The sequence below is a fragment of the Paenirhodobacter ferrireducens genome (assembly GCF_004022265.1).
Lineage (GTDB): Bacteria > Pseudomonadota > Alphaproteobacteria > Rhodobacterales > Rhodobacteraceae > Rhodobacter > Rhodobacter ferrireducens.
Genome location: NZ_SAVB01000016.1, coordinates 55,841 through 112,196 on the forward strand (window position 1 = coordinate 55,841; position 56,356 = coordinate 112,196).

The 56,356-nt window shown below is 68.9% G+C and carries 52 protein-coding genes (2 of these 52 cut by a window edge); 21 read left to right on the plus strand and 31 right to left on the minus strand.

Features of this window, described 5'->3' with window-relative positions:
* Both EOW65_RS12380 and ftsW read right to left on the minus strand, forming a co-directional pair.
* Positions 1-181 carry the start of a UDP-N-acetylglucosamine--N-acetylmuramyl-(pentapeptide) pyrophosphoryl-undecaprenol N-acetylglucosamine transferase gene (locus EOW65_RS12380; protein ID WP_128149859.1) on the minus strand. It extends 923 nt beyond the left edge of the window, so 181 of the gene's 1,104 nt are visible here — the first part of the coding sequence; the start codon lies at positions 179-181; its stop codon lies off the left edge, out of view.
* An 11-nt stretch (positions 182-192) separates the two neighbouring features.
* Positions 193-1,356, minus strand: coding sequence for a putative lipid II flippase FtsW (gene ftsW, locus EOW65_RS12385; RefSeq protein WP_128149861.1), 1,164 nt, complete (start codon positions 1,354-1,356; stop codon positions 193-195).
* Between the two features lie 191 nt (positions 1,357-1,547).
* Here ftsW and EOW65_RS12390 point away from each other — a divergent pair, with 191 nt between their 5' ends.
* Positions 1,548-2,477, plus strand: a complete 930-nt coding sequence (locus EOW65_RS12390; protein ID WP_128149863.1) for an L-lactate dehydrogenase — start codon at positions 1,548-1,550, stop codon at positions 2,475-2,477.
* On the plus strand, positions 2,474-3,571 hold the full coding sequence (gene chrA / locus EOW65_RS12395; RefSeq protein WP_240664665.1) for a chromate efflux transporter: 1,098 nt from the start codon (positions 2,474-2,476) through the stop codon (positions 3,569-3,571). Before EOW65_RS12390 ends, chrA begins: the two co-directional genes overlap by 4 nt.
* 4 nt (positions 3,572-3,575) lie before the next feature.
* Here chrA and murD read toward each other — a convergent pair whose 3' ends face one another.
* The 9 genes from murD to EOW65_RS12440 form a co-directional block, all read right to left on the minus strand.
* On the minus strand, positions 3,576-4,976 hold the full coding sequence (gene murD / locus EOW65_RS12400; protein ID WP_128149867.1) for a UDP-N-acetylmuramoyl-L-alanine--D-glutamate ligase: 1,401 nt from the start codon (positions 4,974-4,976) through the stop codon (positions 3,576-3,578).
* Between the two features lie 269 nt (positions 4,977-5,245).
* Positions 5,246-6,328, minus strand: coding sequence for a phospho-N-acetylmuramoyl-pentapeptide-transferase (gene mraY / locus EOW65_RS12405; protein WP_113900080.1), 1,083 nt, complete (start codon positions 6,326-6,328; stop codon positions 5,246-5,248).
* Positions 6,328-7,779, minus strand: coding sequence for a UDP-N-acetylmuramoyl-tripeptide--D-alanyl-D-alanine ligase (locus EOW65_RS12410; RefSeq protein ID WP_128149869.1), 1,452 nt, complete (start codon positions 7,777-7,779; stop codon positions 6,328-6,330). The genes mraY and EOW65_RS12410 overlap by 1 nt, the downstream gene beginning before the upstream one ends.
* A 1-nt stretch (position 7,780) precedes the next feature.
* Positions 7,781-9,268 carry a UDP-N-acetylmuramoyl-L-alanyl-D-glutamate--2,6-diaminopimelate ligase gene (locus EOW65_RS12415; RefSeq protein WP_128149871.1) on the minus strand — a complete coding sequence of 496 codons (1,488 nt, stop codon included), beginning with the start codon at positions 9,266-9,268 and terminating at the stop codon, positions 7,781-7,783.
* Positions 9,269-9,393: 125 nt separating this feature from the next.
* On the minus strand, positions 9,394-11,193 hold the full coding sequence (locus tag EOW65_RS12420) for a peptidoglycan D,D-transpeptidase FtsI family protein (protein WP_128149874.1): 1,800 nt from the start codon (positions 11,191-11,193) through the stop codon (positions 9,394-9,396).
* Positions 11,190-11,573, minus strand: coding sequence for a cell division protein FtsL (gene ftsL, locus EOW65_RS12425; RefSeq protein WP_128149876.1), 384 nt, complete (start codon positions 11,571-11,573; stop codon positions 11,190-11,192). Before ftsL ends, EOW65_RS12420 begins: the two co-directional genes overlap by 4 nt.
* Positions 11,570-12,586 carry a 16S rRNA (cytosine(1402)-N(4))-methyltransferase RsmH gene (gene rsmH, locus EOW65_RS12430; protein WP_128149878.1) on the minus strand — a complete coding sequence of 339 codons (1,017 nt, stop codon included), beginning with the start codon at positions 12,584-12,586 and terminating at the stop codon, positions 11,570-11,572. The genes ftsL and rsmH overlap by 4 nt, the downstream gene beginning before the upstream one ends.
* Positions 12,587-12,589: 3 nt before the next feature.
* Entirely contained in the window at positions 12,590-13,078 is a 489-nt protein-coding gene (gene mraZ / locus EOW65_RS12435) for a division/cell wall cluster transcriptional repressor MraZ (protein WP_240664671.1), read from the minus strand.
* Positions 13,079-13,821: 743 nt separating this feature from the next.
* Complete coding sequence (locus EOW65_RS12440) at positions 13,822-14,886, minus strand: Mrp/NBP35 family ATP-binding protein (RefSeq protein WP_128149882.1); 1,065 nt, start codon at positions 14,884-14,886, stop codon at positions 13,822-13,824.
* A 290-nt stretch (positions 14,887-15,176) separates the two neighbouring features.
* Here EOW65_RS12440 and EOW65_RS12445 point away from each other — a divergent pair, with 290 nt between their 5' ends.
* Both EOW65_RS12445 and EOW65_RS12450 read left to right on the plus strand, forming a co-directional pair.
* Entirely contained in the window at positions 15,177-15,380 is a 204-nt protein-coding gene (locus EOW65_RS12445; protein WP_128149884.1) for a DUF1127 domain-containing protein, read from the plus strand.
* 540 nt (positions 15,381-15,920) lie between these two features.
* Positions 15,921-16,718 carry a 23S rRNA (adenine(2030)-N(6))-methyltransferase RlmJ gene (locus EOW65_RS12450; RefSeq protein WP_128149886.1) on the plus strand — a complete coding sequence of 266 codons (798 nt, stop codon included), beginning with the start codon at positions 15,921-15,923 and terminating at the stop codon, positions 16,716-16,718.
* 75 nt (positions 16,719-16,793) lie between these two features.
* Here the strand turns inward: EOW65_RS12450 and EOW65_RS12455 are convergent, their stop codons facing one another.
* The 8 genes from EOW65_RS12455 to EOW65_RS12490 form a co-directional block, all read right to left on the minus strand.
* Positions 16,794-17,075 carry a hypothetical protein gene (locus EOW65_RS12455; RefSeq protein WP_128149887.1) on the minus strand — a complete coding sequence of 94 codons (282 nt, stop codon included), beginning with the start codon at positions 17,073-17,075 and terminating at the stop codon, positions 16,794-16,796.
* Positions 17,076-17,305: 230 nt separating this feature from the next.
* Positions 17,306-18,202 carry a glycoside hydrolase family 26 protein gene (locus EOW65_RS12460; RefSeq protein WP_128149889.1) on the minus strand — a complete coding sequence of 299 codons (897 nt, stop codon included), beginning with the start codon at positions 18,200-18,202 and terminating at the stop codon, positions 17,306-17,308.
* Positions 18,199-20,046 carry a glycosyltransferase gene (locus EOW65_RS12465; RefSeq protein WP_128149891.1) on the minus strand — a complete coding sequence of 616 codons (1,848 nt, stop codon included), beginning with the start codon at positions 20,044-20,046 and terminating at the stop codon, positions 18,199-18,201. Before EOW65_RS12465 ends, EOW65_RS12460 begins: the two co-directional genes overlap by 4 nt.
* The gene (gene galE / locus EOW65_RS12470; protein WP_128149999.1) at positions 20,043-21,032 is read right to left on the minus strand and encodes a UDP-glucose 4-epimerase GalE; all 990 of its coding nucleotides are present in this window, start codon (positions 21,030-21,032) and stop codon (positions 20,043-20,045) included. Before galE ends, EOW65_RS12465 begins: the two co-directional genes overlap by 4 nt.
* A gap of 2 nt (positions 21,033-21,034) precedes the next feature.
* Complete coding sequence (locus EOW65_RS12475; protein WP_128149893.1) at positions 21,035-22,084, minus strand: UDP-glucuronic acid decarboxylase family protein; 1,050 nt, start codon at positions 22,082-22,084, stop codon at positions 21,035-21,037.
* Positions 22,085-22,300: 216 nt separating this feature from the next.
* Positions 22,301-24,661: a sulfatase-like hydrolase/transferase gene (locus tag EOW65_RS12480; RefSeq protein ID WP_128149895.1), complete on the minus strand. Its 2,361-nt coding sequence runs from the start codon at positions 24,659-24,661 to the stop codon at positions 22,301-22,303.
* Between the two features lie 20 nt (positions 24,662-24,681).
* A complete protein-coding gene (locus EOW65_RS12485) occupies positions 24,682-26,052 on the minus strand; it encodes a tetratricopeptide repeat protein (protein ID WP_164880089.1) in 1,371 nt (456 codons plus the stop codon).
* A 185-nt stretch (positions 26,053-26,237) separates the two neighbouring features.
* On the minus strand, positions 26,238-28,691 hold the full coding sequence (locus tag EOW65_RS12490; protein WP_128149899.1) for an ATP-dependent helicase: 2,454 nt from the start codon (positions 28,689-28,691) through the stop codon (positions 26,238-26,240).
* A 148-nt stretch (positions 28,692-28,839) separates the two neighbouring features.
* On the opposite strand from EOW65_RS12490, the gene EOW65_RS12495 reads away from it, so the two are divergent.
* Both EOW65_RS12495 and EOW65_RS12500 read left to right on the plus strand, forming a co-directional pair.
* On the plus strand, positions 28,840-29,397 hold the full coding sequence (locus tag EOW65_RS12495; protein WP_128149900.1) for a DJ-1/PfpI family protein: 558 nt from the start codon (positions 28,840-28,842) through the stop codon (positions 29,395-29,397).
* A gap of 24 nt (positions 29,398-29,421) precedes the next feature.
* Positions 29,422-29,796, plus strand: coding sequence for a ribbon-helix-helix domain-containing protein (locus EOW65_RS12500; RefSeq protein ID WP_128149902.1), 375 nt, complete (start codon positions 29,422-29,424; stop codon positions 29,794-29,796).
* Positions 29,797-29,936: 140 nt separating this feature from the next.
* Here the strand turns inward: EOW65_RS12500 and folE2 are convergent, their stop codons facing one another.
* The 4 genes from folE2 to EOW65_RS12520 all read right to left on the minus strand — a co-directional run bounded on the left by folE2 (position 29,937) and on the right by EOW65_RS12520 (position 33,970).
* Positions 29,937-31,046, minus strand: a complete 1,110-nt coding sequence (gene folE2, locus EOW65_RS12505) for a GTP cyclohydrolase FolE2 (protein WP_128149904.1) — start codon at positions 31,044-31,046, stop codon at positions 29,937-29,939.
* Positions 31,047-31,112: 66 nt separating this feature from the next.
* On the minus strand, positions 31,113-32,291 hold the full coding sequence (locus EOW65_RS12510) for an aminotransferase class V-fold PLP-dependent enzyme (RefSeq protein WP_128149906.1): 1,179 nt from the start codon (positions 32,289-32,291) through the stop codon (positions 31,113-31,115).
* A gap of 126 nt (positions 32,292-32,417) precedes the next feature.
* A complete protein-coding gene (locus EOW65_RS12515) occupies positions 32,418-33,050 on the minus strand; it encodes an inner membrane-spanning protein YciB (protein WP_128149908.1) in 633 nt (210 codons plus the stop codon).
* 14 nt (positions 33,051-33,064) lie between these two features.
* Positions 33,065-33,970 (minus strand): EamA family transporter, encoded by a 906-nt coding sequence (locus EOW65_RS12520; protein WP_128149910.1) that lies wholly within the window; start codon positions 33,968-33,970, stop codon positions 33,065-33,067.
* A gap of 24 nt (positions 33,971-33,994) precedes the next feature.
* On the opposite strand from EOW65_RS12520, the gene EOW65_RS12525 reads away from it, so the two are divergent.
* Positions 33,995-34,579, plus strand: a complete 585-nt coding sequence (locus EOW65_RS12525; RefSeq protein ID WP_128149912.1) for an MgtC/SapB family protein — start codon at positions 33,995-33,997, stop codon at positions 34,577-34,579.
* 18 nt (positions 34,580-34,597) lie between these two features.
* Here the strand turns inward: EOW65_RS12525 and ftsY are convergent, their stop codons facing one another.
* Together ftsY and EOW65_RS12535 are read right to left on the minus strand one after the other, a co-directional pair.
* A complete protein-coding gene (gene ftsY, locus EOW65_RS12530) occupies positions 34,598-35,659 on the minus strand; it encodes a signal recognition particle-docking protein FtsY (protein ID WP_128149914.1) in 1,062 nt (353 codons plus the stop codon).
* Between the two features lie 54 nt (positions 35,660-35,713).
* Complete coding sequence (locus EOW65_RS12535; protein WP_128149916.1) at positions 35,714-36,343, minus strand: lysoplasmalogenase; 630 nt, start codon at positions 36,341-36,343, stop codon at positions 35,714-35,716.
* A 109-nt stretch (positions 36,344-36,452) separates the two neighbouring features.
* Here EOW65_RS12535 and EOW65_RS12540 point away from each other — a divergent pair, with 109 nt between their 5' ends.
* Together EOW65_RS12540 and EOW65_RS12545 are read left to right on the plus strand one after the other, a co-directional pair.
* Positions 36,453-37,595 carry an alkane 1-monooxygenase gene (locus EOW65_RS12540; protein WP_128149918.1) on the plus strand — a complete coding sequence of 381 codons (1,143 nt, stop codon included), beginning with the start codon at positions 36,453-36,455 and terminating at the stop codon, positions 37,593-37,595.
* Positions 37,596-37,671: 76 nt separating this feature from the next.
* Positions 37,672-38,082: a hypothetical protein gene (locus tag EOW65_RS12545; RefSeq protein WP_128149920.1), complete on the plus strand. Its 411-nt coding sequence runs from the start codon at positions 37,672-37,674 to the stop codon at positions 38,080-38,082.
* A 162-nt stretch (positions 38,083-38,244) separates the two neighbouring features.
* On the opposite strand, the gene xseA is transcribed toward EOW65_RS12545, so the two are convergent.
* A complete protein-coding gene (xseA, locus tag EOW65_RS12550; RefSeq protein WP_128149922.1) occupies positions 38,245-39,777 on the minus strand; it encodes an exodeoxyribonuclease VII large subunit in 1,533 nt (510 codons plus the stop codon).
* A 67-nt stretch (positions 39,778-39,844) separates the two neighbouring features.
* Between xseA and purD the strand changes: the two genes are divergently transcribed.
* Positions 39,845-41,107, plus strand: coding sequence for a phosphoribosylamine--glycine ligase (gene purD, locus EOW65_RS12555; protein ID WP_128149924.1), 1,263 nt, complete (start codon positions 39,845-39,847; stop codon positions 41,105-41,107).
* Between the two features lie 97 nt (positions 41,108-41,204).
* Here purD and EOW65_RS12560 read toward each other — a convergent pair whose 3' ends face one another.
* Both EOW65_RS12560 and EOW65_RS12565 read right to left on the minus strand, forming a co-directional pair.
* Positions 41,205-41,573: a DsrE family protein gene (locus EOW65_RS12560; RefSeq protein ID WP_128149926.1), complete on the minus strand. Its 369-nt coding sequence runs from the start codon at positions 41,571-41,573 to the stop codon at positions 41,205-41,207.
* A gap of 12 nt (positions 41,574-41,585) precedes the next feature.
* Positions 41,586-42,035, minus strand: a complete 450-nt coding sequence (locus EOW65_RS12565; protein WP_128149928.1) for a nucleoside deaminase — start codon at positions 42,033-42,035, stop codon at positions 41,586-41,588.
* A gap of 120 nt (positions 42,036-42,155) precedes the next feature.
* On the opposite strand from EOW65_RS12565, the gene EOW65_RS12570 reads away from it, so the two are divergent.
* The 10 genes from EOW65_RS12570 (at position 42,156) to EOW65_RS12615 (ending at position 53,531) form a co-directional block, all read left to right on the plus strand.
* On the plus strand, positions 42,156-44,123 hold the full coding sequence (locus EOW65_RS12570) for a pseudouridine synthase (RefSeq protein ID WP_128149930.1): 1,968 nt from the start codon (positions 42,156-42,158) through the stop codon (positions 44,121-44,123).
* Positions 44,124-44,359: 236 nt separating this feature from the next.
* A complete protein-coding gene (locus EOW65_RS12575; protein WP_128149932.1) occupies positions 44,360-45,277 on the plus strand; it encodes a 5-bromo-4-chloroindolyl phosphate hydrolysis family protein in 918 nt (305 codons plus the stop codon).
* A gap of 152 nt (positions 45,278-45,429) precedes the next feature.
* Complete coding sequence (locus EOW65_RS12580; RefSeq protein WP_164880090.1) at positions 45,430-46,104, plus strand: hypothetical protein; 675 nt, start codon at positions 45,430-45,432, stop codon at positions 46,102-46,104.
* Between the two features lie 27 nt (positions 46,105-46,131).
* Positions 46,132-47,298, plus strand: coding sequence for a toxic anion resistance protein (locus EOW65_RS12585; RefSeq protein ID WP_128149935.1), 1,167 nt, complete (start codon positions 46,132-46,134; stop codon positions 47,296-47,298).
* A 1-nt stretch (position 47,299) separates the two neighbouring features.
* Positions 47,300-48,289 carry a DUF2927 domain-containing protein gene (locus EOW65_RS12590; RefSeq protein WP_164880091.1) on the plus strand — a complete coding sequence of 330 codons (990 nt, stop codon included), beginning with the start codon at positions 47,300-47,302 and terminating at the stop codon, positions 48,287-48,289.
* A 14-nt stretch (positions 48,290-48,303) separates the two neighbouring features.
* A complete protein-coding gene (locus EOW65_RS12595; RefSeq protein WP_128149937.1) occupies positions 48,304-49,461 on the plus strand; it encodes an SPFH domain-containing protein in 1,158 nt (385 codons plus the stop codon).
* A gap of 7 nt (positions 49,462-49,468) precedes the next feature.
* Entirely contained in the window at positions 49,469-50,593 is a 1,125-nt protein-coding gene (locus tag EOW65_RS12600) for a zinc ribbon domain-containing protein (RefSeq protein ID WP_128149939.1), read from the plus strand.
* Between the two features lie 15 nt (positions 50,594-50,608).
* Positions 50,609-51,532, plus strand: a complete 924-nt coding sequence (locus EOW65_RS12605) for a carbohydrate kinase family protein (protein ID WP_128149941.1) — start codon at positions 50,609-50,611, stop codon at positions 51,530-51,532.
* Positions 51,529-51,978, plus strand: coding sequence for a D-aminoacyl-tRNA deacylase (dtd, locus tag EOW65_RS12610; RefSeq protein WP_128149944.1), 450 nt, complete (start codon positions 51,529-51,531; stop codon positions 51,976-51,978). The genes EOW65_RS12605 and dtd overlap by 4 nt, the downstream gene beginning before the upstream one ends.
* Before the next feature lie 236 nt (positions 51,979-52,214).
* Positions 52,215-53,531 carry a DEAD/DEAH box helicase gene (locus EOW65_RS12615; protein ID WP_128149945.1) on the plus strand — a complete coding sequence of 439 codons (1,317 nt, stop codon included), beginning with the start codon at positions 52,215-52,217 and terminating at the stop codon, positions 53,529-53,531.
* A gap of 40 nt (positions 53,532-53,571) precedes the next feature.
* Here EOW65_RS12615 and EOW65_RS12620 read toward each other — a convergent pair whose 3' ends face one another.
* Positions 53,572-54,033: a hypothetical protein gene (locus EOW65_RS12620; RefSeq protein WP_113900121.1), complete on the minus strand. Its 462-nt coding sequence runs from the start codon at positions 54,031-54,033 to the stop codon at positions 53,572-53,574.
* 247 nt (positions 54,034-54,280) lie between these two features.
* On the opposite strand from EOW65_RS12620, the gene EOW65_RS12625 reads away from it, so the two are divergent.
* Positions 54,281-54,880, plus strand: coding sequence for a thymidine kinase (locus tag EOW65_RS12625; RefSeq protein ID WP_128149947.1), 600 nt, complete (start codon positions 54,281-54,283; stop codon positions 54,878-54,880).
* Between the two features lie 129 nt (positions 54,881-55,009).
* Here the strand turns inward: EOW65_RS12625 and EOW65_RS12630 are convergent, their stop codons facing one another.
* Together EOW65_RS12630 and EOW65_RS12635 are read right to left on the minus strand one after the other, a co-directional pair.
* Positions 55,010-56,131, minus strand: coding sequence for a beta-ketoacyl-ACP synthase III (locus tag EOW65_RS12630; protein ID WP_128149949.1), 1,122 nt, complete (start codon positions 56,129-56,131; stop codon positions 55,010-55,012).
* 55 nt (positions 56,132-56,186) lie between these two features.
* On the minus strand, positions 56,187-56,356 hold the end of the coding sequence (locus EOW65_RS12635; RefSeq protein ID WP_128149950.1) for a 2-hydroxyacid dehydrogenase. The gene runs 778 nt beyond the window's last position; the window shows 170 of its 948 coding nt (coding positions 779-948); the start codon falls outside the window, past its right edge; its stop codon occupies positions 56,187-56,189.

A 56,356-nucleotide genomic window follows, 5' to 3' on the forward strand; every position in this document is an offset into this window, starting at 1 on the left:
CTTCCTCGACATGGACGACATGCGGGAAGCCGCCGGCATAGCGCGCGCCGCGCGCATCGGTCGACAGCTTGACCCGCCAGCCGCGGCGCACCATCGCCTCGGCCAGCGCCTGCGCGGGGAACATGTGCCCGCCGGTGCCGCCCGCGGCGATCAGCAGAAGCGGGGCTTTCGGAGCGGCCATCGCGGCCTCCTTCACTTGCGGCGGGCGAGGATGTCGGAGAGCTCGCCCTGCGGCCGGGTGCGGGTCAGCGCCAGGAGGAAGCCAAGCGCGATGCCCGAGGCGATGACCGACGAGCCGCCATAGCTGACGAAGGGCAGCGTCATCCCCTTCGCCGGCAGCAGACGCACCGCCACGCCCATGTTGATCAGCGCCTGCACACCGAAGGCGCAGGCAAGCCCCGAGCCCGCCAGCCGGGTGAAGGGGTCACGCTCGCGCATCAGCCGCAGCAGCGAGCGCACGACGACGATGGCGTAAAGCGCGATGATGATCATCACCAGAATGAGGCCGTATTCCTCGGCCGCGACGGCGATGATGAAGTCGGTGTGTGCGTCGGGCAGCGACCATTTCACCGTGCCCTCGCCGACGCCGACGCCGAAGAAGCCGCCCTCCTGGATCGCGTTCGTGGCATAGCCGATCTGCGTGCGCGGGTCGATCTCGGTGCTCAGGAAGCCATTGATACGACGGGCAAAGTGTTCGGACATGTTATAGGCGAAAAGCCCGCCCGCCGCGGTCAGACCGGCGATGCCGGTCAGCAGGAAGATCGGCGCGCCAGCGATGAAATACATCACCATCCAGCTGAAGAGCACAAGCGAGGCCTGACCGAAGTCGGGCTGCAGCGCCAGCAGCACCACGATGAACACGGTGAGCAGGAAGGAATAGAGCCGGCCGGGCGGGCCCGCGACCTCATGCGCCGCGGCCATGAACCAGGCGGCGATGATGACGAAGCCGGGCTTGAGGAACTCGGAGGGCTGCACCGAGGCGAAACCGAAGGAGATCCAGCGCACGGCGCCCTTGCCGAAATCAGTGCCGATCACCGGCAGCGCCAGGATCGCGAGGAAGGCGAAGAAGAAGCCGATCACCCCGATGCGGCGGACCTGGGTCGGGCTCAGCATCGAAATGAGCAGCATGGCGATGATGCCGAGCGAGCCGAAGAACGCCTGTCGCTTGACGTAGTAGAAGGGTTCGAGCCCGTTCTTTTCCGCGAGCGGCACCGAGGCCGCGAGACCGAGCAGCATGCCGACGCCGAACAGCATCAGGATCGCCGAGAGCGCCCATTTGTCGATCGTGCGCCACCAGCGCGGAAGAACAGGTTCACCTGCCCGAACGGGCACGGTGCCGAACACCATCTCTGTCATGGGCCTACCGCCGTCACTGCCTCGAACATGCCCGTTTTTCCGGGTCTGGCGAGGAGTCTAGCGCATTGCCACGCGGCTGCCTAGGGGAACGTGGCCCGAACGCGCAAGGATGGCGGCACACTGCCGCGCCGCCTTTGCCGTGCCGCCGCACTGTGCCATGATAGCGCCAACATCGACGGACGGAGGCGGCAATGAAAGTCGGGATCGTGGGCGCAGGAATGGTGGGCTCGGCCGCCGGATCGGCGCTCGCCCTGCGGGGCGGGGCAAGCGAGGTGGTCTTCGTCGACCGCAACGCAGCGCTGGCACAGGCCCAGGCCGAGGACATCAGCCACGCCGTGCCCTTCGCCCATCCCTGCCGGCTGAGCGCGGGCGAGTATGACGCGCTCGAGGGCGCCGAGGTGGTGATCCTTGCCGCGGGCGTCGCGCAGAAGCCGGGCGAGAGCCGGCTCAGCCTGCTCAGCCGCAACGCCGATGTCTTCGCGAGCGTCATCGGCGGCGTGCGCGCGGCCGCCCCGGGGGCGATGCTGCTTGTCGCCTCGAACCCGGTCGACATCATGACCCAGGTCGCGCTGCGCGCCTCGGGCCTGCCGCCCGAACGGGTGATCGGCTCGGGCACCATCCTCGACACCGCGCGCTTCCGCAGCCTCCTTGGCGCGCATCTCGGCATCGCGCCGCAATCGGTGCATGCCTATGTTCTGGGCGAGCATGGCGACAGCGAGGTGCTGGCCTGGTCCTCGGCGCGGGCCGGCACCGAGCCCGTCGCCCGCTTCGGCGCCCAGATCGGCGCGCCGATCACCGAGGAGGTGCGGGCCACCATCGACGCGGGCGTCCGCCGCGCCGCCTACCGCATCATCGAGGGCAAGGGCGCCACCTGGTACGGCATCGGCGCCGGACTTGCACGCATCGTGCAGGCGATCCGCGACGATCAGGGCGCGGTGCTCTCGGTCTCGGTCGTGGCGCCCGAGATCGAGGGCGTGCCCGACATCGCGCTGAGCCTGCCCCGCGTCGTCGGCCGCAAGGGCGTCAGCGCGACGCTGATGCCCGAGATGAGCGAGACCGAGACCGCGGCGCTGCGCGCCTCGGCCGAGGTGCTGAAGGAAAGCACGCAGGGGCTGTGGTGAACCAGATCTTCGGCGCCTTCCTGCGCCTTGGCCTGACCAGTTTCGGCGGCCCCACCGCCCATATCGGCTATTTCCGCACCGAATTCGTGCTGCGCCGCGGCTGGCTGAGCGAGGCCGAATTCGCCGAGCGGCTGGCGATTGCGCAATTCCTGCCGGGGCCGGCCTCGTCGCAGCTCGGCTTCGCGATCGGGCTGCACCGCGGCGGGGTGGCCGGCGCGCTGGCGGCGTTCCTCGGCTTCACCCTGCCCTCGGCGCTGCTGATGACGCTCGCCGGGCTGTCGGCGCAGGTGCTGCCGGGCGGGGCCGCGGCGGGCGCGATCGCCGGGCTCAAGCTCGTCGCCCTCGCGGTGGTGGCGCAGGCGCTGTGGGGCATGGCACGCAGCCTTTGCCCCGACACCGCGCGCCGACTGCTGGCGCTCGCCGCCTGCGCCGCGCTGCTCATGCTACCCGCCGCAGCCCTGCAGATCGGGGTGATCGCGCTGGCCGCCGCGTTCGGCGCCACCCGGCCGCTGCCCGCCGCCGCTCCGGCACAGATGGCAGAGCGCGGCCGCGCCCTCGGTCCGGCGCTGGCGCTGGCCTGCCTGCTGCTTGCCGCCCTGCCCTTCGCCCGCCCCTATCTCGGCGCCGGCGCGCTGGTCTTCGGCGGCGGCCATGTGGTGCTGCCACTCCTGCGCGAGGCGCTGCCCGGCGTCGGCGCCGAGACCTTCCTCGCCGGCTATGGCCTTGCGCAAGCGATGCCCGGCCCGCTCTTCACCTTCGCAAGCTATCTCGGCGCGGCGACGGGCGGGATCGGCAGCGCGCTGATCGCGACCGCCGCGATCTTCGCCCCGGGCTTCGCACTTTACGCGCTCGCCCTGCCGCTCTGGTCATGGATCGGCGCGAACGGGCGCGCGCGGGGGGCGGTGGCGGCGGTGAATGCCGCGGTGGTGGGCGTGCTCGCCGCGGCCTTCCTCACCCAGATCCTGCCCGCCGGGCTGCACGACGGCCGCGCGGCAGGGATTGCCGCGCTGCTGCTGGTGCTCGCCTTCAGCACCCGGCTGCCGCCCGTGGCCCTTGTCGGGCTGGGGGCGGGGCTGGGCGCGGCGCTTCTCTAGCGGGTCAGTCCGGCAGCGCCGCAACCAGCGCGGCGAAATGCTCGCCCCGCTTCTCGAAGCTCTTGTACTGGTCGAAGCTCGCCGCGGCGGGCGCCAGCAACACGGTGTCGCCCGGCTCCGCCTCGGCCGCCGCGCGCGCCACCGCCGCCTCCATCGTCTCGCAGATCTCGTGCTCGAGCGGGGCAAGCTCCAGCGCGAAATCCCGCGCCGAATGACCGATGAAATAGGCCTTCTTCACCGCCCCCAGCAGCGGGCGCAGCGAAGCGACGCCGCCCTCCTTGCCCAGCCCCCCCGCAATCCAGCGGATGTTCGGGAAGGCCTCGAGCGCCTTTGCCGCGCTGTCGACATTGGTGGCCTTGCTGTCGTTCACATAGCGCACACCGCGCTTTTCCGCGACCGTCTGCGAGCGGTGCGGCAGGCCGGCGAAACTGTGGAAGGCCGCCTCGATCACCCACGGCGCCAGACCGAGCGACCGGCAGGCGGCATAGGCCGCACAGGCGTTCTGATGGTTGTGCGCGCCGGGAAGGCCCATGACCTCGCGCAGGTCGATCGAGGCGACCTGCCGGCCCTTGCGCCATTCGCTCAGGAACCCCTTGCGGGCAAAGACCGACCAGCCGAAGGCGCCGAGCTTTTGCACCGAGGACACCCGGATCACCCGGTCATCCTCGCGCGAGCTGGCCATCTGGTTCGCCAGATAGACCCCCTCGGGCTCGTCCACCCCGATCACCGCGCGATCCGGCCCGCCCTCGGCAAACAACCGCCGCTTCGCCGCGAAATAGCCGCCATAGCCGGCGTGGCGGTCGAGGTGGTCGGGCGAGAGATTGGTGAAGACCGCGATGTCGGGGGTCAGCGCGCGGGCGAGATCGGTCTGATAGCTCGAGAGCTCGAGCACCACCACCTCGCCGTCGATCGCCGGCTCGATGTCGAGCACGCCGCGCCCGATGTTGCCCGCCATCTGCGTCGGCCGGCCGGCATGGGCCAGGATGTGGTGGATCAGTGCCGTGGTCGTCGACTTGCCGTTCGAGCCGGTCACGCAGACCGTGCGCGGCGTCACGTCGAAGCTGTCCCAGTCGGCCGTCGCCCAGGACCGGAAGAACAGCCCGATGTCGTTGTCGACCGGAATCCCCTCGGCCATGGCCGTCGCGATCACCGGGTTCATCTTCGGATAGAGATGCGGAATGCCCGGCGAGGTGATCAGTGCCGAGATCCCCTCGAAAGCGCCCTCGCGGCCCAGATCGGTGCAGGCCCAGCCCGCCTCCTCGGCCTTCGCCCGCGCCTCGGGGCTGTCGTCCCACAGCACCGGCACCGCGCCCCCCGCCTTCAGCGCCGCCGCCGTGGCCAGACCGGAGCGCCCGAGCCCCAGAACCGCGACCTTGTGCCCCTCGTATCCCTGAACCGGAATCATCTGCTTTTCCTCGCGTCGGACGCGGGGGTTTCACACCCCCGCACCCCCGTGAGGTATTTGAAGCAAGGCGAAAGGGAAAGGCCCTTCCCCTGCATTCATCTTGGCAAAAATACCTCGGGGGGTGAATTTGCCCACCGGGCAAAGAGGGGGGCAGCGCCCCCTGCCCCCGCGCCGCAGCCCCTCCGTGGGCGGGGGAGCGCGGCAGGCGAAAACGGCACCGCCTGCCGTTTTGCACGGCAGGCGGGAAGCGGGTCGCGATGGCGCGGGGCTCAGCGGATCTTCAGCGTGGCAAGCCCGATCAGCGCGAGAATGAGAGAGATGATCCAGAAGCGGATGACGATCTGCGCCTCGCCCCAGCCCTTCTTCTCGAAATGGTGGTGGATCGGCGCCATCAGGAACACCCGCTTGCCGGTACGCTTGAAATACGCGACCTGGATAATCACCGACATCGCCTCGACCACAAAGAGGCCGCCGACGATGGCGAGCACCAGCTCGTGCTTGGTGCAGACCGCGATGGCGCCAAGCGCGCCGCCAAGGGCAAGCGAACCGGTGTCGCCCATGAACACCGCAGCCGGCGGGGCGTTGTACCACAGGAAGCCCAGACCGCCGCCGATCAGCGCCGCGGTGAAGACCAGGATCTCGCCGGTGCCGGGCACGAAATGCACGCCGAGATACTGGGTGAAGTCGGCGCGGCCGACGACATAGGCAATGGCACCGAGCGTGCCCGCGGCGATCATCACCGGCATGATCGCGAGCCCGTCGAGCCCGTCGGTCAGGTTCACCGCATTCGCCGCGCCGACGATGACCAGCATCGAGAACGGCACGAAGAACAGGCCGAGGTTGATCAGCGCATCCTTGAACACCGGCAGGGCGAGCTGATTGGTCAGCTCGGGCGGGTGCATCCAGGCGGCAGCGGCACCGGCAACGGCCGCGAGCAGCAGCCCGAGGATCATCCGGGTGCGCGAGCTGACGCCCTTGACGTTCTGCTTCGTCACCTTGGCGTAATCATCGGCGAAGCCGATCAGCGCATAGCCATAGGTCACGCCGAGGGTGATCCAGATATAGCCGTTGTCGAGCCGTGCCCAGAGCAGCGTCGAGACGAGCAGCGCCGACAGGATCAGCAGCCCCCCCATGGTGGGCGTGCCAGCCTTGGCGAAATGCGTCGCCGGCCCGTCGGTACGGATCGGCTGGCCCTTGCCCTGCTTGCGGCGCAGCATGTCGATCAGCGGCCGGCCGAAGAGAAAGCCGAAGATCAGCGCGGTGAAGAAGGCACCGCCCGCGCGGAAAGTGATGTAGCGAAACAGGTTGAACAGATCGCCCCCGCTCGACAGGTGGGCAAGCCAATACAGCATTATTCTTTTCCCTTGAACGCCTCGGCCGCGCCGGGCTGGCCGAGTTTCTTCAGCGCCCCGACGACGAGGCTGACCTTCGATCCCTTCGAGCCCTTCACCAGCACCACGTCGCCCGCGTCGACGAGATGCGGCGCGCGGTCGGCCAAGGCCGCCGCGGTCTCGAGCCATTCGCCGCGCTTCGCCTGCGGCAGCGCCTGCCACAGCGCGCGCATCCGCACGCCCGCGCAATGCACGATGTCGACCGCGGCCATCGCCGGCAGCCGGGCGATGGCGGCATGGAGCTTCAGCTCGTCCGGGCCAAGCTCCAGCATGTCACCGAGGATCGCCACCCGGCGCCCGTGCGCCACCCGGCCAATGCCGTCGCGCGGCGCGGTCGCCGCCAGCACATCGAGCGCCGCCGCCATCGAGGCGGGGTTGGCGTTGAAGGCATCATCGAACAGATCGAAGCTCTGCGCCTCGTCGGTGATGTCGAGATAGACCCGCTCGCGGGTACCGCGCCCGGTGGGCGGGCTCCAGGTGCCGAGATCGAGCGCGGCAACGGCGGGGTCTGCCCCCACGGCCTCGGCCAGCGCCAGCACGCCAAGTGCATTCGCGGCGAAATGCGCGCCCGGGGTCATCACCTTGAAGAGCAGCGGATGGCCCTTCGCCTCGGCCTGCACGATCGTCGCGTCGCCCGCGATGCGGGCATCGAGCAGGCGATAGTCCGACCCCGCGGCGGGGCCGAAGGTGACGATCTGCGCGGCATGGGCCTTTGCGGCCGCCAGCAGGATCGGCGTCACCGGCAGCCCCGTCGGCACCACCGCGGTGCCGCCCGGCTCCAGCCCCTCGAAAATCGCGGCCTTTTCATGGGCGATGCCCTCGACCGACTCGAAGGCCTCGAGATGGGCCGGGGCGACAGTGGTGATCATCGCCGCATGCGGGCGCGCCATGTGCGCGAGCGGCGCGATCTCGCCCGGGTGGTTCATGCCGATCTCGATCACCGCGAAATCGGCCTCGGCCGGCATCCGGGCCAAGGTGATCGGCACGCCCCAGTGGTTGTTGAAGCTCGCCTCGGCGGCATGGACGCGGCCCTGCGCGCTCAGCACGGCGCGCAGCATCTCCTTCGACGAGGTCTTGCCGACGGATCCCGTGACCGCAATCACCCGCGCCCGGGTGCGGGCACGCCCGGCGCGGCCGAGCGCCTCGAGAGCGGTGAGCACATCCTCGACCAGAAGCAGCGGATCGCTGTCGCTGCAGCCGTCCGGGATACGGCTGACCAGCGCCGCGGCGGCGCCGCGGGCGAGCGCGTCGCGCACGAAGTCATGGCCGTCGCGCACGTCCTTCAGCGCGACGAACAGCTCGCCCGGGCGGATCGTGCGGGTGTCGATCGAGAGGCCGGTGACGGCGAAGGGGCGCGTCGCGCGCCCGTCCGTCGCGGCGGCGGCATCGGCAGAGGTCCACAGAACAGCCATGTCAGATCTTTCCATCGAGCGCCGCGACCGCGATCGAGGCCTGCTCGGCATCGTCGAAGGGGAAGATATCGGTGCCGATCACCTGGCCCCGCTCGTGCCCCTTGCCCATGATGAGAAGCGCGTCGCCCGGGCCAAGCGCATCGACCCCGCGCAAGATCGCCTCGGCGCGGTCTCCGACCTCCTGCGCCTCGGGCCCCGCCCCCTCCATCACCGCGGCGCGGATCGCGGCCGGGTCCTCGGTGCGGGGGTTGTCGTCGGTGACGATGACATGATCGGCAAAGGCGGTGGCCGCGCGGCCCATCAGCGGCCGCTTCGTGCGGTCACGGTCGCCGCCCGCCCCGACGATCGCCACCAGCCGGCCCAGCACATGCGGGCGCAGCGCCTTCAGCGCGGTCTCGACCGCGTCGGGGGTATGGGCGTAATCGACGAAGACGGTGGCGCCGTTCGCCCGCGTCGCGGCAAGCTGCATCCGCCCGCGCACGGTGGTGAGCTTCGGCAGCGCGGCGAAGACCTCGGCCGGCTCCGCCCCGCAGGCGATGACCAGCGCGGCGGCGGTGAGCGCGTTCATCGCCTGAAACCCGCCGATCAGCGGTAGACGGACGAGCTGCGGCGCGTCTTCCCAGATGAAGCGCACGTCCTGCCCCGCGGCGTCGAAACGTTGCCCGCCAAGGCGCATCTCGCAGCTGGAATCGTGGCCGACGCGGATCACCCGCTGCCCGCGCGCCACGGCAAAATCGAAAAGCTCCAGCCCCTTCGGGTCGTCGGTGTTCAGCACCGCGACGCCATCCTCGGGCAGCACCCGGGTGAACAGCCCCGCCTTCGCGGCGAAATACTCCTCGAAGGTGGCGTGATAATCGAGGTGATCCTGGGTGAAATTGGTGAAGGCCGCGGCGGACAGCTGCACCCCGTCGAGGCGGCGCTGCGCGAGCCCGTGGGAGGACGCCTCCATCGCCGCATGGGTGACGCCGGCCTCGGCCATCTCGGCCAGCAGCCGGTGCAGGGTGATCGGCTCGGGCGTGGTATGGGCGGAGGGCGCGGTGAAGCTGCCCTCGACGCCGGTGGTGCCGATATTCGCCGCCTCGAGCCCGAGCGCCTGCCAGATCTGCCGGGTGAAGGTGGCGACCGAGGTCTTGCCGTTGGTGCCGGTCACTGCGACCACCGTCGCGGGCTGCGCGCCGAACCACAGCGCGGCAGCATAGGCCAGGCTTTGCCGCGGATCCTCGACCACCACCAGCGCGACCGAGGAGCCTGCAAGCAGCGGCCGCGCGATCTCTTCGCCGGCGCGGTCGGTCAGCACCGCCACCGCGCCGCGTTCGAGCGCCGCGGGCAGGAAGGTCGCGCCATGCGCCTTCACTCCGGGCAGCGCCGCGAAGAGATGGCCGGGCCTGACCTGGCGGCTGTCGACGGACAGGCCGGTGACGGCGACATCCTCGCCGTGCCGGGCGGTCAGGCCGAGATCGCTCAGGGCTTTCGTGACTGCTTCGCCCATATCCTGTGCCCCTTCAAAATTGCCTGCCCATTTACCGGAGAGTGCCGCGAAGCGTCAACGCGCCCTTTCCCGGCCAAGCGGAAAAGGGCAGACGCGGGCGGCGGCGCGCCCGTGCGGCCCCAAGGTCAGTGGCTGCCGGCCTTCGCCACGACCAGCTGGATACCGTCGAGCACGTCGGGGGTGTTACCCTCGGGGCGCAGCCCCAGCAGCGGCGCGACGCGGCGGATCACCTCGGCGGCGACCGGCACCGCGGTCCAGCCGGCGGTGCGGCGGTTCTCACCGGCGACGAAGGTCGAGGCCTCGTCGAGGCTGAGGATCAGGACGTATTTCGGATCGGTCACCGGGAAGGTGCCGGCGAAGGTCGCCATCACCTTGTCCTTGTAATAGCCGCCGGTCGGCTTGACCTTGTCGGCGGAGCCGGTCTTGCCGGCGACCTGATAGCCGCGCACATCGCCGAAGGAGGCGGTGCCGCGCGTCACCACGGCGCGCATCATCGCCAGCGCGCGCTTCGCCGTCGCCTCGCTCAGCACCCGCTCGCCTTCCTGATGGCGCGGGTCGTGGACAAGCGTCGGTTCGACCCGGCGCCCGCCGTTGGCGATCGTCGAATAGGCGGCGGCCAGATGCAGCGGCGAGGCCGAGAGGCCATGGCCGTAGCCGATCGTCATCGACGAGATCTCGGACCATTTCGCCGGCAGGATCGGCCGGCCGGTCGGCGCCTCGCTCAGCTCGACCGAGGTCGGGGCGAGGAAGCCCATCTTCCCGAGGAAGTCCTTCTGCCGCTCCGGCCCGATCATCTGCACGATCCGCGCAGTGCCGACGTTCGAGGATTCGACGATCACGTCGGTGACCGAGAGCTGCGGGCCGTAATTGTGGAAATCGTGGATGCGGAAACGGCCAAAGATCATCGGCGACTGCGACGGGATCATCGTCGTGGGGTTGACGAGGCCAAGCTCCAGCGCCTGTGCCACCGCGAAGATCTTGAAGGTCGAGCCGAGTTCGTAGACGCCCTGCACCGCGCGGTTGAACAGCGGGCTGTCCGAGGCATCGCCCTTGGTCAGCGGCGCTGGCCGGTCGTTCGGGTCGAAATCGGGCAGCGAGGCCATCGCCACGATTTCGCCGGTATGTACATCCATCAGCACCGCCGAGGCGCCCTTGGCATCCATCAGCTTCATGCCGCCGTCGAGCACTTCCTCGAGCGCCGCCTGCACCGTCAGGTCGATCGAAAGCTGCAGCGGCGCGCCCTTGTTCGCCGGATCGCGCAGCCAGCCGTCAAAGGCCTTCTCGACGCCGGCGACGCCGACGATCTCTGCCGAGTTCACTCCCTCGGCGCCGAAGCGCGCCCCGCCCAGCACATGCGCCGCGACCGAGCCGTTCGGGTAAAGCCGCATCTCTCGCGGGCCGAACAGCAGGCCCGGATCGCCGATGTCATGCACTGCCTGCAACTGCTCGGGCGAGATCTTCTTCTTGATCCAGACGAATTTGCGGGCGCCGGTGAAGTCCTTCACCAGACGGTCGTGATTGAGATCGGGGAAGATCTTGACCAGCTTGTCGGCGGTGCCGACCGGATCGACCAGCATCGGCGGCTGCGCATAGAGCGCGTGGGTGACGAGGTTCGTCGCCAGCACCCGGCCCTCGCGGTCGGTGATATCGGCGCGCTGCGCGAGGATCGCGGGGGCGGAATCGCCCAGCTGCGGCTCCTCGGGGGTGGAGGCGGCAAGCGTGCCCATCCGCAGCCCGACGGTAACGAAGGCCGCCAGGAACAGCACGCCCATCATCAGCAACCGCCCCTCGGCGGTGGTGCGGGCACGCTCGCGCAGCGCCTCGCCGCGCAGCCGGATGTTCTCGCGCTCGATCGCGTCGGGATTCTCGCCGCGGGCGCGGGCGTCAAGGATGCGGGCCAGCGGGCGAAGCGGCGTGCGGATCATTGTCCTTCCTCCAGCAGGGCGTCGGGCGCGTTGACGACATCGATGGGTTTCATCCCCGACAGCGCCGACAGCGCGCCGGCGGCGGGCGCATCCGGGGTCGGATAGGCGACCTGACCGACCGCGCCGAACTGCTCGGGCGCGAGCGGCAGCAGTTGCAGCTCGGTGAAGTTCATGTTGACGAGTTCGCGCAGCCGGTCGGGACGGTTCTGATAGGCCCATTCGGCGCGCAGCACGCTCAGCCCCTCCTGCAGCGAGGCGATCTCGTTCTTCAGCGCGCGCAGCTCTCCCTGCCGGTCCTGCGTGGCATAGTTCACGTGATAGGCCCAGAAGGCGAGGCCCATGACACAAAGCGCGGTGGCAAGATAGAGCAGCGTCCTCATCTGTGGCGTCCTGTGGCAGCGGGAAGGGCGGGAAGGCCGAGCGCGGCCCGGTCGGCGCGGCCGGCCGGGGCCTCGGTGCGGATCGCGACACGCAAGAGCGCCGAGCGCGACCGCGGGTTCTCGGCAAGCTCCTGCTCGTCGGGGCCGATCGGCTTCTTCGTCACCGGGGTGAAGGCCGCGACCTCGACCGCCTGCACCGGCGCATAGCGCGAGCCTGCGGGCGTGCGGCCGGAGCGCGCCTGGAAGAAGCGCTTGACCACCCGGTCCTCGAGGGAATGGAAGGTGACAACGGCAAGCTTGCCGCCGGGTTTCAGCGCACGCTCCGCGGCCTCGAGACCCGCCGCGAGCTGGCCGAATTCATCGTTCACCGCGATGCGTAGCGCCTGGAAGGCGCGCGTGGCGGGATGGCTCTGCCCGGGTTTCGGCCGCGGCAGGCAACGCTCAATCACCGCAACAAGCGCGCGCGTCGTCGCGAAGGGGGCGGTGGCGCGGGCCGCGACAATCGCGCGGGCGATGCGGCGCGAGGCGCGTTCCTCGCCGTAATGATAGAGGATGTCGGCCAGCACGCCCTCGTCGGCCTCGTTGACGATGTCGGCGGCCGAAGGACCGGACTGCGACATACGCATGTCGAGCGGGCCGTCCTTCATGAAGGAAAAGCCGCGCTCGGCCTGATCGAGCTGCATCGAGGACACACCGAGGTCGAGCACCACGCCGTCAAGCCCCCCGGGCGCGATCTCGGCGGCATAGCGGTCGAGTTCGGAGAAGGTGCCCTCGACCAGCACCAGCCGGTCGCCATAGGGGCCACGCCAGGCCTCGGCCATCTCGAACACCGCCGGATCGCGATCGACGCCGATCACCCGCTCGGCGCCCGCCGCCAGCAGGCCGCGGCTGTAGCCGCCCGCGCCGAAGGTGCCGTCCAGCCAGACGCCCGAAACAGGCGCGACCGCCTTCAGGAGCGGTCGCAGCAGGACGGGAACATGCGGGGCATCGTCTTGGGTTTCGGGTCCGCTCATCCCTCAGCCCTCCCCGCCAAGCAGGCTGAGCGGATCGAAGTCCTCGCCCATCTCGGCCAGAAGCTTCTCCATCCGCGCGGCATCGACCACAGCGAAGGTCTCGGGTTTCCAGATCTCGAAGGTCTCGCCCATGCCGGCGAAATAGGCCTCGCCCTCGAGCGTGAGCCGGCCGCGCAACGTCGCGGGCAGGACAAGGCGGCCGTCGGGGTCGATCTCGGTCGGGTGGGCCTTGTTCAGCACGAGACGCTGCAGGATCGCGCGGCGCGGGTCGGTGTAGGGGCGGGCGTTGATCTCGGCGGCAAGCTTCTGGAAGCCGTCGTAGGAATAGACCTGCAACATCTTCTGGGTGTCGGCGCCGTAGACGATGACCATGCGGGGGCGGCCGGTGGCCTTGGCTTCGGGGTCACCCTCTTCGAGCTCACGACGAAACAGCGCGGGGATCGACACGCGACCCTTGCTGTCCACCTTGAAGGTGTATTCGCCGATGAACATGCCCGCCAAGGCCTGTCTCCTGTCCCCTTCCCCGCTGGTGGCTTCCGGAACCGGGGTCCCGGTAAGGAAAACGGCGGATCGGACTGCTGCCACTGTCCGATCCGCCGCCCTCGTTCCCATCACTGGGCTGTCCGACTGCGCGCGCCACCTGGGGGATGCTGCTCGCTCGCGCGCCGGATCTCTTCTTCTCGTGAAGCGGGTGCCTGTATGAAATCTGCTCTTTTCGCCGTGAGGTCTTGTTGCCTCGTTCCCGTCTTCTCGATGAGCAAGGGATGCCATGGCCAGGGGTGGGATGGCAAGGGAAAAGACGGGAACCAATTCAAACTAGCTGTGGATATATTGTGGATAACTCACTCGAGACTCAAGAGGTTGTGGAAAATTAACGATGACTGATGGCACAAATCGTTTTCAGAAAAAAACCGGACACCAAATCTGGTGTCTTCGACTCTTTCCCGAAAAACTCCCACGAATTCCCGCCATCCGCGGCAATCGTGGCGAATATCCCACAGGCAAGAACTGATTCCCGATGGATCACGCCCGATCACGGCACGGTGATTCGGCGTGAATCGGCAACTCTGCCCGGAAGGTGCCATAAAATCCCATGGACGGAAGCTCCGATCGCGCCGCTCCCGTGAAATCCCGGCGCCACCCAGCCCCCACCCGCGGCATGACACCGGCGCACCATGCGAAAGGGGCGCCCCGAAGGACGCCCCTTTCCCGTGAAATCCCGGATCGGTGCCGGTTCAGACCGCGCCCGAGGCGATCAGCGCTTGCGCGATCGCCGCATAGGCGCGAGCCGGCGCCCCCTCCCCCGCCGCCGCGGGCGTGCCCGAGTCGCCCGCAAGCCGCACCTCGAGATCGAGCGGCAGCGCACCGAGGAACGGCAGCCCGAGTCGCGCCGCCTCGGTCTCGACCCCGCCATGGCCGAAGAGATGCGCCTCGTGGCCGCAATTCGGACAGACATAGGTCGACATGTTCTCGATCAGCCCCAGCACCGGGGTGTTCAGCCGGCGGAACATGTCGATTGCCTTCTTTGCGTCGAGCATGGCGATGTCCTGCGGCGTCGAGACGACAATCGCCCCGTCGAGCTCGGTCTTCTGACACAGGCTCAGCTGGATGTCGCCGGTGCCGGGCGGCAGGTCGATGATCAGCACATCAAGCGGGCCATAGGCGTCCCATTGCACCTGACCGAGCATCTGCTGCAGCGCGCCCATCAGCATCGGGCCGCGCCAGATCACCGCCTCGTCCTCCTTCAGCATCAGCCCGATCGACATCAGGGTGACGCCATGCGCCTGCAACGGCACGATGGTCTTGCCATCGGGCGAGGAGGGGCGCTTCGACACCCCCATCATCCGCGGCTGGCTCGGCCCGTAGATGTCGGCATCGAGCAGCCCGACCCGCTTGCCGGCCCGGGCAAGCGCCACGGCGAGATTGGCCGAGACCGTCGACTTGCCGACGCCGCCCTTGCCCGAGCCCACCGCGATCACGTGGCGCACGCCGGCAACCGGCAGCGGCCCCGCCTGCGGAGTCGGGTGACCGCCGATCTTCGGCCCGCCCCCAAGCCCGCGTGGCGGCCCGGCGGGCACCACCACGGTGACGCTCTCGACCCCGGGCAGCGCCCGCACCGCCGCCTCGAGCGCCGGCCGCAGCGCCTCGAGCGCCGGGCCCGGCGCCCCCTCGAGAACGAAGCGCACAACGCCCGCCTCGACCGCCAGCGCATGCACGAATCCCTGCGTGACAGGGTCGCCGCCGCCCGGAAGCGCGACTCGCCTCAGCGCCTCAAGCACCGTTTCCTTGCTCAGAGCCATGATCTTCTCCGCCGATTTTTGCGGGAACTGTGGCGTTTTGGCCGCGGAGTTCAAGGGCGCAAAACCGGCCTGCCGCCGAAATCGGGGCAAAATACACACCCCAGGAATATAAAATGTCCCGTGACGCCGGGTGAAATGACCGAAAATTAGGTCAGCACATATTATGCATTTTCTGCATGGCAGCATTGCAGCCCAGAGCTATTGTGCAGTTGCAGCATTGGCGCCATGTTTGCGTCAACAGCGATGGCAGAGAGGCCACCGCGACGAGATGAAGACCAAAGGTTGAGACGATGGCTCTGGTTACCGACATCCGCACCGCCGACTTCGGCCTGGCGCAGCTGGTTGCCAGCTTCCGGGAAGGGATGGCGCGGCGCAAGGTGTTCCGCCAGACCCTGCGCGAGCTCAAGTCGCTTTCGGGCGCCGAGCTCGAAGACCTCGGGATCCATCGGTCGATGATCACCCGCGTGGCCCTCGAGGCTGCCTACGGCAAATGAGTTTCCCTTCCTGAGGCCCCTCCTCCTCCCTGGGCCTCGGAAATCGGCGGTGTCCTCCTCCTCCTCCCTGAGGGCACCGCCACCCTATACCGGCCCCAGCCGCAAGGCACTGCCGGAAAGCCGATGCGATGGCCCCCTCCTCCTCCCTGGGGTCTCGTAAAGAAGGCGGTGCCCTCCTCCTCCTCCCTGAGGGCACCGCGCTTTCTTCTCGGCGCGAGACTTGCGAAGGGCCATCCTCCTCCCGGCCCGTCGTGACAGGCGGCGACCCCCTCCTCCTCCCTGGGGTCGCCGTTCGACATACCGAAGGCCCCTCCTCCTCCCTGGGCCGACGGCTACGGTGCCGCTCACTCCTCCTCCCGAGCGGTGCCACCCATACCAAGGCCCCCTCCTCCTCCCTGGGGTCATGGTTCGGACGGCGGCCCCCTCCTCCTCCCTGGGGCCGCCGTTTCCATTTCTGCCCCTCCCCATCTTCGCAAACCTGCATGCCCGCCCTTGCGGAGCGCATCGTGCGACGGCATTGAGGGGTGAACGGAGGAAGCCATGCTGTCCTATCAACACATCTACCACGCCGGAAACTTGGCCGACGTGCACAAGCACGCCCTGCTTGCGGTGATGCTCGACTACATGACCCGCAAGGAAAAGCCGCTGAGCTATCTCGAGACCCATTCGGGCCGCGGGCTCTATGCGCTCGATGCGGCCGAAGCAGTGAAGACCGGCGAGGCCGCGGCCGGGATCGGGCGAGTGGAGAAGCTGGGCTGGTTCCCACCCGCCCATCCCTATGCAAGGGCACTTGCCGCGGTGCGCACCGCGCATGGCGGGCGCGCCTATCCGGGCTCGCCCCTCATCGCGGCGAACCTGCTGCGCCCGATCGACTCGATCCAGCTATGCGAGCTGCACCCGCGCGAGTTCGAGGCCCTGCGCGCCGCGATGGCCCCTTTCGGTGGCGTGCTGCACCACAAGGACGGGCTCGAGATGGTGCATGCGCTCACGCCGCCGACGCCGCGGCGCGGGCTTTTGCTGATCGACCCGAGCTGGGAAGTGAAAAGCGATTACGAGACGATCCCGAAGGTGCTGGGCCAGGTGGCACGCAAGTGGAACGTCGGCGTGATCGCGCTGTGGTATCCGGTGCTTGCCCCCACGGTCGCGGTGGCGCCGGCGCAGGCAGCGATGGTGCGCGCCCTGATGGCCGCGCATCCGGAGGCATTGCTGAGCGAAGTGCGCTTCCCGCCCGCCCGCGAGGGGCACGGGATGATCGGCTCGGGCATGTTCGTGCTGAACCCGCCCTGGGGGCTCGGCGACGAGGCCAATCGTCTGGCCAAGCTGTTCCGCAGCCTCTGAGGCCCCGATCGCGACGGATGGGCCGCCACACCGGGTCCTTCGGAGGGGCGGCAGGGGCTGCCCGGTGCCGGCCGCTCAGCGGCGATAGCACTTCGACTTCGAGCCGAAGCCCGAGGGCGAGCAGATCCAGCTGCCGTTGCCGGGCGGCGTGACATAGGCCACGCGTTCGGCGACGACGGGCGTGGTCTGGCGCAGCCAGTCGAACCGGGCGGAGCCGTGGCCAGCCGCGGTCTTCACCACCACGCTGTGGGTGGGGAGAATGTCGATGGTTGCGGTTTCGGCATGGACGGGCGCGATCGCGATCAAGGTGACGGTCGCGGCCGCAGCCGTGCGGGAAATCAAGTCGAACATGGTCATACCTGCCTCGTGCTGTGACGCGTTGAACCCCTGTGATCCTTGGGGCCCCGCGTTCTCGGTCCCTATCGATCACAGGAAAAACACGTACACGTCAAGCCAAGCGCGAGCGGGGCGAAATTGTGGCACCGATGCGGCATGCGCAACGAAAACGCGGGGGAAGTGATTTCCCCCGCGTTTTCATGTCATTGTCCTCAGGGCACCGGATCGGCGAATTTTCGCCGTCAGAAACCCTATTGCAGGATCTGGTTCTTCATGCGCCAGTCGGGCGTGCCGAAATTCTCCGGCCAGGGATAAACCTCGTGCTGGTTGAAGTAGACCACGCCGACGAGACTCGGATAGTCCTTCTTCTCGACCCGCACGCTGTCCTTCCACATCTGGACATATTTGGCATCGCCGACATAGCCGAGCTCGGCGACGACGACCGGCTTGCCGAACTTCGCAGCCCGTTCGTAGCGCGGCGCGAAGATCTCGTCGAAGGTGCGGTCATGGCCGTATTTCGCCTCGTCCCACGCCTGCAGCCCGAAGATCGAGAGCCCGACCAGATCGACGTAATCGTCGCCCGGGTAGTACTCGGCCATGTTCGGCTCGCCAAGCGGCGACCACATCACGGTGATGTTGGGCGCATGCGCACGGCACAGGTCGATCATGTGGCGATAGGCAGAGATGTAGTCCTTGGGATTCCAGCCCGCCCAGATGAACTGGCCCGAGGTGTCGTCCATCTCATGGGCGAAACGCAGTGTGACCGGGCTTTTCAGCGTGGCCAGCACATCGCAGATGGCGGCCATGTTCGGGTCGTATTCGCCGCGTGCGATGCCCCGGCGCAGGTATTGCGCGGTATTGCGCTCGCTGCGCGACCAGGTCCAGGGCTCGACCGTGACCAGAAGCGCCCGGTGCCGTTCCAGCGCATACTGGTCGGCATCGTTCAGCGACGGCAGGTAGACGTCCTCCCACGGCAGGAACAGATGCTCGATCACCACCGGATTCTTGTCGGTGAAATCGCCGTCCGGGTCATAGACCCCGAACGGGACGTCTCCCGGTGGCACCTCGACGGGAGCGGCCAGGGCCGGCCCCGCCAGACAGAACACCGCGGCGCATGCGGCAATACCCTTCAAGAAAGAATACTTCATTTTTCTCCCTCCCCATTCTCCTTCGAGAACCAAATGGCCAGATCGGGTGCGAAACGAACGTGCACGTCTCCGCTCTGCCCCTTGCCAGCCCCCGAGACGATGTATTCGACTCGGGTCAGTTTCAACGGCACAAGGCCAACGGCGAGCGCACGCAGGCTCGCATCGCCCCGAAGTATAATGCCCCCCAGGCAGAGCGCCATGACAAGGGTCAAACCGAAGACATATCGTGCGAATTCCGCACCGTCGCGCAGCGCTTGGCCCTTCGCCCGCGCCTCGCTGCGGTGATGCCACAAGATGACCACGAGCAGCGTCACGTAGAGCAGCGCATTGATGATCGACAGCAGGTAGAAGCCTCGCGCCTCGGTCACCGACGAGACTGTCAGCACCGGCACGATCGCCCCCGCCGCAAGCAGCAGATAGAGCCAGAAGATCCGTGGCGGCAGCACCGCGGCGGCGGCCTCGCCCTTGGGGGTGATGCGGAAGTCGACGAAGCGCCCGGTCACCCGGTCCCAGACCGCCATCAGGCAGCCCCAGAGCACCCAGGGCCATTGCAGGATGACGAACAGCGCCTTCTCCCAGGCGATCACCTTGGCATCGCGCGGCCGGAACAGCCCGTCGTGGCGCATCATGTAGGCAAAGGCGATCATCACCGCGACCGAGGGCAGCGAATGGCCAAGGAAGGCCGGATAGGTGACGTCGGCAAAGCGGATGTCGAAGCACACCGCCAGGATCGGCAGCACATACATCGAGGCCATGGTGACCGCGAAGAACGCATACCAGCTCTGGCACAGCAGGAAGAGCAGCTTGAGCCGCAGCGGCAGCCTGCCGAGATAGGACGGCGTGTAGCGCAGCAACAGACTCATCAGCGAGCGCGACCACTGGAATTCCTGCGTCACCAGATCGGGCAGCGTCGCGGGCCCGTCGCCCACCGCGATCGCGTCGATCGCATGCACGCCGCGCCAGCCCGCGGCAGCGACCAGCATGGTTGTGGAATGGTCCTCGGCGAGTTCCGGCCCAAGCCCGCCCGCCTGTTGCAGCGCCACGGTGCGCACCGCGTAATGCGAGCCGATGCACATCGGCGTCAGCACCCCGGTATAGCCCGCCTGGAACACGCCATGAAACGCCGCCTCGGCGTAAAGCCGCGTCCGCGCCGCCCAGCTTTCGGCGGCATTGGCAGCGCAGATCGAGGGCGCGCTGACATAGCCCACCTCCGGATCGGCGAAGGGGCGCAGCATCTCGCGCAGATAGCCCGGCTGCGGCACATGATCGGCATCGAGCTGGCTGACGATGTCGTAATCGCGATAGCCCCAGGTGTCGTAGAAATACGCGAGGTTGCCTTCCTTGCAGCGGGTGCGGCGCGGCCATTCGGCGCGGTGATACTCCGCGAGCCCCTTGCGGGTGGAAATCATCACCCGATGCGCCGCACACCAGGCGCGAGTCTCCTCGGACGGATCCTCGTCGGCAAGCCAGGTGTCATGCGGATAGTCCTGCGCCAGCATCGCCTCGAGCGTCTTGCGCACCACGGCGAAGGGCTCCGACGGGGTCTTGGTCGTCACCATCGCGACGCGCCAGCGCCCCGGCACCGGATCGGGCGCGACCGAGTGCCGGGCAAAGAGGAAGATCAGCACGAAATAGAGCTGCATCCCCCAGATCCAGATCATCGCCGCGGTCACCAGCCAGTAGCGCCAGGGGCCGATGACATGTGCAGGCTGCAGCCACCACGCCCAGAACCAGCCCGCCACCACGAGCCAGAGCGCAATCACCAGCCGATAGCGCAGCGCCTTCGCCCCCGTCACCACCGGCGCAAGCATCGGACGCGGCTCCAGTGCGGGATGACGGCTCATGGCCCGGCCTTGATATCCCCATGGCCGAACCAGGGCGCGGCATCGGCGACGATCCGCTCGAGCCCGAACTCGGGCCGGAAGCCGAGCACCGCCCCGGCACGGGCGATCTCGGCGTAAAGCGCCGCCGGGTCGCCCGGACGGCGCGGTTCCTCGAGGACCGGAACGGCGCGTCCGGTCACCCGCTCGATCATCGCCACCACCTCCCGCACCGATGCCCCCTGCCCTGTCCCGAGGTTCAGGGCCACACTTTCGCCCGCCTCCGCGAGATAGGCAAGCGCCTGGACATGCGCCCGGGCGAGATCGGTGACATGGATGTAGTCGCGGATGCAGGTGCCGTCGGGCGTCGGGTAATCGGTGCCGAAGATCCGCAGCGGCCCGCCCTTGCCCGATGCGGCGAGCAGCGCCAGCGGCAGCAGATGCGTCTCGGGGTCGTGCCGCTCGCCGGCCTCGCCCGCGGGATCGGCCCCCGCCGCGTTGAAGTAGCGCAGCGCGACATGGCGCAGCCCCCAGGCCACGCCCGCATCGCGCAGCATCCATTCGCAGACGAGCTTGGTGCGGCCATAGGGGTTGATCGGCGCCTGCGGCATGTCTTCCGAGATCGGCAACCGGTCGGGCGTGCCGTAGGTGGCGCAGCTCGAGGAAAACACGATCTGCGTCAGCCCCGCCGCCTGCATCGCGCCCAGAAGACCGATCATGCCACCGAGGTTGTTGTCGTAATAGGCCTGCGGGTCGGTCACGCTCTCGCCGACATAGGCAAGGGCGGCGAAATGGATCACCGCCTCGGCCCGGTGCGCGCGCAGGGCGGCGAGAACCGCCGCCCTGTCACGCAGGTCGCCGCGTACCAGCGGCCCCCATTTCACCGCATCGGCATGGCCGCGCGAGAGGTTGTCGAAGGTGACCGGCGTACAGCCCGCCTCGGCCAGCGCCTTGCAGCAATGCGAGCCGATATAGCCCGCACCGCCGGTCACCAGCACTGTCTTCGGCAGGGTCATGCCACGCCACCCGCGGCAAGCCGCTGCTGCGCCTGCAGTTCCTGACGGAAATAGGCGATCGTCGGCACCAGCCCCTCGCGCAGCGCCACCTTCGGTTCCCAGCCAAGCAGGTCATGCGCCCGGGTGATGTCGGGGCGGCGCTGCAGCGGGTCGTCCTTCGGCAGCGGCATATGCACGAGCGGGCCGCGCGCGCCGGTCAGCTCGAGCACCATCCGCGCCAGCTCGAGCATGGTGAACTCGCCCGGATTGCCGAGGTTCACCGGGGCGAAGATCGAATGCTGCCCTTCTGGCGCCTCCATCAGCATCTGCAGCGCGTCGACCATATCCGAGACGTAGCAGAAGGACCGCGTCTGCAGGCCATCGCCATAGACCGTCAGCGGCTCGCCACTGATCGCCTGCACGATGAAGTTCGACACCACGCGCCCATCCTCCGGGTCCATCCGCGGACCGTAGGTATTGAAAATCCGGGCGATACGGATGTCCACCCGCTTCGTGCGATGGGTTTCGTAGAACAGCGTTTCGGCAGCACGCTTGCCCTCGTCATAGCAGGAACGCGGCCCCACGGTGTTAACGTTGCCGCGGTAGCTCTCCGGCTGCGGGCTGCAGTCGGGATCGCCATAGACCTCGGAGGTCGAGCTTTGCAGAATGCGCGCCCCCTTCTCCTCGGCGAGGTCGAGCAGGTTGAGCGCGCCGAGAACCGAGGTCTTGAACGTGTGCAGCGGATCGGCCTGGTATTTCGGCGGCGAGGCCGGGCAGGCCAGGTTGTAGATCCGGTCGACCGGCCCGCTGACGGTGAACGGCACGATCACGTCATGCTGGACCCAGCAGAACCGCGGATGACTGATCAGCGTGCCGATGTTCTCAAACCGCCCGGTCGAGAGATTGTCGACACAGATCACCCTGTCCCCCTGATCGAGCAACCTTCGGATCAGGTTGGAACCGATAAAACCGGCCCCGCCCGCAACCAGAACTGTCCGTCCACTCCGCCCGGAGGGCTTGTCGCCCCGAGGGTCGAAGCGGATCGGAAATGCCTTGCGCTTCGTCATGATAATATCCCCCCTTTTGTCCCCAAAAAGCGTTTCCTTCGCGCCTTTTCGGGGGACTCCGGTGAACATCTGGTTACCGGAGCTAGGGCCTATTATATACTTTTTAATCTTTCTATTGTTGAGCCATATCAACTTTTGCATGTGTAAAAATCGTGCACACACAAAACCTTAGGTTGCGTTTTTAGATATTGGCGCACGCAAGGCGAGAGCACTCGCCTATTTTTCCGACAATGCTGCGTTAACACATTCAGCCGGCAGGTCAAGGTCGATCGCGACGCCGCCCTTGCGCCAGAGTCGGAAGTCCTCACCGTCCATCTTGCCGGCATTCGCGGTCAGCAGACGGAATCGGTTGGCGAAGTAGGTGGTCGCCCCGACCGTCACCTTGCGGATCACCAGATCGGTGTCACCGGTCTTGCCTGCCCCCGCCCAGTCGTCGTTCAGGAACCAGATGTCGAGGCGGCGCGCACAGGCGCCGGCGGCCAGCGGCAGCCGCACCTCGGTCATCGCCGCCGAGATCGCGGCAGCACTTGCGACGGCGTGGGTGGTATCGGCCGCCGCCGGAACCTCGAAGCCGCCAACGTCCTTACCGTCCAGCATCACCCAGCCCTTCGGCGGAGCGTCGAAGCGCGTGCCGGAGACGGTCAGCACCACCTCGGTCGGCAGCGCGGCGGGCGCTGCCGGCTTCTTCCCGGACAGCACCGCGGCAAGATGGGCGTCATGGGCCGAGACGGCGGCCGCCAGCGTCGCCTGCGCAGCCCCGGCCGCCTCGGGATCCTCGCCCGCCCTGTCCGCCGCCTCGAGCGGATCGGCAGACAGATCGAAGAGCCGCTTCTCGCCGGTGCTGGCGTTGTATATGTACTTGCGCGCACCCTCGCGGAAACCGAGCTGGAACCCGTTCCAGGGCGCGAAGAACATCACCCCGTCGGGGCGCTCGGGCGCAAAGACCGAATGCCCCTCCCATTGCCAGGGGCGCGGCAGGCCGAGCAGGTCCGCCACCGTCGGCGCGACATCGGTGATGCCGACGATCAGGTCGCTGCGGCTGCCGGAGAAAAGCTGCGGGTTGATGAAGGCGAAGGGGATGTGGACGTTCTCCTCGAACAGACCCGAGGCGTGCACATAGGTGCCATGCTCGCCGAAAGCCTCGCCGTGATCGCCGAGCACCACGACCAGCGTCTCGTCGGCAAGCCCCGTCTCGCGCAGGTGGTCCATCAGCCGCCCGAAGGCACTGTCGCCCACCCGCAGCGCGTTCAGATAGCGATTCAGGTCCGGATCGTCGGAATAGGGCTGCAGATCCGGGCCGGGGAAATAGGGATGATGCGTCATCCCGGTGCGGAAGGTGACGAAGAAAGGCTGCTCCGGTGCGGTGTCGATCCATGCGTTGATCCGGTCGGCGGTGCACAGATCCGACGAGGTGTTCAGGAAGCGGTCGGTGACGCTTTGCACCTCGAACACGCCCTGATCGCAGGTCCAGTCGCGATAATCCACGACATGCTCGAAGCCCATCTCGGTGACGAAACCGCCGGTGTTCTGGAACCGGTTGTCCGAGGAGTTGAAGAAGGCGGCGCGGGCGCCCGCCTTCTGCATCTCGCGCGCGAGGCTCGGAAAGCCCGCCAGCACCCCGGTCTCGGTCATCGAGGTGCTCGAAAGCTCGGGGATCAGCCCGGCAAGCGCGGAGACGAGGAAATAATTCGAGGCCGGCACATGCGCATAGGCCCTGTCGAAGGCCAGCGCATGCGCCAGCTCGGCCTTGAGGTGCGGGGTGACGGGCACTGTGCCTTCCCAGCCCTCGGCCCGGCGCGCGGGCGTCGATTCATAGGCGTAAAGCAAGACGTTGCGGATCCGCTTCGACGGATCAGCCGGACGCGGCAGGCCGGGCACGGTGGCAAAAGCGCTGCGCGCGTCGCCGGGCCCGAGTGCGGCAACCGCGGCGTCGCCATCGCTGCCGCCGATCGAGCGCAGGAAGGCCCAGGCCGGGTTCACCAGCCGCGCCCGTGCGACGCCGGTGGGCGCGGTGTCAAGCGCCGCGCCCGAGACGATGCCGAGCCCGAAGAGGCCGAGCAGCAGCGCCGCCCCCGGCGCCCGCCAGCCGGCGAGCCCCCGCGCCCCCAGCACCAGCGCCGCGACCAGCGCCGCCACCCCGAAGAAGGCGAGCGGCGAGACCAGATGCCAGATGCTGTCGAAGATCACGTCGGTATGGGCAATGTCGGAATAGGCGACCCAGTCCATCGTCACCGGCGCGCCCAGCATGTCGAGGGCGACGAGATTGCCGATCCCCCACAGCATCAGGAGGCTCGCGAGCACGCCATAGAGCGCCGCGGCGGCACGCCCCGCCCGCGTCCCCTCGCCGCGCAGCACGGTGATCGTGGCATAGGTCAGCGCCAGCAGGATGAGCCAGTCCTGCCACATGCCGCGCAACACCAACTCGGCCCCGGCCCCGGCCGAAAGCCCCGCGAGGTCGCCGCGCAAGGCCACGATCCGCACCCCCAGAAGCACCAGCCCGAGCAGCGCCCCGGTCCACAGCACGCGCGCCGAGCGAACCTCGTTCGGAACGCGCGCGCCCAGCGGTTTCTCGTCCAAGATGGGCCTCCCCCTTCGCCCTACCGGGCCGCGAAAACAGCCCCGAGCACATCGGGACGCATCACGCTGTCATTGCAGGGCGGATCGTCCGGCAACCGGCTGCAGGCCCGATACAACGCCCTGAGTGTCTGCCGCCCGGCAATGCCGTCAAGGGCACCGCGATAGAGCCCCTCGCCCGCAAGCTTCTTTTGCAGCAGATAGATGGTCGCGTTCGGATTGGCCTTGTAGAGGTCGCGGCCGAAATCTTTCGTCGCAAGCTCGGGCCGGCTCGCCACCTGCGTAGCCAGCTTCGCCCAGGCCGCGGGCGCGCGGGCGCGCGCCGCCGCGATCGTCTCGCCAAGCCGCCAGCTGTCGTCGGGCCCGATCGTTGCGCCATATTTTGCCAGCGCCGCATCGGCATTGTCGAGATGGCGGTGCACGTTCATCCGGTTGCCGTCGCGCAGCAGCCCCACGAGGAAGCGCGCCGCCGTGCCATTGCCGGCATCCGCCGCCGTCTGCAACCGTTCGATCGTCTTCGGCCCGCTCGCGATCATCGAGATGCCCCACATCTGCCGCGTAGCGTCGAGCACCTCGATCCGCTCGTTGCCCGCCGCCCGCGCCCGCTCGGCAAAGCCCGCGAATTTTGCGCGCGAGACGGAGCCGCCACCGAGATAGCCATACATCGCCCCCTCGGCGAGAACCGCCCAGGCCTCGCCATCGCCCATCTCGCCGGCGCGGCGCAGAAGCGCCTCGGCGCCCGCGGCATCGCGCTGGCTCCACATCAGCATCTCGCCGACCTGACGCAGCGCCTTGGGCTTGCCCTGCGCCGCCGCAGCCTCGGCCAGATCGCGCGCCTTCGCGGCATCCTTTGGCAGGCCGATGCCGTACAGATAAAGGCCCGAGAGCGCGGTCTGCGCGCGTGCGTCGCCGGCGGTCACCCCCTCCTCAAGCAGCGCCTTGCCGGCGGCAACGTCGCGCGGCAGAATCCAGCCACCGACGAGTTGCTCGCCCAGAAGCGCGCGCGCCTCGCCGTCGCCCGCCGCGGCGGCCTTCGCAAGCAGCGCCTTCGCGCGCGCGGGATCGGCCGGGGCCGCCTTGCCCCATAGCAGCGCGCCACCAAGCGCCGTCATCGCCCGCGCATCGCCCGCCGTTGCTGCCGCCTCGAGCAGCGCCAGCCCACGCGCGGGATCGGCCTTGAGGTAATAGCCATCGACCAGCATCCGGCCGAGCTCGGCCTGTGCCTTGACATCGCCCTTTGCCGCGGCCTGCCCCAAGAGCTCGGCGCCCGCCGGCACATCCGCCGCCGCCCCGTCGAGCCCGTAGATCAGGGCGAGCCCGCGATCGCGGATCGTCTGCGGCGAATCGCTCGCCGCCTGTGCCGGAACCTGCGGCGCAGGCTGCTGCTGAGCCACCGCAAACCCAGCAGGATAAGCAGATATTCCCAGAATTGCCGCAACCGACACCGTGGCGATTAACGGCGGCATATGAAGAACACGCATGAGATCCTCCCCCCACTTCGAGGTTAATAATCCCACTTTTCAGGGCACTTGTCTTTGATCTCGGCCAATGTCCCCGCATCCGGGGGCGCGGCGGCGGCTCAGAACGGAACGTCCCCCGCCGCGTCGGCCGCGGTCACGAAGCCCGCCTTGACATGCTTGGCGCCCGCCTTGTCGAACTCGATCACCAGTGTGTCGCCCTCGATCTCCATCACCTCGCCATAGCCGAACTTCTTGTGGAAGACGCGCGCGCCGATGCCGAAGGCGACATGATCGACGGTGGTGACGGTGGTCGGGCGCGGCGGCGGGGCGCCATGGCTTTGCAGCCGCTTCCAGCCCGGCGAATTGTAGACATCGGCACGGCTTGCCCGCTCCTCCATCCGCGAGCCGCCGCCAAAACCGCTGCCCGCCCCGCCAAAGGCGCCGGCCGCCCCGAACCCGCCACCATAGAGCCCGGGCGGGGTCAGCACCTCGACATGGGCGGCCGGCAGCTCGTCGATGAAGCGCGAGGGCAGCTGCGACTGCCACTGGCCATAGACCCGGCGGTTGCCGGCAAAGGAGATCGTGCACAGCTTCTCGGCCCGGGTGATGCCGACATAGGCCAGCCGGCGCTCCTCCTCGAGCCCCTTCTGCCCGGTCTCGTCCATCGCGCGCTGGCTCGGGAACAGCCCATCCTCCCAGCCCGGCAGGAAGACGACCGGAAATTCCAGCCCCTTCGCCGCGTGCAAGGTCATGATCGAGACCTTGTCCTCGCCCTCGGCACTGTCATTGTCCATGATCAGCGCGACGTGCTCGAGGAAGCCCTGCAGGTTCTCGAACTGCTCGAGCGCCTTGACCAGTTCCTTCAGGTTCTCGAGCCGGCCGGGCGCCTCGGGGGTTTTGTCGTTCTGCCACATCTCGACATAGCCCGACTCCTCGAGGATGCGCTCGACCAGCCGGATATGCGAATGATCGTTTGCCGGCGGCACCGCGCCCTCGTCGAGCTCGATCAGCGCATCGTCATCCTCGGCCGGGCTCGCCGCTGTGGCCGGCGAGGCGGCGCGGATCTCGGCGTTCCAGCGCGCGACATTCTCGACGAAAAGCCGCAGCTGCCCGCCCGCCTTGCCACCGATCTCGCCCGCCGCGACCAGCCGGCGCGCGGCATCGAACAGGCTCAGCCCCGCCTCGCGCGCCATCATCTGAATGCGCGCCTGCGCCTTCTCGCCCAGCCCGCGCTTCGGCGTGTTGATGACGCGCTCGAAGGCAAGATCGTCCTCGGGCGAGACGGCCAGGCGGAAATAGGCCATCGCGTCGCGGATCTCGAGCCGTTCATAGAACCGCGGCCCGCCGATCACCCGATAGGGCAGACCGATGGTCAGGAAACGGTCCTCGAAGGCGCGCATCTGGTGGCTGGCGCGCACGAGGATCGCCTGATCGGACAGCCGCACCGCCCCGACCGGACGCCGCCCCGCGGCGATCGCCTCGATCTCCTCGCCGATCCAGCGCGCCTCTTCCTCGCCGTCCCAATGGCCGATCAGGCGCACCTTCTCGCCGCCCTTCGCCTCGGTCCAGAGCGTCTTGCCAAGCCGTCCCTCGTTCGTCGCGATGAGCCGCGAGGCGGCGGCCAGGATATGCTCGGTCGAGCGGTAATTCTGTTCGAGCCGGATCACCACCGCGCCCGGGAAATCCTTCTCGAAGCGCAGGATGTTGCCGACCTCGGCGCCGCGCCAGCCATAGATCGACTGGTCGTCATCGCCGACGCAGCAGATGTTGCGATGGCCCTGCGCCAGCAGCCGCAGCCACAGATATTGCGCGACGTTGGTGTCCTGATATTCGTCGACGAGGATATAGCGGAACCAGCGCTGATACTGCGCCAGCACATCCGCGTGGGTCTGGAAGATCGTCACCATATGGAGCAGCAGATCGCCGAAATCGACGGCGTTCAGCGTGCGCAGCCGGTCCTGATAGGCGGCATAAAGCTCGGAACCGCGGTTGTTGAAGGCCGCGGTCTCGGCGCCCTTCACCCGCTCGGGCGTCAGCGCGCGGTTCTTCCAGCCGTCGATGATGCCTGCAAGCTGCCGCGCCGGCCAGCGCTTCTCGTCCATGTTCGCGGCCAGGATCAGCTGCTTCAGCAACCGGATCTGGTCGTCGGTGTCGAGGATGGTGAAGTTCGACTTCAGCCCGACGAGTTCGGCATGCCGCCGCAACAGCTTGACGCAGACCGAGTGGAAGGTGCCAAGCCACGGCATCCCCTCGATCGCACCGCCCAGCAGCCGGCCCACGCGCTCCTTCATCTCGCGCGCGGCCTTGTTGGTGAATGTGACGGCCAGGATCTCGTTCGGGCGGCAGCGGCCCGAATGGATCAGATGCGCGATCCGCGTGGTCAGCGCCTTGGTCTTGCCGGTGCCCGCCCCCGCCAGCATCAGCACCGGCCCGTCGAGCGCCTCGACCGCAGCGCGCTGCGCCGGGTTCAGCCCCTCGAGATAGGGCACGGGGCCGCCCTGCATTCCCTGCAGCGCGCGCTGCGTGAGACTCAGCGCCCCCTCGAACGGATCATCGTCGTCATAACTGCTCATGGCGGCAATCTAGCCGCCCGCGCCGGCAAGGCCAAGAGTTGTTCCGCATCCGTTCGCGCCCACGCCCCCGCCGGTAGTATTCCCGCACCACCCGCGCCCCTCCCCCCTCGCCTAGACTGGGCACGGAGGAGAGCCAAGGGAGGAAAACATGGCAAAGATCCTGATGATCACCGGCGATTTCACCGAGGATTACGAGACGATGGTGCCGTTCCAGTGCCTGCTGACCTGCGGGCACACGGTGGATGCGGTCTGCCCGGGCAAGGCGGCGGGCGAAACGGTGAAGACCGCGATCCACGATTTCGAGGGCGACCAGACCTATTCCGAAAAGCCCGGCCACAATTTCGCGCTCAATGCCGATTTCGCGACGGTCGATCCGGCGGACTATGACGCGCTCGTCGTGCCGGGGGGCCGGGCGCCGGAATATCTGCGCCTCGATGCTCAGGTGCGGGCGATGGTGCGCCACTTTTTTGAGACCGACAAACCCGTCGCCGCGATCTGCCACGGCGCGCAACTTCTGGCTGCGGCGGGCGTGCTGTCAGGCCGAACCTGCTCCGCCTATCCCGCCTGTTCCTACGAGGTGACGGCGGCAGGCGGCACCTATGCCGATATTCCGGTGACAGAGGCGGTGACCGATGGCAATCTCGTCACCGCGCCCGCCTGGCCCGCGCATCCGAGCTGGCTGCGGCAGTTCATGGCGCTGCTCTGACATCAACGGGAGGGAGGCCCCGCGATGTGCGAACTCTTCATCAAGGCCGATGCCGGCCAATGGCAAAGCCGCACGCACAGCCTGCGCATCGACGGGGTCGCCACCTCGATCCGGATCGAGGACGCCTTCTGGGCGACACTCGGGGAGATCGGCGCGCGCGACGGGATGAGCGTGGCGCAGCTGATCACCCGGCTCTGGCACGAGGCGATAGATGCCGATCATGACCTCGGCAATTTCACCTCGTTCCTCCGGGTCTGCTGCGCGCGCTACCACGCGCTGATCGCGGCGGGCGAGATCTCGGCCGACCTCGGCGTGCCGATTGCCGCCCACCCGGCCCGCGCGATCCTCGCGCGCGAGGCGGCGCGGCGGGCGGAACGGGAAACGGCGCGGATGAACTGAACCGGGGAAGGGGGCGCTGCCCCCTCTGGCCTGCGGCCGTTCACCCCCGGAGTATTTGCACCAGGAAACGCGGCTTTCGCCTTGCCCCAAATACCTCGGGGGAGTCCGAAGGACGGGGGGCAGCGCCCCCCTGCCCGGTCTCAGCCCGCGTGCACGAGCGAGGCGAAGAACCGCGGATCGAGGCTGGCGGCCGCGAAGGTCGGCCCCTCGGTCAGCACGGCCACCGCGTCGTGGCTGTGAAGGCTTTCCTGATGGCTCGCCACCACCCGGAAATCGCCCACCCGCGGCTCGGCGAGCAAGCCCGCGGCGAAGACCCGCACCGCATCCTCGACGAAGATCGGATGCGCGGCGTTCAGCTCGGCAAAGGCCTGCTCGTCCTCGCGTTTCACCATCACCTGGGTCTCGGTCGGCACCGCGGCGCGGGCGATGTCGATCAGGTCCTCAAACCACAGCACCTTGCCCGGCTCGACCGCGACCGAGATCCGCGCGACCGAGCGCTGCGAATGCGGCGTCGCCAGCCGGCCCCGGCTGGCGCGGGCGTGCTCGCTCAGCTCGAGCGAACAGGGGCAGGTCGAGGAATAGACATAGTCGAGATGAATCGCCTTCAGCCGGCGCCCGCCCTGATCGGCCATCTCGAGCGCGATGTCGTAATACTGCCAGCCCGAGAGCCCCGAGCGCAGGCTCTCGACCCGCACCGGGTAGGAAAAGCGCATCATCAGCCGGGCGTCGAAACTGTCCAAATCGTCCTTGTAACCATCCAGCGCCGCCGCCATCACCTCGAAGGAGAATTCGCGTTCCGCATGGCCATAGAAGGACCGGATGATCCGGCTCATGTTGATGCCCTTCTTCTCGGCATCGAGGCTGACCGTGCCGGTGACCGAGGTCTCGAGCGTGACCTCGCCGGGCGGGTTGTCGGTGCCCGGGCGCAGCCGGTAGCGGATCGGCAGCCGGAAGTTCGAGATCCCGACATGAGCGATCGACGCATGCGCGCCGGTGATCAGCGAGGCCGGGCCGTTCTGCAGGTCGGGCATGCCGTCCTTGTAGGCGGCATCGGGGCGGAACTCTGCGTCATAGGTCCGGGCGAGATCGGGATAGTTCGACAGCGCATGGCCCGGCAACAGCCGCGCGATCGCCGGGTCGAGCCGGGCAACCTCGACCGGGTCGGCACGCTCGGCCCAGGCCCGCAGCGTCGCAAGCGCGGCCTTCGCGGCCTCGGTGTCGGGGCTGTTGCTGCGGTCGTGCATGTTCATCTGTCCCTCCGGTCGGTCGCGGCCCCGGACCATATGGGACCCGGGCCGCGAAAGTCCAAGGGAAACTCAGGCCGCGTCCAACGCGCCGCGGATGTCCGCGACCAGATCGGCGGTGTCCTCGATCCCCATCGAAATCCGCACCAGCCCTTCGGTGATGCCGATCGTGGCGCGGTCTTCCGCGCTCAGGTTCTTGTGCGTCGTCGTCGCCGGATGGGTCGCGATCGACTTCGCATCGCCGAGGTTGTTCGAGATCGAGACGATCTTCATCGCGTCGAGGAAGCGGAAGGCCGCCGCCTTGCCGCCGGCCAGATCGAGGCACAGCAGCGTGCCGCCTGCCCCCATCTGCGCCATCGCCAGCGCGTGCTGCGGATGGTCGGCGAGCCCGGGATAGATGGTGCGGGCAAGTTTCGCGTGCCCCACCACCGCCGCGGCCACCGCCGCCGCATTCGCCGCCTGCGCCCGCACCCGCAAATCGAGCGTCTGCAGGCCCGAAAGCAGGATCCAGGCGTGGAACGGGCTCATCGCGCCGCCGGTATGCTTGACATAGGTCTCGAGCGGGCCACGGATGAACTCGCGCGTGCCCAGCACGATACCGCCCAGCACCCGGCCGCCGCCGTCGATGTGCTTGGTCGCGGAATAGACGATGACATCGGCCCCAAGCGCCACCGCGCGCGAGAAGATCGGCGAGGCGAAGGCGTTGTCGACCACCACCACGGCACCGACGGCATGGGCGATCCCGGCCACGCCCTTGATGTCGATCACCTCGAGCCCGGGGTTCGACACGCTCTCGAAGAAGCACACCTTGGTCTCGGGCCGCACCGCCGCGCGCCAGTTCGCCAGATCGGCGCCGTCGATCAGCGTCACTTCGACGCCGAAGGTCGCGAGAACCTTGAGCACATGCAGGCACGAGCCGAACATCTGCCGCGCGGCGACGACATGATCGCCCGGCTTCACCAGCGCCATCAGCGCGCCGTTGATCGCGGCCATCCCCGAGGCGCAGGCGAAACCGTCCTCGGTGCCCTCAATCGCCGCCATCCGGTCCTCGAACATCCGCGTCGTCGGGTTGCCGTAGCGGGCATAGATGAACTCGTCCGGGCCCGAGGAGATGAAGCGTGCCTCGGCGACCTCGGCCGAGGGATAGACGAAGCCCTGCGTCAGGAACAGCGCCTCGGCCATCTCGCCGTATTGCGAGCGGCGGATGCCGTCATGCACGAGTTTCGTCCGGGTGTTCCAGTCTTTCGTCATGGGCCCTCTCCTGAAAAGGTGACACGGCCTAACGCCGCGGGCCCGGCGCGTCAACCTGCCGCAGCCGCCGAGGTCTGCAATTCGGCCTTGTATTCAAGGGTTTGAATAAGGACGACGCAGGCGAGATCAGCCCTCGCCGCTCTCCCCGGTGCCATCTTCGTCCGGCTTTTCAACGGCGTAGCGGGAGAAGAGCTTCCCCTGCCCGATGAAGAAGCCGAACATGAGCAGCGTCAGGCCGAAGGTCTTGAAGTTGACCCAGGCGGCGTCGGACATCGTGCGCCAGATCACCTCGTTCGCGACGGCAAGGCCGAGGAACAGGATCACCAGCCGCTTCGTCAGGATCATCCAGCCCTCGTGCCGCATCGGGATCGCGTCTTCCATCACCAGCTGCAGCCAGGGCTTGCCGCGCGCCAGCCCGAAGCCCAGCAGCGCCGCGAAGAGCAGATAGATCAGCGTCGGCTTCATCTTGAAGAAATGCGGGTCGTTGAACCACACCGAGAGCCCGCCGAAGACCACGACCAGCACCAGCGTCGCCACCTGCATCGGCGAGAGCCGGCCGGTGAGGCGCCACAGGATCAGCGTCGAGACGACCAGCAGCGGCACGAAGATCGCCGTGGCCAGCACGAAGCCCGAATAGCTCTGCCCGCCGAAGGCGACATGGGCGTCCTTGAGCCGGTTGAAGGCGATGAAGAAGACCAGCAGCGGCCCGAAATCGAGCGCGGCCTTCAGCCAGGGATTGATCTTGCGTTTGCCGCTCATGTCGTCATCCGTTCTCAGCGGTTGCCCGCGAATTCCACGATCACCGCGCCGGCGGCGATCAGTGCCATCAGCGCCGTGCGCCGCGATCCGACCTTCTCGCCCAGCACGAGCCAGCCGATCAGCGCCGCGAAGACCGTCGAGGTCTCGCGCAGCACCGCGGCCTCTCCCACCCGGTCGAGACGCGTCGCCAGCATGATCGCACCGAAGGAGAAATAGGCGACAAAGGCGCCAAGCACACCCCTTTTCAGCAAGGGCAGCAGTTCCGAGCCCGGAACGTGGCGCCAGCGCCGCAGGGTGAACAGCGGCATGAACCAGCCGTCGAGGAAGAAGAACCAGGCGAGGAAGGTGAAGGGGTCGGCCGTGGCGCGGATGCCATAGGCGTCATAGGTGGTGTAAAGCGCAACGAAACCGCCGGTCAGCACCGCCAGCGCCAGCGCCGGCACCATCGTCTCGCGGCCCGTCGTGACGTGGCGCAGGTTGTAGAGCGCCAGCCCGTAGATCCCCGCGAGCAACACCCCGACCCCCGCCCATTGGCCCGCGGTGAAATGCTCGCCGAAGAGCAGCCCGGCCCCGATCACCGCAAAGAGCGGCGCCGTGCCGCGCACCACCGGATAGACCACGGTATAGGCGCCGCGGGCATAGGTCATCGCCTGCGCGAACTTGTAGGCGATGTGGATCACCACCACCGTGGCGAAGATCGGCCACATGTGCAGCTCGGGCCAGGGCACGACAAACAGTGCGAAAGGCGCGGCAATCAGGCCATAGGAGGCGTCGATCGCGGCGCGGCTGATCCACGGGTCATGCCGCCCCTTCTGCAGCGCACCGAAGAGCGCATGCAGGAAGGCCGCCATTAGCGCGAGCGCGAGCGCCGCGTGGTGCCCCGCTGGCGTGCCCTCGAGCGAGGCGATAAGGTCACTCATGCCATCCCTCCGCGGAGTTTCCCGATGCAGATCCTGTCGCAGCTCTGGACCGACCTGTCCGAGTCCTTCACCGCCACGCCGCCCTCGGTCGCGACGATGCGGATGCTGGCCGCGCTCGCGCTTGGCGGCGCGATCGGCTTCGAGCGGGAATGGCACCACAAGCCCGCCGGGCTGCGCACCCACATGCTGATCGCCGTCGCCGCATCGCTCTTTGCGCTGATCGCGCTCGAACTCGTCGACATCTCGCGCAGCGAGGGGGCGGCAAGCGGCGCGCGCTCGGACATCGTGCGACTGATCGGCGCCGTCACCTCGGGCGTCGCCTTCCTTGCCGCCGGCACGATCATCACCTCGGGCGGCCGGGTGCGCGGGCTGACGACGGGGGCCAGCATGTGGCTTGCCGGCGCGGTGGGGCTTGCCTGCGGCACCGGGCGGATCGGGCTCGGCGCGCTCGCCACCGGCATCACCGTTACCGTGCTATGGGTGTTCCGCCGGCTCGAGGAACGGCTCGAAAGCCCCGCGGTGCGGGCGATGAACGAGGATGCCGATGTGCCGATGACGCCCGACGACGAGGCGCGGCACCGGCACACGCCCACCGATCCGATGGCCTGACCCGGGGTCATCGCCGGTTCAGTCCTCCACCCCCACCAGCGCGCGGGCGAACTCCTCGGGGTCGAAGGGGGCAAGGTCGTCGATCTGCTCGCCCACGCCGATCGCATGGATCGGCAGGCCGAACTTGTCGGCGAGCGCAACGAGGACACCGCCTTTCGCCGTGCCGTCGAGCTTGGTCATCACCAGCCCCGAGACATCGGCGATCTTCGAGAAGATCTCGACCTGGCTCAGCGCGTTCTGCCCGGTGGTGGCATCGAGCACCAAAAGCGTGTTGTGCGGCGCGTCGGGGGCCTTCTTGCGGATCACCCGGACGATCTTCGCCAGCTCCTCCATCAGGTCGGCGCGGTTCTGCAACCGCCCGGCGGTGTCGATCATCAGAAGATCGGCGCCATCCTCCTGCGCCTTGGTCATCGCGTCGAAGGCGAGCGAGGCCGGGTCAGAGCCCTCGGGCGCGGTCAGCACCGGCACACCCGCGCGCTCGCCCCAGACCTTCAGCTGTTCGACGGCCGCGGCGCGGAAGGTGTCGCCCGCGGCGATCACCACCGTCTTGCCGGCGGCGCGGAACTGCGAGGCGAGCTTGCCGATCGTCGTGGTCTTGCCCGAGCCGTTCACGCCGACGACCAGAACCACCTGCGGGCGCTTGGCATAAAGCGGCATCGGCCGGGCGACGGGCTCCATGATCCGGGCGATCTCCGCCGCCAGAAGCGCCTTGATCTCGGGCACGGAGAGCTTGCGCCCCATCCGCCCCTCGGCAAGGTTTGCGGTGACCCGCAGCGCGGTGTCCACCCCCATGTCCGAGGCGATCAGCAGCTCCTCGAGGCTTTCGAGCATCGCGTCGTCGAGAACGCGGCGCGGCGCCTCCTCGCCCGTGCGGCCCAGCAGCCGGCCGAGGAAACCGGGCTTGCGCGCCTCTTCCGCGGGCGCTTCGGGGGCCGGCGCTTCGGCAATGGGCGTCGGGGCCTCGGGGGCGACATCAGGCGTCCCGGTCTCGGCAGCCTCGGCGACGATCGCCTCGAGCCCCTCCTCAAGCCTCGAGGAGGACCGGGTCAGGCGCGACTTGAGCTTGGAAAAGAACGACATCGGGGGACCTCCGTTTCCTTTCACCTACTGGATGCGGGCGCGCGATGGAAGGGCTCAGGGCAGCAGCCCGCCCGCAAGGATCAAGACCTGAGCCGGCCAGTAGAGCGCCCAGACGAGATAGGCCGCCGCCTGCGCGCCGCGCCCGGGCGCCAGCACGAAGCGCTGCAGCGCCAGAACGAAGTCCGAGGCGACGAAGACGAGCGCGCCGAGGACGAGCCGCGGTGCGCCCGAAAGCCCGAGCGCCGCGAGCGCCATCGCTGCGATCACGACGATATAGCCGCGCACCGGCACGACCATCCCCTCGGCCCGCGGCGCGATCCACAGCACCGCGGCGGCGGCGCCGAGCAGCAGCGCCAGCGTCGGCAACAGCGGTGGCGCCCCGGCGCCCAGCACGAGGAACAGGGCGAGATAGGCCAGATGCCCTGCGGCAAACCCCGCCATGCCGGCAAGGAACATTCCCCGTCCCGGCCGCGACAGGCAGAAATCACCAAGCGCACCCAGCATCAGCCCGAGCGACAGCAGCACCGGCGCGCCCGCGCGCAGCGCAATGACGGCCAGCAACAGCACCGACAGCGTCTTGGTCACGGTCTTCGGCCAGCTCTCCATGGCCGCGGCAAAGCGCAGCAGATACAGCGCCGCCAGGGCGGCCGCGATCAGGAAAAGCGGATCGGTCAAAAGGCTCATGCCCACAGTCGTGCAGAAAATCCGCCCTGCGGCAAGCCTTCACCCTGACTTGGCCCGATTTTGCGCTAGACTGCCCCGAAACGCCAGAAGACGCGCCGAGAGCAGTGCCATGTCAGACCGTTCCGACCTTTCCGTCCGCCTTGCCCGACTCGCGCAGGGGCTGCGCACGATCGGGCATGCCGTGCCCGGGATCGACCTCTTTGCCGCCGCGACCTTCGCGCCGGTGCCGCTCATCGTGCTTGGCGCGTTCTTCGGCGGGATCTGGCCCTGGCTCGCCGTCGCCTGGATCGGCGGGGTGGTCTACGCCCTCGACCGGCTCATCGCCCATGCCGCCCCGGACGCCCCCGAGGGCCGCGAGTTTCCCGCCGCCGACCGGCTCTCGGTGGCGCTGGCGGTGGCGCATTTCGTCCTGCTTCTTCTGGGCGTCGCGGCGCTTTCCGGGGCGACGGGGCTGTCGATCCCGGCCCGCATCGCGCTCTTCTTCGCCTGCGGGCTGTTCTTCGGGCAGGTGTCGAACTCGAACGCGCACGAGCTCATCCACCGCGCCGACAAGCGGCTCTTCGTGCTGGGCAAATGGGTCTATATCTCGCTGCTCTACGGCCATCACACTTCGGCGCACCGGCTGGTGCATCACCGCTTCGTCGCCACTCGCGACGACCCGAATAGCGCGGTGCTGGGCGAAAGCTTCTGGGCCTTCGCGCCCCAGGCCTGGACCGGCGCCTTCATCGCCGGATGGGAGATGGAGGAGGCCCGGCGCAAGCGCCTTGCACCCGAGGGCTGGAAGGCCCGGCTTGCCGCGGTGAACCCCTATGTCAGCTATGTGCTGGGCGCGCTCTGGTGCCTGATCCTCGTCGGGCTGCTTTTCGGTCTCGCCGGGGTGGCCGCCTATCTCGCGCTGTGCCTTTACGCGCAGATGCAGATCCTGCTCGCAGATTACGTGCAGCACTACGGGCTCGAGCGCGCCCAGACCGGAAACGGACAATACGAGCCCGTCAGCGCCCGCCACAGCTGGGACGCGCCCGATCCGGTCTCCTCGCTGTGGATGCTGAACGCGCCGCGCCATTCGGACCACCACGCCCACCCGGCCCGGCCCTATCCTGAGCTGCGCCTTGGCGAGACCACGGCCGAGGGGCGGCCGATGCTGCCGCGCTCACTGCCGGCGATGGCGACGCTCGCATTGATCCCGCCGCTGTGGCACCGGGTGATGGACCGCCGCGCCCGCGCCCTGCGCAAGCCCGCCCGCGGGGTCTGAGCCCGCTCACGGTGCTTTGGCTTTTCCCGCCCGCCGATCCGGGGCAAGCTGGCGCGACCGAACCGGAGACCCCGCGATGCGCGCCCGCCTGATCCTGCCCCTTCTCCTCGCCCTCGCGCCCCTGCCGCTTGCCGCGGCCGAGGTCGGTCCGCCGATGACTGCCGAGGAGTTCGACGCCCGGACGCTCGGCAAGACGATCACCTATTCCGCCGGCGGGCAGGTCTATGGCATCGAGGAATACCGCCCCGGCCACAAGGTCGTCTGGGCCTTTGCCGAGGGCGAGTGCCACGAGGGCGACTGGTTCCAGCAGGGCGACCAGATCTGCTTCGACTATCACGACGACACGCCGTTGCAGTGCTGGACCTTCCACGACAGCCCGGACGGGCTCGTCGCCCGCTTCGAGGGGCGCGACGACGGCGAGCCGCTGATCTCGCTCAAGGAGAGCACGACCTCGCTGAACTGCCCCGGGCCGGATCTTGGGGTCTGATCCGCCCGGCCACGGCGCCCGGCGGCGCGGGCAGAGTGAGTATTTTTGCCAAGAAAAAGCCAGGGCGGCGCGCGCGATGCCCCGCCCCGACCTTGAGAACAGCCCGTTGCGCTTTTTCTTGGTCCAAATACTCATCCGACCGCCGTCACCGGCGCGGCGGGGTCAGAACAGGCTCCCCTGCTCCGGTGGCTCGTCCTTGCGCGCACGGCGCCGCGGTGTGGGGGCGACGGGGCCTGGCGCAGGGGCGCTGCCCTCGCCCGGATGGGCCGGCACACGGCCGTCGTGGAACTCGATCTCCAGCGTGGCCGCCGCGGCGGCCTCGGCCGCACGGGTGACGAGCGTCTCGCCCGTGCGCACCACCGCATAGCCGCGCTTCAACGTCTCGCGATACCCCAGCGTCTGGCGCATCCGGTCGAGCCGGTCGAGCCGCTCGGCCAGTGCCGCAAGACGCGCCTGCGGGGCGCGCGCGAGCCGGTCGCTCAGCCCTTCGAGCGTCGCGCGGTTGCGGGTGTTCGCCCGCTCTGCCTCGAGCCGGGTGCGGGCGAGCGCAGGCGCCAGACGCGCCGCCAGGGTTTCGAGCCGCCGCCCCTCCTGCGCGAGGTAGCGGCGCAGGATCGCCGGCGCGATCCGCGCCTCGAGCGGCGCAAAGCCTGCGCGTTTGCGCACCGTCACCATCCGCAGCGCCGGGGCGAGCCGGTCCGACATCAGGTCGAAGCGCTGCCGCGCCGGCGCGATCAGCGTCTCGGGCCGGCCAAGGGCGCGGGAGAGATCGCGCAGCCGCTGGCCGTGCCCCTCGACCCGGCCGCGCGCCGCGCGCGCCATCCGCGCCTCGGTCTCGGCGAGCCAGGTGGCAAGGTCGGCGCGCACCGGCACCGCGATCTCGGCCGCCGCGGTCGGGGTGGGTGCGCGGCGGTCGGCGGCGAAGTCGATCAGCGTGGTATCGGTCTCGTGCCCCACGGCCGAGATCAGCGGAATGCGGCTGGTGGCCGCCGCGCGCACCACCGCCTCTTCGTTGAAGCCCCACAGGTCTTCGAGCGAGCCGCCGCCACGGGCGACGATGATCAGGTCGGGGCGCGGGATCGCACCGCCCTCGGGCAGGGCGTTGAAGCCGCGGATCGCCGCCGCCACCTCGGGCGCGCAGGCCTGCCCCTGCACCGCCACCGGCCAGATCAGCACCCGGCGCGGGAAGCGGTCGCGCAGCCGGTGCAGGATGTCGCGGATCACCGCGCCCGAGGGCGAGGTGACGACGCCGATCACGCCCGGCAACCACGGCAGCGGTTTCTTGCGGTGTTCATCAAACAGGCCCTCGGCGGCGAGCGCCCGGCGCCGCGCCTCGAGCATCGCCATCAGCGCCCCCGCCCCGGCGGGTTCGACGTCATCGACGATGAGCTGGTATTTCGACTGGCCCGGGAAGGTGGTCATGCGGCCGGCGGCGATGACCTCCATCCCCTCCTCGGGGCGGATCTGCATCCGCGCGACCTGCCCCTTCCAGCTCACCGCGGCGATCACCGCGCTGGCGTCCTTGAGGTCGAAATACATGTGACCCGAGGACGGGCGGCTGACGCGGCCCACCTCGCCGCGCACGCGCACGCGGCCGAACTCGCCCTCGATCACGCGCTTCACCGCGCCCGAGATCTCGGAAACCGTGTATTCATGGGCATTGCCGCTGCCCGGGCTGTCGTCGAGAAGGTCCATCTGCGCCTTGCCTGATGTCAGGTCTGACCTTAGAAGGCCGGAAAGCGAAGGCCAAGGGGGTGCGCCGATGAACATTCTGATCCTGGGCGGCGGCGGCCGCGAACATGCCCTTGCCTGGGCGGTGAAGCAGAACCCGAAATGCGACCGGCTGATCGTCGCGCCGGGCAATGCAGGCATCGGCGCGATTGCCGAACTGGCCGCGATCGAGCCGACCGATGCGGCGGCAGTGCTGGCCTGCGTCGAGGAAAACGCCATCGATTTCGTCATCGTCGGCCCCGAGGCGCCGCTGGCCGCGGGCGTGGCGGATGCGCTGCGCGCGGCGGGCATCCTGACCTTCGGCCCCTCGGCCGCGGCGGCGAAGCTCGAGGCGTCAAAAGCCTTCACCAAGGAAGTCTGCGACGCCTGTGGCGCGCCGACCGCCGCCTGGGCGCGGTTCTCGGACGCGGCGGCCGCGAAGGACTATGTCCGCGCCCAGGGCGCGCCGATCGTGGTCAAGGCCGACGGGCTGGCCGCGGGCAAGGGCGTGATCGTGGCGATGACGCTCGACGAGGCGCTCGACGGCATCGACGAGATCTTCGGGGGCGCCTTCGGTGCGGCGGGTGCCGAGGTGGTGATCGAGGAATTCATGGCGGGCGAAGAGGCGAGCTTCTTCATCCTGTCAGACGGCACCGACGTGCTGCCCGTCGGCACCGCGCAGGATCACAAGCGCGTGGGCGATGGCGACACCGGGCCGAACACCGGCGGCATGGGCGCCTATTCCCCTGCCCCGGTGCTGACCACCGCGATCCAGGAACAGGTGCTGTCCGAGATCGTGCGCCCGACGATTGCCGAGATGGCAGCCCGCGGCACCCCGTTCCAGGGCGTGCTTTATGCCGGGCTGATGATCGAGAACGGCCGCGCCCGGCTCGTGGAATACAACGTCCGCTTCGGCGATCCGGAATGCCAGGTGCTGATGCTGCGGCTTGGCGCGCAGGCGCTCGATCTGCTCCTCGCCTGCGCCGAGGGGCGTCTGGCCGAGGTCGAGGCGCAATGGGCCGACGACCATGCGCTGACCGTGGTGATGGCGGCGAAGGGCTATCCCGGCGCCTATGTGAAGGGCAGCGAGATCCGCGGCCTCGCCGATCTGCCCGAGGACAGCGCGCGGATGGTCTTCCATGCCGGCACCGCGCTGAAGGATGGCAAGGTGCTGGCCACTGGCGGGCGGGTGCTGAACGTCACCGCCCGCGGCGCGACGCTGAAGGAGGCGCAGGAGCGCGCCTATGCGATGGTCGACCGGATCGACTGGCCCGAAGGCTTCTGCCGGCGCGACATCGGCTGGCGCGCGCTCTGAACCGAGACGCGAAGGGGGGCGCTGCCCCCCTGCCCCCCGGGATATTTGGGGCAATTGGAAGATCAGGGGCGCGTGAGCCGCGACGGCGGGGGCGCGCTCAGGGCCGCAGATAGGCCCAGCCGGCGCGTTGCAGCTCAATGAGACGCACCACGCCCGAGGGCACGATCCGCGCTGCGGGCAGAAGCACGGGGGCGGTTCCCTCGTCGCGGCTGATCCCGCGCAGGGTGTTCGCGCAGGCAGAGAAGCGCACGCCCCCGGCGGCAAGTTCGGCCACCCGGTCGGCCAGCGGCGAGAGATCGGCGCGCAGCAGCGCGAGCCCCGGCCCGTTCGCCACCAGCTCGACCGCGACCGCCTGCCCCGCCTGCGCGTAATGGGCGCAGAGGTTCGCCATGTTGTTCAGCGCCATCCGCATCCGCGCGGGGTCGGCCTCGTCGAGGTGGACCGCCACCTGCACCGTTTCGTCCATTCCGTCCTCCGGTCAGCGCCTTTCGGCGAAGAAGGCCTTGAGCAGGGCCTCGGCCGCACGCGCCCCGATGCCGTCATAGACCTCGGGGACATGGTGGCTTTGCGGATGCGCGAAGATCCGCGGACCCTGCGCGACGCCGCCCGATTTCGGATCGGCCGCGCCATAGTAGATCCGCGCGATCCGCGCCTGGCTCAGCGCCGAGGCGCACATCGGACAGGGTTCGAGCGTGACATAGAGGTCGTGGCCCGGCAGCCGCTCGGACCCCGCCGCGGCACAGGCCATGCGCAGCGCGAGGATTTCGGCATGCGCGGTCGGGTCGCTGAGTTCGCGGGTGCGGTTGCCGGCGCGGGCGACGACGCGCCCGCCCGGGGCGACGATCACCGCGCCCACCGGCACCTCGCCGCGGGCGGCGGCGGCGCGCGCCTCCTCGAGCGCGAGGTCCATGTAGGAGGTGAAGCTCATGCCCCTTCATCGCCGTGAAACCAGCCCCGCGCAAGATGCTTTGCAAGGGCCACGGAAAGGTGTAGAGCGCCGCCTTGGCCGCGGCTTCCGCGCCCCGTTTCCCGTTGAAGGACTGCTCCGATGACCGATACCCCCGAAACCCCCGCCGCGCCCCGCGGCGAAGCCGAACGCACCTCTTCCGAACGCATCGCCAAGGTGATCGCCCGTTCCGGCGTCGCCTCGCGCCGCGATGCCGAGAAGATGATCCTCGCCGGCCGCGTCACGGTGAACGGCAAGCCCGTCACCTCGCCCGCGCTTGATGTTGCCCCCACCGACAAGGTGGTCATCGACGGCAAGCCGATCGACGCGCCGCAGGAAACCCGGCTGTGGCTCTATTACAAGCCGCTTGGCCTCGTCACCACCGAGAAGGACGAACAGGGCCGGCGCACGATCTTCGACGAGCTGCCCGAGGGCATGCCGCGGGTGCTCAACGTCGGCCGGCTCGACCTCAACTCGGAAGGGCTGCTGCTGCTGACCAATGACGGTGGGCTGAAGCGGCGGCTCGAGCTGCCCGAGACCGCCTGGCTGCGCAAGTATCGCGTCCGCGTCAACGGCCGGCCGATGAACGACACCTTCGACCCGCTGCGCCGCGGCATCACCATCGAGGGCGAGGAATTCCTGCCGATGGAAGTGACGCTCGACCGCCAGCAGGGCGCGAACGCCTGGCTGACCGTGGGCATCCGCGAGGGCCGCAACCGCGAGATCCGCCGCGCCATGACCGAGATCGGGCTGACGGTGAACCGGCTGATCCGGGTCAGCTATGGCCCGTTCCGGCTGAACGAGATGCAGCCCGGCGACGTGGTCGAGGTGAAGCGCAAGACGCTGCGCGACCAGCTCGGCGACCGGCTGTTCTCGGGGGCCGAGGATGGCCGCCCGCCGCGCGCCGAACTGGTCGAACGCGCCCAGGCCCGTGCCAAGCGTCGCGATCGCGGCGACGGTGACGGCGACGAGCGCCGCCCGTTCGGCCCGCGCCGCGAGGACGGCGCCGAGAAGAAGGGCTTCGGCAAGCAGAGGGACTTTGCCCAGGGCGGCGCCCCGCGTGGCCCGCGCCCCGAGGGCGACAAGCCGTTCCGTCCCCGCGACGGGGAACGCGAGGGCTTCCGTCCGCGGCGCGACGGCGACGACCGCGGCCCGCGCCCCGAGGGCGGCAAGCGCCCCTTCGGACCGCGCTCGGGGGAAGAAGGCCGTGGCTTCAAGCCGCGCGGCGAGGGCTTCCGCTCGCATCGCGACGAGGAGGGCAAGTTCGGCCGCGGCCCGCGCCCGGCCCGTGACGAGGGCGAGAAGCGCCCCTATGCCGCCCGCTCGGGCGACGAGGGCCGCGGCGGCAAGCCCGGCTTCGGGGGCAAACCGCGCTCTTTCGGCGACAAGCCGCGCTCGGGCGACCGGCCGTCCTATGGCGACAAACCGCGCTCTTTCGGCGACAAGCCCCGCTCGGGTGACCGGCCGTCCTATGGCGACAAGCCGCGCTCCTACGGTGACAAGCCGCGCTCGGGTGACCGGCCGTCCTATGGCGACAAGCCGCGCTCCTACGGCGACAAGCCGCGCTCGGGTGACCGGCCGTCCTATGGCGACAAGCCCCGCTCCTACGGGGACAAGCCGCGCTCCGGCGACCGGCCGTCCTATGGCGACAAGCCGCGCTCCTTCGGCGACAAGCCGCGCTCGGATGACCGGCCGTCCTATGGCGACAAGCCGCGCTCCTACGGCGACAAGCCGCGGTCGGGCGACCGGCCGTCCTATGGCGACAAGCCGCGCTCCTTCGGCGACAAGCCGCGCTCGGGTGACCGGCCGTCCTATGGCGACAAGCCGCGCTCCTACGGCGACAAGCCGCGCTCGGGTGACCGGCCGTCCTATGGCGACAAGCCCCGCTTTGGTGGCAAGCCCGGTTTCGGCAAGCGTCCCGAGGGCGGCGAGGGCAAATCCTCGGGCTTCAAGTCGCATGGCTTCAAGAGCCAGGGCGGCAAGGGCAAGCCGCGCGCCGAGGGCTTCAAGAGCCATCGCGACGGCGGTGCCGGCAAGCCCTTCGGCCGCCCCGGCCCGAAGCGCGGCTGAGCGCGCAGGCACCATACCGATCAAAATGGGGGAAAGCCCGCGCGGCTTTTCCCCACCCCTGCCCTGCCGCTTGGCACTGGAAGCGGGGCGCGCGAATGCCTAATCTCTGACCGGGCGGGACCTTTCCCGCCGCCAAGACCCCGGGGGTTCCATGTCGCGCAAGACCGTGCAAACCATCGCCTTCTGGCTGCTCGTCGTGCTGACCTTCCTGGTCGCGCTGAAAGGGACGGTCTGAGATGGCGCAGCGTTTCGGCGGCAAGTACAGCCCGCAGCCAAAGACCGACGAAGGCTATCCGGGCGTCGCGCCCGACCGCGTGCCGCAGGCCCCTTCCGCCCCCCGTCATCCGCTGCTGCGTCGCCCGGTCTGGCTGATCGTCGCCGCCGCGCCACTGCTGCCGCGCGCCTTCGGCGACGGGCCCGAAGTTCTGGCCCGCAACCTTGCCGCCTTCGCGCTGATCGCCGGCGGCGCCTGGCTGATCCGCGAGGGCCTGCGCGCCGAGGCCGCCTGGCAGGCGCGCCGCGTTGCCCCCCGCCCCGCCCTGCCGCGCAAGGCGCTTGGCGCCGTCGTCGGCGGCATCGGTCTGGCACTGGCCGCCCTGGCCGCGGGAATCGCAGGCGCCGCGGTGATCGGCGTGATCGGCGCCGGGCTGGCGCTTCTGGCCTTCGGCCCCGACCCGATGCGCGACAAGGGCATGGAGGGCATCGACCCGTTCCAGCAGGACCGCGTCGCCCGTGTCGTCGCGGAGGGCGAAAAGCACCTCGCCGCGATGCGCGAGGCGATCGTGCGGGCACAGGACGCCCTGCTCAGCGCCCGGGTCGAGCGCTTTGCCGCCACCGCGCGCGAGCTGTTCCGCGCCGTCGAGGAGGACCCGGGCGATCTGGGCGCCGCGCGCCGCTACATGGGCATCTACCTTGAGGGGGCGCGCGACGCGACGGTCAAATTCGCCGACCTCTGGGCCGCCACCCGCGACGCGCAGGCGCGCCGCGACTACGAGGCGTTGCTCGGCGATCTCGAGGCGAATTTCACCGCCCGCACCCGCAGCCTGATCGCCGGCGGGCGCGAGGGGCTCGACATCGAGATCGAGGTGCTGCGCGAACGGCTGGCGCGCGAGGGGGTGACGGGCCCGTCGGTCACCGGGACCGCGAAGGACTGACCCCGAATCGGAAACGCAGCGTTTCGCCGACGCCGGGGGATTTCCACGCGCGGTCACGACCGGGTCACAAATCCGCCCCGCTTCGCCGCAATCCTGAGGCCTCTCAGACGGCCGAGGTCCCACCGATGCGCATGTTCCGCCCGATTTTTTTGTTGCGTACCGCGGCCCTTTTTTGCGCTGTTTTCCTGCTCACCCATGTCACCTCCGCGGCCGAGACGGTTTCCTTCGCCGATGCCGCGCAGTCTTTCCTGAAGACCGGGCTGTTCTTCATCGCCCTGCCCGCCGCCCTCGTCGCGATCGCGCTGCACCAGCCCACGCGCCGCGCGATCGTGCGCCTTGCCCCCCTTGCCGGGGAAGAGTTCGACCGGCTCGCGCGCTATCTGCGCACCCGGCTGCCGCGGCGCCGAGCGGCGCCGCAACCGGCGCCCGAGGACCCCGCCGAGCAGCTACCGATGCTGTTTGCGGCCACCAAGCATCGCCTCGACGCGCTGCACCGCTTCCTGCGCGACAGCGCCCCCGAACTGCTGCCGGCCTTCGCCGAATACGGCGCCGCGATGAACCGGCTGCAATCCGAGCTGGCCGCCCGCCCCGAGGCCCACGCGCTGGCCCGCCCGCATCTCACCCGCGGTCTCGACACGCTGGAAACCGCCACCGGGAAACTTTCGGTTGTCCTTGCCGGCGCGCCGGATGAATATGCGCTCGGCAGCTATTGCGATACGCTCGAACGACTGACGGGCGAGGCGCTGGCTTGCGTGTACGGGATTCGCACGGCCTGGCGTTCGGGCGAATCCGGGGTGTCACTGGCGGGCGAGTTGGGGCACAGCTGACCCCGCCCCCGCAAACCGGGGGTGTGTATGACCGAGACCGTGCGTGAGAAGGCCGCTCTGGCCGTGGCCGAAATCGAGACCGTGGCGCAGGCCGTGCTCGCCGATCCCGGCAAGGAGATGGTGGCGCTTGCTGCGGCCCCGGCCCCGGTGGCCGAGGAGATCCGCGCCCGCATGGCCGAGATCAACCTCGGCGACAGCAGCTCGATCATGTATTTCGGATCGCGGGCCCAGAACGACCTTCAGGCAGTCAGCCAGGAGATGCTGGCCGATGTGAAGAACAAGGACGTCGGCCCTGCAGGCGACAGCCTGAGCGCGATCGTCACCACCATCCGCGGCTTCTCCGTCTCTGAACTCGACGTGCGGCGCAAGCAGAGCTGGTGGGAGCGGCTGACCGGCCGCGCCGCGCCCTTCGCGCAGTTCCTGGCGCGCTACGAGGCAGTGCAGACCCAGATCGACCGGATCACCGACGAGCTCCTCAGCCACGAGACGAAGCTGCTCAAGGACGTGAAGGCGCTCGACCTGCTCTATGCGAAGACGCTCGGCTTCTATGACGAGCTCGCGCTTTTCATCGCCGCGGGCGAGGAGAAGCTGCGCGAGGTCGACGCGACGGTGATCCCGGCGAAGGAGGCCGAGGTCGCCGCCGCCCCCGAGGAGCAGAAGGTGCTGCGCGCGCAGGAGCTGCGCGACCTGCGCGCCGCGCGTGACGATCTTGAACGCCGCGTGCATGACCTGAAGCTGACGCGACAGGTGACGATGCAGTCGCTGCCCTCGATCCGGCTTGTGCAGGAAAACGACAAGTCGCTGGTGACGAAGATCAATTCGACCCTCGTCAACACCGTGCCGCTGTGGGAAACGCAGCTTGCCCAGGCGGTGACGATCCAGCGCTCGGCCGAGGCGGCGCGGGCGGTCAGGCAGGCCTCTGACCTGACCAACGAGCTGCTCACCGCGAATGCGAAGAACCTGCGTGAAGCGAATGCGGCCGTGCGCACCGAGATGGAGCGCGGCATCTTCGACATCGAGGCGGTGAAAGCGGCGAATGGCGAGCTGATCGCCACCATCGAGGACAGCCTGCGGATCGCCGACGAGGGCAAGCGCAAGCGTGCCGCGGCCGAGAAGGACCTCGGGGAAATGGAAACGCAGCTGCGCGAGACACTGTCCTCGGCGCGGGCGAAACCGACGGCGGACAAGAGCTGAGATGCGTCACCCCGAGGCCTGGACACTGCGCGCCGGCGGCGCGATGGCACTGTGCGCGGCACTCGCAGGCTGCCTGAACAGCCCTGCGCCCGCCGCGCGGCCGCCGGTGCTGGCCCCCGAAAGCACGCCCGCGCCCCAGCCTGCTCCCGGCCGCTGGGGCGAAGGCACGGTGGTGACACCGCAGTCCGACGAGAGCCGGGCGATGCACGCCTATTACGTCAAGGTCGAGAAGACGCTGAAAAGTCGCGGGCTGATGCGTCAGGACGTCGCCCCGCGCGATGCCCCCTTCGGCGCGCGCCGGCTGGTCGACGACTTCATCCACATCGCGCTTTACGACGAATACTCGCGGCGCGGCGGCGCCTTCGTCGCCAGCCAGGCGGAAAGCCGGCTGCGCCGCTGGGAAGAGCCGGTGCGGATGTCGGTCGAATACGGCGCCTCGGTGCCTCTCGCGCAACGCATCACCGATGACGCCTGGATCTCGGCCTATGCCGGTCAGCTCGCCCGGGCCAGCCACCACCCGGTGGGGGTGGTCCCCGCGGGCGGCAACTTCTCGGTGCTGGTGGTGAACGAGGACGAGCGCCGCGCCCTGGCGCCGCGGCTGCGCGCGCTGGTGCCCGGCATCGACGCGGCCTCGGTCTCGGCGATCACCGACCTCTCGCCCGCGACCTTCTGCGTGGTCTTCGCCTTCTCGGAAGGGGCGGCGCCGAACTATTCGCGCGCGGTGGCGGTGATCCGCGCCGAGCATCCGCGCGACCTGCGGCTCTCGTGCATCCACGAGGAGCTGTCGCAGGGCCTCGGCCTCGCCAATGACTATCCGCGCGCGCGGCCCTCGATCTTCAACGACGACGAGGAATTCGCGTTGCTCACCCGCCATGACGAGCTGCTGTTGCAGATCCTCTATGACCCGCGCCTGCGCCCCGGCATGACCGAGGCCGAGGCGCGGCCGATCGTCGAAATCATCGCATCCGAGCTGATGGGACCGGACGCCTGACCAAGGAGGGCCAGATGGGCATTCTCGACTTTCTCACCGGCGAATTCATCGACGTCATCGCCTGGACCGACGACACCCGCGACACCATGGTGTGGCGGTTCGAGCGCTATGACCACGCGATCAAGTATGGCGCCAAGCTGACCGTGCGCGAGGGCCAGGCCGCGGTCTTCGTGCACGAGGGCCAGATCGCCGATGTCTTCGCCCCCGGGCTCTATCAGCTCGAGACCAACAACATGCCGGTGCTGACCACGCTGCAGCACTGGGACCACGGCTTCAGCTCGCCGTTCAAGTCCGAGATCTATTTCGTCAACACCACCCGCTTCAACGACCTGAAATGGGGCACGAAGAACCCGGTGATCTGCCGCGATCCGGAATTCGGCCCGGTGCGGCTGCGCGCCTTCGGCACCTATTCGATGCGCGTCACCGACCCGGCGAAATTCATGGCCGAGATCGTCGGCACGGATGGCGAGTTCACCTCGGACGAGATCTCGTTCCAGATCCGCAACGTGATCGTGCAGGAATTCTCGCGCGCGGTGGCTGCCTCGTCGATCCCGGTGCTCGACATGGCGGCGAACACCGCCGATCTGGGCAAGCTGGTGGTGAAGGCGATCGAGCCGGTGGTGGCGAATTACGGCCTCTCGACGCCCGAGTTCTACATCGAGAACATCTCGCTGCCCGAGGCGGTCGAGGCGGCGCTCGACAAGCGCACCTCGATGGGGATCGTCGGCGATCTGAACAGGTACATGCAGTTCAACGCCGCCGAGGCGATGGCACAGCCGGGCTCAGGTGCGGCGGCCGGCATGGGCGCGGCCATCGGCGCGGGTCTCGGCGCCGGCATGGGCATGGCGATGGGGCAGACGATGGCGGGACAGACGATGGCGGGCCCCTGGGGCACGGTGCCCGCGGCGGCGCAGCCGATGGCCCAGCCCGCCGCGATGGCGCCGCCCCCGCCCCCGCCGGTCGAGAAGGTCTGGCACCTTGCGGTGAACGGCCAGACCCAGGGCCCCTACGGCCGCGGCCATCTGGGCCGGATGGTGAGCGAGGGCAGCTTCAGCCGTGACACGCTGGTCTGGACCCCCGGGCAGGACGGCTGGAAACCCGCGGGCGAGATCACCGAGCTTGCGCAGCTCTTCACCATCGCGCCGCCCCCGCCCCCGCCACCGGCACAGTGAGGCGTCGATGACCGCCCCGTTGCGGCAAGCGCAGGCCGAGCAGCACTTCCCCTGCGAGGCTTGCGGCGCGGACCTGCGCTTCGCCCCCGGGCAGGAACGGCTGGTGTGCGACCATTGCGGCCATGTCCAGGACATCCCCCGCGCCACCGGCCGCGGCGCCTCGGCGCTGCACGAGCTGCCGCTCGAGGCCGGGCTGCGCGCCGATCTGCCGATCGAGGAGCTCGAGGAGCACCGCACCCTTTCGTGCCCGAACTGCGGCGCCTCGATCGAGCTGACGGGCCCAGAACACGCCACGCAATGCCCGTTCTGCGCGACCCCGGTCGTCACCGACAGCGGCAGCAAGCGGCTGATCCGGCCGCAAGGGCTGATCCCGTTCCGCCTGACCGAGGCAGAGGCGCGCGCCGCCCTTGGTCGCTGGCTGGGCAGCCTGTGGTTCGCGCCCTCGGGCCTGGCGCAATACGCGCGGCGCGGGCGCAAGATGACCGGCATCTATGCGCCCTTCTGGACCTTCGACGCCGCCACCCGCACCCGCTACACCGGCGCGCGCGGCGATGCCTGGTATGAAACGCGGCAGGTCACGGTGATGGTCGACGGCCGCCCCGAGACCCGGACCGAGCAGATCCGCCACATCCGCTGGACCCCGGTCGCAGGCCAGGTCGCGCGCGATTTCGACGATGTGCTGATCTATGCCGCCCGCTCGCTGCCCGCGGGCCATGTCGACGGGCTCAGCCCCTGGGATCTGACCGGGCTCGTGCCCTACAGCCCCGACTACCTCGCCGGGCTCTCGGCCGAGGGCTATACCGTCGAGCTGATCGAGGGCCACCACCTCGCCCAGGCGGAGATGCTGCGGGTGATCCAGTCCGACGTGCGCCGCGACATCGGCGGCGACGAGCAGCGCATCGCCAGCCTCGACCCCAGCTTCTCGGCCGAGACCTTCAAGCATATCCTGCTGCCGGTCTGGACCGCAGCTTACAAGTTCCAGGGCCGGTCGTTCCGCTTCGTCGTCAACGCCCAGACCGGCGCGGTGCGCGGCGACCGGCCGTGGTCGGTGTGGAAGATCGCGATTGCGGTCGTTTTCGGGCTGATCGTGGCGGCGGGGCTGGCCTATCTCTATCAGAAGCAGAACGGCTGACGGGGAAGGCGCAAGATGATCCTGTGTTGCGGCGAGGCGCTGATCGACATGCTGCCGCGCGAAAGCACGCGCGGCGAACCCGCCTTCGCCCCCGCCCCGGGCGGTGCGGTCTTCAACACCGCGCTGGCGCTTGGCCGGCTGGGCGTGAAGACCGGCTTCTTCTCGGGGCTTTCGACCGATCTCTTCGGGCAGATGCTGAGTGAGGCGCTGACCGCCTCGGGCGTCGACACCGCGCTTGCGGCGCGTTCGGACCGGCCCACGACGCTCGCTTTCGTGACGCTGGTGGACGGGCAGGCGCGCTATGCCTTCTATGACGAGGGCACGGCGGGGCGGATGCTGTCGCCCGCAGACCTGCCTGCCCTGCCCCCTGCCCTGCGTGCGCTCTTCTTCGGCGGCATCTCGCTCGCCGTCGAGCCCTGCGCCGCGGCCTACGAGGCGCTGATGGTGCGCGCCGCCCCCGGCCATCTGACCATGCTCGACCCGAACATCCGCCCGGGCTTCATCCGCGACGAGGCGGCCTATCGCGCCCGCATCGGGCGGATGATCGCCGCGGCCGACATCGTCAAGCTCTCGGACGAGGATCTGGACTGGCTCACCAGCCCCGGCGCGATCGAGCCGCGCGCCCGCGCGATCCTGGCCCGCGGCCCGAAGCTTGTCTTCATCACCGAGGGCGCGCGCGGCGCCCATGGCTTCAGCGCCACCGAGGCGATCTTCGTGCCGGCGCAGGAGGCAACCGTCGTCGACACCGTCGGCGCCGGCGACACATTCAACGCGGGCGTCCTTGCGGCGCTCGACCGCGCCGGGCTGCTGTCGAAACAGGCCGTCGCCGCGGCCGATGGCGCCGTGCTCGAGGCCTGTCTGCGCCTCGGCACCGCCGCCGCCGCCGTCACCGTCGCCCGCGCGGGCGCAAACCCGCCCTGGAAGGAGGAACTGGAATGAGAGCGCTGATCCAGCGTGTGCGCCACGCCAAGGTCGAGGTCGAGGGCCGGATCACCGGCGAGATCGGGCCGGGACTTCTGATCCTCGTCTGCGCGATGCAGGGCGATGGCGAGACCGAGGCCGAGAAACTGGCCGCGCGCATCGCCAAGCTGCGGATCTTCCGCGACGAGGCCGACAAGATGAACCGCTCGGTCGCCGACATCGGTGGCGCCTGTCTGGTGGTCAGCCAGTTCACGCTGGCCGCCGACACCTCGCGCGGCAACCGCCCGGGCTTTTCCACCGCCGCCCCGCCCGAGATCGGCAACCGGCTTTACGAGCATTTCAGCGTCGCGCTGCGCGGCCTCGGCCTGCCGGTCGGGAATGGCGAGTTCGGCGCCGACATGGCCGTGAGCCTGCTCAACGACGGGCCGGTGACGATCTGGATGGACACCGCCGACCGCGCCTGAGCGGTTTTTCTTGACTTTCCGCGCCGCAGCGCCCATCTGGCAAGCATCCGCAACCGCTGCCGCGTGAGCAGCCGCGCACCCCGGGCCCCGTGCCCGACCGGCGCAAGGGCGGACACCCGGCCTCACAATCACGCGGGGGGCCAGCGGACAGACCTGTCCGCGCCCGCCCGCCCGCCGGACCTCGCGTCCGGCCAGACCGATTTTTCGCACCCATTGGTGCCAGGAAAGACAGACTTTTGGAAAGCTTCGAAAACCTCGGCCTTGCGCCGATCCTTCTGCAGAACCTCGCGGGCCTCGGCCTGGTGAAACCGACGCCGATCCAGGAACAGGGCATTCCGCACATCGTGCGCGGCCGTGACCTGCTGGGTATCGCCCAGACCGGCACCGGCAAGACCGCCGCCTTCGGCCTGCCGATGCTCACCCGCATCATCGCCTATGGCAAGCGCCCCGCGCCGAAGACCGTGCGCGCCCTCGTGCTGGCGCCGACGCGCGAACTGGCGACGCAGATCCATGACAACCTCTCGGCCTTTGCCGCGGGCGCGCCGGTGCGCATCCAGCGCGTCGTCGGCGGTGCCTCGATCAACGTGCAGTCGGAAAAGCTCGCCAAGGGCACCGACGTGCTGATCGCCACCCCCGGCCGTCTCCTCGACCTGCTCGAGCGCCGCGCGCTGGTGCTGTCGGAGACGAAATATCTCGTCCTCGACGAGGCCGACCAGATGCTCGACATCGGCTTCATCCACGCCCTGCGCCGCATCGCCAAGCTGATCCCCGCGGACCGGCAGACGATGCTGTTCTCGGCCACCATGCCGAAGCTGATGGAAGAGCTGGCGCAGAGCTATCTGCAGGACCCGGTGCGGGTCGAGGTGGCGCCGCCCGGCAAGGCCGCCGAGAAGATCGACCAGGGCGTGCATTTCACCACCCAGGGCGAGAAGGCCGCGCTTCTGGCCGAATATGTCGCCAAGCACCCGGGCGAGCTGGCAGTGGTGTTCAACCGCACCAAGCACGGCTCGGATAAACTCGCGAAGCTGATGGACAACTGGGGCTTCTCGGTCGCCGCGATCCACGGCAACAAGTCGCAGAACGCGCGCGAGCGGGCGCTGAGCGCCTTCCGCGCCGGCGAGGTGAAGCTGCTGATCGCGACCGATGTCGCCGCCCGCGGGCTCGACATTCCCGAGGTCGCGCATGTCTACAACTACGACCTGCCGAACGTGCCCGAGAACTATGTCCACCGCATCGGCCGCACTGCGCGCGCCGGCCGCAACGGCCGTGCCGTCGCCTTCTGCGGACCGATGGAGATGGACGAGCTGCGCGCGATCGAGAAGGCCATGGGCGCGCGGATCCCGGTGATCGGCGGCGAGCCGCATACTCCGGTTGCCGCCGCAGCCCCCGCCCGCGCCGGCAAGAAGCCGCATCGCGGTCGTGGCCCGAAACCCGCGCAGGGCGGCGCACCGAAGGCGAACCCGGCCAAGGCGAACCCCGCGAAGGCCGCGGCGGGCGGCGCCGCCCGCCCGCGCCGGCGCGTTCCGGGGGGCAAAGGCGGCACCGCGGCCTGAGCCGCACCGCCCTCTCCGCAAGCTCCCGGACGGGACCGTGTCAGCGCACGGTCTCGTCCTCGAGATGCAGCTTCATCTCGATCAGCACCTTCTGCAGCGCCTGGGTCTCGGCCAGCAGCCGCCGCGCCTCGGTCGCGGTGATCTTCCCGTCCATGATCGAGGCGTGATATTCCGCCATCAGCATCGCGAAGCGCTGGCTCAGCACCACCACATCCGAACTCACCCCGCCTTCCGACAGGTTCCGCCGGCGCTCGTCGAAGGACAGTTCGAGACCGCCGAGCTCGGCCAGCGCCTGGGTCACATGCGGGAATTTCGCCACCGCCTCGATCCGGGCGACCACGTCGATCGGCATGAAGCGGTCGCTATGGTCGGGATCGGTGGAATAATACCGCCCCAGCGTCGCCTTCGACTTGCCGCTGACCTGGGTCGCGGCCTCGATGCCGATGTCCTTCACCAGCGCCTCGGTGTGTTTTTTCAGATAGCTTTCAATCTTCTCGGTCATCACAATCGGGCCAGAACCGCCCATCCCTCTCTACGCTGAATGCCTGGGGGGGAACCCCGGCTGGTGCTTTCCCCCTTACCCGGAGGGCGAGGATTTGTCACACCGAAAGCACCCGCCACGGCGGGCGTATGAGTGCTGACATCGTGACGTCAGAAACGGTGAGAGACCCTCGCGACGGTGCGCAAGAGCGGACCGGGCGCGGGGGTCTTCGTCTTGCCCGGGCCCGTCCGGCGCGCTATGGGGCACCATGGCCAAGCTCTACTTCCATTACTCGACGATGAACGCCGGCAAGAGCACGATCCTGCTGCAGGCGTCCTACAACTATATCGAGCGCGGCATGCAGACCTTCCTCGTCACCGCCCGGCTCGACCGGCGCGCGGGCGAGGGCCGGATCGCAAGCCGCATCGGCATCGGCGCCGGGGCCGAGACCTTCACCCCCGAGACCGACATGGCGGCACTGATCGCGGCGCGCCTTGCCGAAGGCCCCTGCGCCTGCATCTTCGTCGACGAGGCGCAGTTCCTGACCCCCGAGCAGGTCTGGCAGCTGGCCCGCGTGGTCGACGATCTGGGCGTGCCGGTGATGTGCTACGGGCTGCGCGTCGACTTCCGCGGCGCGCTGTTCCCGGGCTCGGCCACGCTGCTCGCCCTTGCCGACGAGATGCGCGAGGTGCGCACGATCTGCCATTGCGGCAAGAAGGCGACGATGGTGGTGCGCATGGGGCCCGACGGGCGCGCGCTGCGCGAGGGCGCACAGGTGCAGATCGGCGGCAACGAGACCTATGTCAGCCTGTGCCGCCGGCATTGGCGCGAGGCGATGGAGGACGCGCCCGCCCCCACGGAAGAGTGACTATCCGGGACAAGGAAAAAGAGTGACTATCCGGGACAAGGAAAAGCCGGGGAGCGGTGTCCGATCCCCGGCTTTTCCTTGTGTAAAGACTCCCGTCGGAGGCGTCCTTCGCCCCCGGCCGCGCCGATCTCAGAACTTCTCGACGATCACCGAGCCCACGGAATAGCCCGCCCCGAAGGAGCAGATAAGCCCGATCTCGCCCGGCGCGAAATCGCCCGAGAAACGGTCGAAGGCGATGATCGAGCCGGCCGAGGAGGTGTTCGCGTATTCCTGCAAAATGTTCGGCTGCTCGCCCGGCGCCGGATCGCGGCCGAGCACCTTGCGACCGATGAAATCGTTCATCGTCTTGTTCGCCTGATGCAGCCAGAGCCGGCGCAGCGCCGCGGGCGCGAGCCCCGCCTCTGCCAGATGGCCGAGGATATGGGCGCAGACCATCGGCAGCACTTCCTTGAAGACCTTGCGGCCTTCCTGCATGAACTGCATGTCGCGCCGGTCGGCCAGCCCGTCGGGCCGGGTGCGGCGCAAAAAGCCATTGTTGTTGCGGATGTTGTTCGAGAACTCGGTGGCGCAGCGGGTCGAGCGGATCTCGAAACCGCCGGCCTTCGCCTCCTCGCGCCGCTCGATCAGTGTTGCCGTGCAGACATCGCCGAAGATGAAATGGCAGTCGCGGTCACGCCATTCGAGGTGGCCCGAGGTGATCTCGGGGTTCACCACCAGCGCGCACCGCACCGAGCCGGTACGGATCATGTCGGCCGCGGCCTGGATGCCGAAGGTGGCCGAGGAGCAGGCCACATTCATGTCAAAGGCAAAGCCCGAGGCGCCCAGAAGCTTCTGGATCTCGATCGCCACCGCCGGATAGGCGCGCTCCATGTTCGAGGCGGCGCAGATCACCAGATCGACCTCGCTGCCCTCGCGCCCGGCGGCCGCAAGGGCCTTCGCGCAGGCCTCAAGCGCGATCTCGGCCATGATCCCGGGCTCATCGTCGCTGCGCTGGCGCAGCTGCGGATACATCCGCGCGGGGTCGAGGACGCCGGTCTTGTCCATCACATAGCGGCTCTCGATGCCCGAGGCCTTGAAGATGAACTCGGACGAGGAATGGTCCTTGGCCGCAAGCGTGCCCGCCGCGATCTCGGCCGCATGCTCGGCGTTGTAGCGGTCGGCATAGGCGTTGAAGGCGGCGACCAGCTCGTCGTTGGTGATGGTCTCTGGCGGGGTGAAGACCCCGGTTCCGGTGATCGCAGGGGTGAACATCTGGTCCTCTCGAAAGTCGCGGCACAGTCTTGCGAACCGCGCCGGGGGTCAAGGGTCAGACCGCGTTCGGCGGCACCTTGCCGTCACGGAAGGCGGTCAGATTGGCGAGCGCCATGAAGCCCATGGCATCGCGCACCTCGAGCGCCGCGGTGCCGAGATGCGGCAGCAGCGTGACGCAGTCGAGCGCGCGCAGCGCCTCAGGCACGAAAGGCTCGCGCTCGAAGA

Bases quoted from the DNA above. Each gene is read 5' to 3' on its own strand.
- EOW65_RS12420 (WP_128149874.1), bottom strand. From the start codon at position 11,193: ATGATCCGCACGCCGCTTCGCCCGCTGGCCCGCATCCTTGACGCCCGC.
- mraY (WP_113900080.1), bottom strand. From the start codon at position 6,328: ATGCTGTATTGGCTTGCCCACCTGTCGAGCGGGGGCGATCTGTTCAAC.
- EOW65_RS12545 (WP_128149920.1), top strand. From the start codon at position 37,672: ATGCGCGCCCGCCTGATCCTGCCCCTTCTCCTCGCCCTCGCGCCCCTG.
- dtd (WP_128149944.1), top strand. From the start codon at position 51,529: ATGAGAGCGCTGATCCAGCGTGTGCGCCACGCCAAGGTCGAGGTCGAG.
- ftsY (WP_128149914.1), bottom strand. From the start codon at position 35,659: ATGTCGTTCTTTTCCAAGCTCAAGTCGCGCCTGACCCGGTCCTCCTCG.
- folE2 (WP_128149904.1), bottom strand. From the start codon at position 31,046: ATGAACATGCACGACCGCAGCAACAGCCCCGACACCGAGGCCGCGAAG.
- EOW65_RS12415 (WP_128149871.1), bottom strand. From the start codon at position 9,268: ATGGGCGAAGCAGTCACGAAAGCCCTGAGCGATCTCGGCCTGACCGCC.
- EOW65_RS12540 (WP_128149918.1), top strand. From the start codon at position 36,453: ATGTCAGACCGTTCCGACCTTTCCGTCCGCCTTGCCCGACTCGCGCAG.
- EOW65_RS12520 (WP_128149910.1), bottom strand. From the start codon at position 33,970: ATGAGTGACCTTATCGCCTCGCTCGAGGGCACGCCAGCGGGGCACCAC.
- EOW65_RS12515 (WP_128149908.1), bottom strand. From the start codon at position 33,050: ATGAGCGGCAAACGCAAGATCAATCCCTGGCTGAAGGCCGCGCTCGAT.
- EOW65_RS12570 (WP_128149930.1), top strand. From the start codon at position 42,156: ATGACCGATACCCCCGAAACCCCCGCCGCGCCCCGCGGCGAAGCCGAA.
- EOW65_RS12620 (WP_113900121.1), bottom strand. From the start codon at position 54,033: ATGACCGAGAAGATTGAAAGCTATCTGAAAAAACACACCGAGGCGCTG.
- EOW65_RS12465 (WP_128149891.1), bottom strand. From the start codon at position 20,046: ATGAGCCGTCATCCCGCACTGGAGCCGCGTCCGATGCTTGCGCCGGTG.
- EOW65_RS12575 (WP_128149932.1), top strand. From the start codon at position 44,360: ATGGCGCAGCGTTTCGGCGGCAAGTACAGCCCGCAGCCAAAGACCGAC.
- EOW65_RS12560 (WP_128149926.1), bottom strand. From the start codon at position 41,573: ATGGACGAAACGGTGCAGGTGGCGGTCCACCTCGACGAGGCCGACCCC.
- rsmH (WP_128149878.1), bottom strand. From the start codon at position 12,586: ATGAGCGGACCCGAAACCCAAGACGATGCCCCGCATGTTCCCGTCCTG.
- EOW65_RS12625 (WP_128149947.1), top strand. From the start codon at position 54,281: ATGGCCAAGCTCTACTTCCATTACTCGACGATGAACGCCGGCAAGAGC.
- EOW65_RS12500 (WP_128149902.1), top strand. From the start codon at position 29,422: ATGTGCGAACTCTTCATCAAGGCCGATGCCGGCCAATGGCAAAGCCGC.
- ftsW (WP_128149861.1), bottom strand. From the start codon at position 1,356: ATGACAGAGATGGTGTTCGGCACCGTGCCCGTTCGGGCAGGTGAACCT.
- EOW65_RS12440 (WP_128149882.1), bottom strand. From the start codon at position 14,886: ATGGCTCTGAGCAAGGAAACGGTGCTTGAGGCGCTGAGGCGAGTCGCG.
- EOW65_RS12450 (WP_128149886.1), top strand. From the start codon at position 15,921: ATGCTGTCCTATCAACACATCTACCACGCCGGAAACTTGGCCGACGTG.
- EOW65_RS12455 (WP_128149887.1), bottom strand. From the start codon at position 17,075: ATGACCATGTTCGACTTGATTTCCCGCACGGCTGCGGCCGCGACCGTC.
- ftsL (WP_128149876.1), bottom strand. From the start codon at position 11,573: ATGAGGACGCTGCTCTATCTTGCCACCGCGCTTTGTGTCATGGGCCTC.
- EOW65_RS12595 (WP_128149937.1), top strand. From the start codon at position 48,304: ATGGGCATTCTCGACTTTCTCACCGGCGAATTCATCGACGTCATCGCC.
- EOW65_RS12410 (WP_128149869.1), bottom strand. From the start codon at position 7,779: ATGGCTGTTCTGTGGACCTCTGCCGATGCCGCCGCCGCGACGGACGGG.
- EOW65_RS12590 (WP_164880091.1), top strand. From the start codon at position 47,300: ATGCGTCACCCCGAGGCCTGGACACTGCGCGCCGGCGGCGCGATGGCA.
- EOW65_RS12460 (WP_128149889.1), bottom strand. From the start codon at position 18,202: ATGAAGTATTCTTTCTTGAAGGGTATTGCCGCATGCGCCGCGGTGTTC.
- purD (WP_128149924.1), top strand. From the start codon at position 39,845: ATGAACATTCTGATCCTGGGCGGCGGCGGCCGCGAACATGCCCTTGCC.
- EOW65_RS12445 (WP_128149884.1), top strand. From the start codon at position 15,177: ATGGCTCTGGTTACCGACATCCGCACCGCCGACTTCGGCCTGGCGCAG.
- murD (WP_128149867.1), bottom strand. From the start codon at position 4,976: ATGATTCCGGTTCAGGGATACGAGGGGCACAAGGTCGCGGTTCTGGGG.
- EOW65_RS12585 (WP_128149935.1), top strand. From the start codon at position 46,132: ATGACCGAGACCGTGCGTGAGAAGGCCGCTCTGGCCGTGGCCGAAATC.
- xseA (WP_128149922.1), bottom strand. From the start codon at position 39,777: ATGGACCTTCTCGACGACAGCCCGGGCAGCGGCAATGCCCATGAATAC.
- EOW65_RS12490 (WP_128149899.1), bottom strand. From the start codon at position 28,691: ATGAGCAGTTATGACGACGATGATCCGTTCGAGGGGGCGCTGAGTCTC.
- EOW65_RS12630 (WP_128149949.1), bottom strand. From the start codon at position 56,131: ATGTTCACCCCTGCGATCACCGGAACCGGGGTCTTCACCCCGCCAGAG.
- EOW65_RS12510 (WP_128149906.1), bottom strand. From the start codon at position 32,291: ATGACGAAAGACTGGAACACCCGGACGAAACTCGTGCATGACGGCATC.
- EOW65_RS12475 (WP_128149893.1), bottom strand. From the start codon at position 22,084: ATGACGAAGCGCAAGGCATTTCCGATCCGCTTCGACCCTCGGGGCGAC.
- EOW65_RS12565 (WP_128149928.1), bottom strand. From the start codon at position 42,035: ATGAGCTTCACCTCCTACATGGACCTCGCGCTCGAGGAGGCGCGCGCC.
- EOW65_RS12600 (WP_128149939.1), top strand. From the start codon at position 49,469: ATGACCGCCCCGTTGCGGCAAGCGCAGGCCGAGCAGCACTTCCCCTGC.
- EOW65_RS12390 (WP_128149863.1), top strand. From the start codon at position 1,548: ATGAAAGTCGGGATCGTGGGCGCAGGAATGGTGGGCTCGGCCGCCGGA.
- EOW65_RS12525 (WP_128149912.1), top strand. From the start codon at position 33,995: ATGCAGATCCTGTCGCAGCTCTGGACCGACCTGTCCGAGTCCTTCACC.
- EOW65_RS12535 (WP_128149916.1), bottom strand. From the start codon at position 36,343: ATGAGCCTTTTGACCGATCCGCTTTTCCTGATCGCGGCCGCCCTGGCG.
- EOW65_RS12495 (WP_128149900.1), top strand. From the start codon at position 28,840: ATGGCAAAGATCCTGATGATCACCGGCGATTTCACCGAGGATTACGAG.
- mraZ (WP_240664671.1), bottom strand. From the start codon at position 13,078: ATGTTCATCGGCGAATACACCTTCAAGGTGGACAGCAAGGGTCGCGTG.
- EOW65_RS12605 (WP_128149941.1), top strand. From the start codon at position 50,609: ATGATCCTGTGTTGCGGCGAGGCGCTGATCGACATGCTGCCGCGCGAA.